Annotated in this window: 39 protein-coding genes (1 of these 39 running past the window's edge); 17 read left to right on the forward strand and 22 right to left on the reverse strand. The window is 39.1% G+C overall.

Annotated features, from left to right (window positions below):
* Positions 1 to 767 precede the first annotated feature (767 nt).
* The 11 genes from JKG64_RS20565 to spt form a co-directional block, all read right to left on the reverse strand.
* Entirely contained in the window at positions 768 to 2,219 is a 1,452-nt protein-coding gene (locus JKG64_RS20565; protein WP_246512732.1) for an efflux transporter outer membrane subunit, read from the reverse strand.
* Positions 2,220 to 2,230: 11 nt separating this feature from the next.
* Positions 2,231 to 5,389: an efflux RND transporter permease subunit gene (locus JKG64_RS20570; RefSeq protein ID WP_210356154.1), complete on the reverse strand. Its 3,159-nt coding sequence runs from the start codon at positions 5,387 to 5,389 to the stop codon at positions 2,231 to 2,233.
* Positions 5,390 to 5,466: 77 nt separating this feature from the next.
* A complete protein-coding gene (locus JKG64_RS20575) occupies positions 5,467 to 6,627 on the reverse strand; it encodes an efflux RND transporter periplasmic adaptor subunit (protein ID WP_210356155.1) in 1,161 nt (386 codons plus the stop codon).
* A 201-nt stretch (positions 6,628 to 6,828) separates the two neighbouring features.
* Positions 6,829 to 11,379: an efflux RND transporter permease subunit gene (locus tag JKG64_RS20580; RefSeq protein WP_210356156.1), complete on the reverse strand. Its 4,551-nt coding sequence runs from the start codon at positions 11,377 to 11,379 to the stop codon at positions 6,829 to 6,831.
* Between the two features lie 16 nt (positions 11,380 to 11,395).
* Positions 11,396 to 12,502 (reverse strand): efflux RND transporter periplasmic adaptor subunit, encoded by a 1,107-nt coding sequence (locus JKG64_RS20585; protein ID WP_210356157.1) that lies wholly within the window; start codon positions 12,500 to 12,502, stop codon positions 11,396 to 11,398.
* A 114-nt stretch (positions 12,503 to 12,616) separates the two neighbouring features.
* Entirely contained in the window at positions 12,617 to 12,982 is a 366-nt protein-coding gene (locus tag JKG64_RS20590) for a hypothetical protein (protein ID WP_210356158.1), read from the reverse strand.
* Between the two features lie 137 nt (positions 12,983 to 13,119).
* Positions 13,120 to 13,506, reverse strand: coding sequence for a GtrA family protein (locus tag JKG64_RS20595; protein WP_210356159.1), 387 nt, complete (start codon positions 13,504 to 13,506; stop codon positions 13,120 to 13,122).
* A complete protein-coding gene (locus tag JKG64_RS20600) occupies positions 13,490 to 14,203 on the reverse strand; it encodes a CDP-alcohol phosphatidyltransferase family protein (RefSeq protein ID WP_210356160.1) in 714 nt (237 codons plus the stop codon). The genes JKG64_RS20595 and JKG64_RS20600 overlap by 17 nt, the downstream gene beginning before the upstream one ends.
* Positions 14,204 to 14,214: 11 nt before the next feature.
* The gene (locus tag JKG64_RS20605) at positions 14,215 to 15,213 is read right to left on the reverse strand and encodes an NAD-dependent epimerase/dehydratase family protein (RefSeq protein WP_210356161.1); all 999 of its coding nucleotides are present in this window, start codon (positions 15,211 to 15,213) and stop codon (positions 14,215 to 14,217) included.
* Positions 15,210 to 16,331 carry a hypothetical protein gene (locus JKG64_RS20610; RefSeq protein WP_210356162.1) on the reverse strand — a complete coding sequence of 374 codons (1,122 nt, stop codon included), beginning with the start codon at positions 16,329 to 16,331 and terminating at the stop codon, positions 15,210 to 15,212. Before JKG64_RS20610 ends, JKG64_RS20605 begins: the two co-directional genes overlap by 4 nt.
* A gap of 29 nt (positions 16,332 to 16,360) precedes the next feature.
* Positions 16,361 to 17,575 carry a serine palmitoyltransferase gene (gene spt, locus JKG64_RS20615; protein ID WP_210356163.1) on the reverse strand — a complete coding sequence of 405 codons (1,215 nt, stop codon included), beginning with the start codon at positions 17,573 to 17,575 and terminating at the stop codon, positions 16,361 to 16,363.
* 328 nt (positions 17,576 to 17,903) lie between these two features.
* Here spt and smpB point away from each other — a divergent pair, with 328 nt between their 5' ends.
* The gene (gene smpB, locus JKG64_RS20620) at positions 17,904 to 18,359 is read left to right on the forward strand and encodes an SsrA-binding protein SmpB (RefSeq protein ID WP_210356164.1); all 456 of its coding nucleotides are present in this window, start codon (positions 17,904 to 17,906) and stop codon (positions 18,357 to 18,359) included.
* On the opposite strand, the gene JKG64_RS20625 is transcribed toward smpB, so the two are convergent.
* Positions 18,356 to 19,258 carry an AraC family transcriptional regulator gene (locus JKG64_RS20625; RefSeq protein WP_210356165.1) on the reverse strand — a complete coding sequence of 301 codons (903 nt, stop codon included), beginning with the start codon at positions 19,256 to 19,258 and terminating at the stop codon, positions 18,356 to 18,358. The genes smpB and JKG64_RS20625 overlap by 4 nt on opposite strands.
* Before the next feature lie 161 nt (positions 19,259 to 19,419).
* Here JKG64_RS20625 and JKG64_RS20630 point away from each other — a divergent pair, with 161 nt between their 5' ends.
* Both JKG64_RS20630 and JKG64_RS20635 read left to right on the forward strand, forming a co-directional pair.
* Entirely contained in the window at positions 19,420 to 20,922 is a 1,503-nt protein-coding gene (locus JKG64_RS20630; RefSeq protein WP_210356166.1) for an aldehyde dehydrogenase family protein, read from the forward strand.
* Between the two features lie 63 nt (positions 20,923 to 20,985).
* The gene (locus JKG64_RS20635) at positions 20,986 to 21,360 is read left to right on the forward strand and encodes a DUF779 domain-containing protein (protein ID WP_210356167.1); all 375 of its coding nucleotides are present in this window, start codon (positions 20,986 to 20,988) and stop codon (positions 21,358 to 21,360) included.
* Here the strand turns inward: JKG64_RS20635 and JKG64_RS20640 are convergent.
* From JKG64_RS20640 to JKG64_RS20650, 3 genes are read right to left on the reverse strand one after another with little or no spacing between them, the layout of a single operon-like run.
* Positions 21,357 to 21,758 carry an acyl-CoA thioesterase gene (locus JKG64_RS20640; RefSeq protein ID WP_210356323.1) on the reverse strand — a complete coding sequence of 134 codons (402 nt, stop codon included), beginning with the start codon at positions 21,756 to 21,758 and terminating at the stop codon, positions 21,357 to 21,359. The genes JKG64_RS20635 and JKG64_RS20640 overlap by 4 nt on opposite strands.
* A gap of 33 nt (positions 21,759 to 21,791) precedes the next feature.
* Entirely contained in the window at positions 21,792 to 23,594 is a 1,803-nt protein-coding gene (locus JKG64_RS20645) for a MutS-related protein (RefSeq protein ID WP_210356168.1), read from the reverse strand.
* Positions 23,595 to 23,606: 12 nt separating this feature from the next.
* Positions 23,607 to 24,263, reverse strand: a complete 657-nt coding sequence (locus tag JKG64_RS20650; protein WP_133585944.1) for a protein-L-isoaspartate(D-aspartate) O-methyltransferase — start codon at positions 24,261 to 24,263, stop codon at positions 23,607 to 23,609.
* 145 nt (positions 24,264 to 24,408) lie between these two features.
* On the opposite strand from JKG64_RS20650, the gene blaOXA reads away from it, so the two are divergent.
* Both blaOXA and JKG64_RS20660 read left to right on the forward strand, forming a co-directional pair.
* Complete coding sequence (blaOXA, locus tag JKG64_RS20655) at positions 24,409 to 25,224, forward strand: class D beta-lactamase (protein ID WP_210356169.1); 816 nt, start codon at positions 24,409 to 24,411, stop codon at positions 25,222 to 25,224.
* Between the two features lie 7 nt (positions 25,225 to 25,231).
* Positions 25,232 to 26,074, forward strand: a complete 843-nt coding sequence (locus JKG64_RS20660) for a DUF4886 domain-containing protein (protein WP_210356170.1) — start codon at positions 25,232 to 25,234, stop codon at positions 26,072 to 26,074.
* Between the two features lie 20 nt (positions 26,075 to 26,094).
* On the opposite strand, the gene priA is transcribed toward JKG64_RS20660, so the two are convergent.
* Both priA and JKG64_RS20670 read right to left on the reverse strand, forming a co-directional pair.
* On the reverse strand, positions 26,095 to 28,572 hold the full coding sequence (gene priA, locus JKG64_RS20665) for a replication restart helicase PriA (RefSeq protein WP_210356171.1): 2,478 nt from the start codon (positions 28,570 to 28,572) through the stop codon (positions 26,095 to 26,097).
* Positions 28,573 to 28,648: 76 nt separating this feature from the next.
* Positions 28,649 to 29,038, reverse strand: a complete 390-nt coding sequence (locus JKG64_RS20670) for a DUF423 domain-containing protein (RefSeq protein ID WP_210356172.1) — start codon at positions 29,036 to 29,038, stop codon at positions 28,649 to 28,651.
* 473 nt (positions 29,039 to 29,511) lie between these two features.
* On the opposite strand from JKG64_RS20670, the gene JKG64_RS20675 reads away from it, so the two are divergent.
* From JKG64_RS20675 to JKG64_RS20695, 5 genes are all read left to right on the forward strand, one after another.
* Positions 29,512 to 32,130: a PQQ-binding-like beta-propeller repeat protein gene (locus JKG64_RS20675; protein WP_210356173.1), complete on the forward strand. Its 2,619-nt coding sequence runs from the start codon at positions 29,512 to 29,514 to the stop codon at positions 32,128 to 32,130.
* Between the two features lie 119 nt (positions 32,131 to 32,249).
* Positions 32,250 to 33,260, forward strand: coding sequence for a DHH family phosphoesterase (locus tag JKG64_RS20680; protein ID WP_210356174.1), 1,011 nt, complete (start codon positions 32,250 to 32,252; stop codon positions 33,258 to 33,260).
* A 106-nt stretch (positions 33,261 to 33,366) separates the two neighbouring features.
* Complete coding sequence (locus tag JKG64_RS20685; protein WP_210356175.1) at positions 33,367 to 34,362, forward strand: FKBP-type peptidyl-prolyl cis-trans isomerase; 996 nt, start codon at positions 33,367 to 33,369, stop codon at positions 34,360 to 34,362.
* A 466-nt stretch (positions 34,363 to 34,828) separates the two neighbouring features.
* The gene (locus JKG64_RS20690; protein WP_210356176.1) at positions 34,829 to 35,608 is read left to right on the forward strand and encodes a TatD family hydrolase; all 780 of its coding nucleotides are present in this window, start codon (positions 34,829 to 34,831) and stop codon (positions 35,606 to 35,608) included.
* Between the two features lie 3 nt (positions 35,609 to 35,611).
* Complete coding sequence (locus JKG64_RS20695; RefSeq protein ID WP_210356324.1) at positions 35,612 to 36,631, forward strand: asparaginase; 1,020 nt, start codon at positions 35,612 to 35,614, stop codon at positions 36,629 to 36,631.
* A 389-nt stretch (positions 36,632 to 37,020) separates the two neighbouring features.
* Here the strand turns inward: JKG64_RS20695 and JKG64_RS20700 are convergent, their stop codons facing one another.
* Positions 37,021 to 38,112 carry a hypothetical protein gene (locus tag JKG64_RS20700; RefSeq protein ID WP_210356177.1) on the reverse strand — a complete coding sequence of 364 codons (1,092 nt, stop codon included), beginning with the start codon at positions 38,110 to 38,112 and terminating at the stop codon, positions 37,021 to 37,023.
* 81 nt (positions 38,113 to 38,193) lie between these two features.
* A complete protein-coding gene (locus tag JKG64_RS20705) occupies positions 38,194 to 38,853 on the reverse strand; it encodes a helix-turn-helix domain-containing protein (RefSeq protein ID WP_210356178.1) in 660 nt (219 codons plus the stop codon).
* 183 nt (positions 38,854 to 39,036) lie between these two features.
* On the opposite strand from JKG64_RS20705, the gene JKG64_RS20710 reads away from it, so the two are divergent.
* From JKG64_RS20710 to JKG64_RS20735, 6 genes are all read left to right on the forward strand, one after another.
* Positions 39,037 to 39,426 (forward strand): type III secretion system chaperone family protein, encoded by a 390-nt coding sequence (locus JKG64_RS20710; protein ID WP_210356179.1) that lies wholly within the window; start codon positions 39,037 to 39,039, stop codon positions 39,424 to 39,426.
* A gap of 11 nt (positions 39,427 to 39,437) precedes the next feature.
* Complete coding sequence (locus tag JKG64_RS20715; RefSeq protein WP_210356180.1) at positions 39,438 to 40,133, forward strand: PspA/IM30 family protein; 696 nt, start codon at positions 39,438 to 39,440, stop codon at positions 40,131 to 40,133.
* A gap of 11 nt (positions 40,134 to 40,144) precedes the next feature.
* Positions 40,145 to 40,819: an OB-fold-containig protein gene (locus JKG64_RS20720; protein ID WP_210356181.1), complete on the forward strand. Its 675-nt coding sequence runs from the start codon at positions 40,145 to 40,147 to the stop codon at positions 40,817 to 40,819.
* Positions 40,820 to 40,841: 22 nt separating this feature from the next.
* Entirely contained in the window at positions 40,842 to 42,962 is a 2,121-nt protein-coding gene (locus JKG64_RS20725) for a flotillin family protein (RefSeq protein WP_210356182.1), read from the forward strand.
* A gap of 48 nt (positions 42,963 to 43,010) precedes the next feature.
* Positions 43,011 to 47,852 (forward strand): DNA repair ATPase, encoded by a 4,842-nt coding sequence (locus JKG64_RS20730; protein ID WP_210356183.1) that lies wholly within the window; start codon positions 43,011 to 43,013, stop codon positions 47,850 to 47,852.
* Positions 47,853 to 47,959: 107 nt separating this feature from the next.
* Positions 47,960 to 50,398: a toxin-antitoxin system YwqK family antitoxin gene (locus JKG64_RS20735; RefSeq protein WP_210356184.1), complete on the forward strand. Its 2,439-nt coding sequence runs from the start codon at positions 47,960 to 47,962 to the stop codon at positions 50,396 to 50,398.
* A 20-nt stretch (positions 50,399 to 50,418) separates the two neighbouring features.
* Here JKG64_RS20735 and JKG64_RS20740 read toward each other — a convergent pair whose 3' ends face one another.
* The 3 genes from JKG64_RS20740 to JKG64_RS20750 all read right to left on the reverse strand — a co-directional run bounded on the left by JKG64_RS20740 (position 50,419) and on the right by JKG64_RS20750 (position 55,818).
* A complete protein-coding gene (locus JKG64_RS20740) occupies positions 50,419 to 51,888 on the reverse strand; it encodes a TPM domain-containing protein (RefSeq protein WP_210356185.1) in 1,470 nt (489 codons plus the stop codon).
* A 65-nt stretch (positions 51,889 to 51,953) separates the two neighbouring features.
* Positions 51,954 to 53,411: a FimB/Mfa2 family fimbrial subunit gene (locus JKG64_RS20745; protein ID WP_210356186.1), complete on the reverse strand. Its 1,458-nt coding sequence runs from the start codon at positions 53,409 to 53,411 to the stop codon at positions 51,954 to 51,956.
* An 85-nt stretch (positions 53,412 to 53,496) separates the two neighbouring features.
* On the reverse strand, positions 53,497 to 55,818 hold the full coding sequence (locus tag JKG64_RS20750; protein WP_210356187.1) for a glycoside hydrolase family 95 protein: 2,322 nt from the start codon (positions 55,816 to 55,818) through the stop codon (positions 53,497 to 53,499).
* A 483-nt stretch (positions 55,819 to 56,301) separates the two neighbouring features.
* Between JKG64_RS20750 and JKG64_RS20755 the strand changes: the two genes are divergently transcribed.
* Positions 56,302 to 57,671, forward strand: partial view of a catalase gene (locus JKG64_RS20755; protein WP_210356188.1) — the 5' portion only. Its footprint extends 121 nt past the window's final position; only the first 1,370 of its 1,491 coding nucleotides appear in the window; the start codon lies at positions 56,302 to 56,304; its stop codon lies beyond the right edge, outside the window.

Here is a 57,671-nt window from a genome sequence, read left to right on the forward strand (position 1 = left end):
TTCATCCTGAGCCAGGATCAAACTCTCCATAGTAAAATGAAGTGTAAGATCAAGACTATTTATAAAAAATAGAATTGTCTTTATTTAAATAATTTCTGATTCTATGATTGACAGGTTGAGTTTTTTTTAACTTTCGTTGTTTCTCAACTACTCGTTACGTTACATGATCATTTCCTTAAAGAACTTTGTCCGCATCCGCATCGCGCTTCTGCTTTTATTATCGACATCCGAAGATGTGACTTGTCATTTTGTTTTTCCGCCCCCCCCTTGCGGCGACCGCCCTTCGTTTCTGTTGGGACTGCAAAGGTAGGAATCTTTTTTAAACCTCCAAATTTTATTTTAAAATAATTTCCGGAGAAGATTTCAGAGCATCGGATCTAACGGATTAAACCGTAAAATAACCGCTCTATCTACCTTATGTCATCGTTCCGAAGAACCGCCCCTCCCTCGCGGAGTGGTGCAAAGATAGAAACTTTCAGACCACATTTCAAAGACATAACACAGACTATTTTACATCATATAACGTAAAACGCTGGAACAGCGTACAATAAAATTGAAAGAAGAAAGCACACAGGCACCATGGACTGCAAAAAAGGCATATTATTCCTATCATAGGGCAGGATCAGCAGGGATTTAAATAAGGCGTAACAGAGCTTTTATAGTGGTTTACCTCTATGAACCCTCTATAAAACCTCTATTATAACACAACATAACCCCTGTAAAATTTAAAGCAGGTACATAGGAGTAAAAAAGAATGCTCCTGCGAACTATCTCCACCCACCGCCTAAGGATCTATACAAGGTCACACATGCGTTCAATTGTCTTTGCTTCAACTCTACTAAATCTAATTCACTCTTTAAAGCATTACTCTGCGCCGTAATTACCTCCAAATAGGTAGCATACCCACTTTTAAATAATAAAGAGGCATTTTTCACGGCGAGTTCTGAGTTTGAAACCCGCTCTTCCGCTAAGTTTAACTGTTCCTTCTGCTTTTCTACAGTTATAATTGTATTCGATACTTCTCCAACAGCCTCCATAACCTGACGCTGAAAATCGAGTTCCACCTTCTCCCGCTCTATTTTTGCTACCTCATACTGATTCTTAAGTTTTTTATTCCGAAATACAGGAGCTGTTACTCCACCTGCTATCCCCCCAAGTAATGCACCAGGTATATTAAACCAATTTTTTGCCAACATGGCATTTACTCCAAAAACTCCACTTAAACTTATACTTGGATATCGCATAATCTGCGCTACATTCATCTGAGCATTGGCAGCAACCAGAGCATACTCAGCCTGCCTGATGTCCGGTCGATTACGGATAATATCCAACGGGCTCCCCAAAGAGATATCTTGATCAAAGTTGATGAGACTATCATTTAATGTATTATTTCTATTCACCGCAGCAGGCATATCTCCGACCAGCATTCTCAACGAATTTTCTTGAATTGTAATTTCCTTTTCTAAATCTGGGATCAGCGAAGCCGCAACCAATCGCTGTGACTCGGTCTGTTGGATAGCCAATGCTGTGATTTCACCAGCATCAAACTGTAACTTTATCATGCGCAACGTACTGTCATTCAATTGTAGATTCCTTTTAGCGACTTCAATCTGTGCATCCAACATCAATAGATTAAAATAGCCGGTCGCAATATCCGCAATGAGTTTCGTCTGAATTGCTATTTTCGCTTCTTTCGTATCCAGCCAACTTGCTTTCAAAACATCCCCTTCTTGCCCTATCTTACCCCAAATATCCAATTCCCAACTAAACTCTAGCCCTGTAGCGTACTGTGATTGATATTTCGCCATAGATTCTGGAGCCTTTTTCCCTTTTTGTTCATACCATTTGGATGAGGCTGAGCCATAAAAATCTTTTGAGCGATACTGTTGATTCACTGTCGCAATATTAGCGTCTACAGCAGGTAAATAGTTTAACTTATTGATCCTTAGATTCCGATTCGCTATTTCTATATTCTTTAACGCAATCCGTATATCATAATTGCGGGAAAGGCCACTATCAATCAGAGTAATCAGATTACTATCGTTAAAGAAGTTCCTCCACTCAATTTGACTTAGTGAAGAATCTCCTTCATCTGTCGTCCAGGCGGATCGGAATGAATCAAGCGTATTCAAATTAGGTTGTTTATATTTCTCTCCGACTTTGCACCCTGTCAGAAAAAAAACACCCGTAAATAGATATAAAATTGTTTTTATCGACATATTATTCATAATTAATCCTCCTCCGACTTAAATTTCAACTTGACTCGCTCATCTAGTGTTTTAAAAACAACAAAGAGTACTGGGATAATAAAAATACCAAAAGCAACCCCAGCAAGCATGCCACCTGCAGCACTAAAACTAATAGAATGGTTACCAATAGCCGATGGCCCAACAGACCACATAAGAGGCACTAAACCTGCCACAAATGCCAAAGAGGTCATCAAAATAGGTCTCAATCTCAACTTTGCACCCTCAATAGCGGCATTGTATATACTCATTCCTTTATCCCGCTGCTGAACAGCAAACTCGACAATAAGAATTGCATTTTTTGCTAACAAGCCTATCAACATAATGAGCCCAACCTGCACGTAAATATTATTTTCTAAACCAGCCATTAAAACTGTCGCGAAAACACCGACTAATCCAACAGGAACAGAAAGCAACACTGCCCATGGTAAAATATAACTTTCATATTGTGCGGCTAACAAGAAATAAATAAACAAAATACTTAAACCAAAGATCAGTACAGTCTGCGAACCAGATTTACTCTCTTCGTAAGACATTCCGGTCCATTCATATCCAAAATTACCTGGCAATTGTTGAACCGCCAACTTTTCTATTGCCTGCATCACATCTCCTGTACTATAACCCGATGAAGGATTAATATTTACCGTAATGGCATTGTAGAGATTATATCGTGCTATGGTCTCTGGTCCCACTACTTTATTGAGTGTCATTAATGTCCCGACAGGCACCATTTTCCCTTCCTTATTGCGGACAAAAATGGAGTTTAACGATTCTGGATCTGTACGATGCTCAAAATCTGACTGCATATATACCCGATAGGTACGTCCAAAGCGATTGAAATCTCCTGCACTCACTCGCGCAAAGTACATCCGGATTGTATTCATCATTTCTTTAATGTCTACGCCCATACTTTTTGCTTTCACGACATCAATATCTGCTTCGTACTGTGGAAAATTGGATTTAAATGAAGTATACGCATTGTCCACCTCTTTCAGCGTGTTGATTTTATTGATAAAGGAGTCCGCAACAATATCAAAATCTCGAATATCTCCTCCCAACCTGTCTTGAAGAACTAACTCTACGCCGGCAAAATCACCAAACCCTTGTACTGTGGGCCTTGGAAAAACTTTAAATGTTGCCTCATTGATCACTGACAAATCTTTGCGAACCGTATCCATAAATGCATTTATATTTTTAATTTCTTTTCGTTCTGCATGAGGTTTCACATTAATATAACCCGCTGCAAACGCAGGGCTTGTCCCTCCCCCCAAAACATTAAAACCAGAAACAGTGGTCATCCCAGCAATATCTTCGCGTTTTTGTAGAATACTATCGGCCTGACGCAAAACGGCAGTGGTTCTCGACAAAGAAGCCCCAGGAGGCATTGCCAAGGAATAAGTAACAAAACTATCGTCCTCAGTAGGGATAAAACTCTTTGGTGTATAAAACAAGAATAGAACACCTATGATAGTAACTAGCAATAATCCACCAAATGCAATTTTCTTATGCCCAATCAAATATTTTACCCCAACAATATATTTTTCTGTGAATCTATCAAAAGATGCATTGAAGGCATTAAAGAATCGTTGCTTGTATTTTTGTACTTTACTCAAATCCTCTTCAGCTTCGATATCCTTGGGGTGAATCGGCTTTAAAAGCAATGCACACAACGCAGGTGAAAGAGTCAATGCATTGAAAGCTGAAATCAAAATAGCGGTAGCAAGGGTATAAGCAAACTGTCTATAAAAAATACCAACAGGTCCTTCCATAAATCCTACAGGTAGAAATACTGCGGCCATCACCATTGTTATAGACAATATTGCTCCTGTAATTTCGGACATTGTCTGCACAGTAGCATCTTTTGCCCGCATTCCAGTCTCGTGCATTTTTTGATGAATCGCTTCCACTACGACAATCGCATCATCGACAACAATACCAATAGCCAGCACTAGCGCAAACATCGTTAGTACATTAAGCGAAAAACCAAACAGACTAAGGAAAAAGAAAGTTCCTATCAAAGAAACAGGGATCGCGATCGCAGGTATCAAAGTAGAACGGAAATCCTGTAGGAAAATAAACACGATGATAAAAACTAAAATAAAAGCTTCAAACAAAGTGGTCTTCACTTGATTAATCGACTGATCAATCTGATCTCTGACGCTATAGGAGATCTCATAATGAATCCCTTCTGGAAAAGATTTTGACAATTCCTCAAGCACTTTCCGAACCTCTATATCAATCTGATGCGCATTCGATCCGCTCGTTTGTGTAATATTCAAAGTCAGACCTGGATTACCATCGACTTTATTATCACTTCCTAAATTGGTTGCTCCAAATTCAATGCGTGCAATATCTTTGAGGTAAAGTATGGACCCATCTTTATTCGTTTTGATGACCATGTTTTCAAATTCTTCTGGCTTACTGAACCGTCCTTTATGCTTAATCACCGTTTCAAAGACCTCATCTGAGGTCTCTCCAAATTTACCTGGAGCAATCTCAAAGTTCTGATCATTCAAAGCCTTAGTAACATCCTGGGGGATAATATCATAAAGTGCTAGCTTTTCTGGATTCAGCCATACCCGCATAGAATAATCCCGTGCACCTAATCGAGAGACTTGAGCTACACCGTCCACACGTAGTAGAGGTCGTATCATATTAATCTGCGAGAAAGCCTGCAGAAATGTCTCATCGTATACAGAATCCTGATGATCCGAGAAGATATTTATAGTCATAATAGCACCACTTTGTCGCGGCTGCACTGTAATTCCGTTTTCATTTACTTCTGCAGGTATAGCACTAATAGCTTTTGATATTCGTGTCTGTACATTTACCGAAGCGATATCGGGATTAGTTCCTGTTTTAAAAAACACCTGTACAGAGCCTGCCCCCGAGTTAGTAGCAGACGATTTGATATAAGTCATATCTTCTACCCCATTTATAGCTTCTTCAATAGGCAGTAAGACACTCTCCGCAACGGTCTCCGAGTTCGCTCCTGGATAGCTCAATGAAACAACAACACTTGGTGGAGCTATTTCTGGAAACCGAGTGATCGGTAAGGTCTTTAGTCCCACCAGTCCTAAAATCACTAAGATTAGGGACATCACCGTAGCTAATACAGGTTTGTTTATGAAGGTTTTTAACATATTGTTTGGATTTAACAAGCAATAGTTTTCAAGCGCCATCAGTTAAGACGGCGCGAGAAACTTTGCTACATTGAAAATTATTGTTGAATTGGGGTTACTGTAGATCCTTCAGTAATCTTATCCAAGCCGGTCAGTAAGACACGTTCGCCTACGGTAAGACCGTCCGCGATGATATAATTATCTTTACTCTTGCCACCTATCGTAACAACACGGCGGCGCACTTTGTCTTCCTTGTCCAACACATAGACAAAGGTTTTGTCTTGCAACTCACTAGTTGCTATTTGTGGAATCTGGATTACATTTTTCTTTACCTCGGATATTTTTAAAGTTCCCGTACTTCCACTTCGCAACATATTGTCAGCATTCGGAAAAGAAGCTCTTAATGAAATTGCTCCAGTCGTACGATCTACCTGTCCATTGATTGCGTCGACAGCTCCTTTGTTCGTGTATTCTTCACCATCCGCCAAAATCAAGATAGCGTCTGGAAAGCTTAATGCATTCCTGCTTTTTGGAATTCCATTGATACTATCCTCTTTGACTTTTAATTTTGAGAAGTATAAAAAATCAGACTCATTCATAGAAAAATACACATATACATCCTGCACATCGGACAATACAGTCAATGGCTCTTTATCCCCTTTACCAACAAGATTACCTATTCGCTTCGGAATACGACCAATATATCCACTAACTGGCGCTGTGATTATAGTAAAACCTTGATTGATTTCGGCACTACGAACTGCAGCTGTAGCCTGGTCTAAAGAAGCTTTAGCAACATCATAATCGGATTGAGCTGACCGCAGGCGAACCTCAGAAATAACATCGTTGTCAACCAAGGGCTTCAATCGCTCTATCTCTAAACGTGCATTCTTTAACTTTGCTTTGGCAACATTCTGATTAGCAACACTATTATTCAACAATTCTTGGTAAGCTGATGCATCTACCTTAAATAGCTTCTGTCCCTTCTCGACAAAGGAACCTTCATCTACATAGATTTCCTGTAAAAGTCCCTCTACCTGAGGTCGTACTTCTACGTTTACCTTCCCCTCGATAGTCCCCAAATACGTCTTTATCGTCGTTGCATCACTCGCATTGACCGTATATACAGGGAGTGCTAAGGGCTTGGCTGTAACTTCATTCTCTTCGGACTTACCGATAAAACAACTGTAAAATGTAGCAATGACTAAAGCTGTCATTGAAACAATTGAAATATAAAAACTCACTTTCCTTTTTCTCATATTACTTAACTAGATTTTAGCAAATTAATAAAACGTAACTGATCTGTTACACTCAAGAACGCAAAAACAATGCAAGTTTGGGCTTTTCCTTGTTTCTTTTAACAGTCTTTAACAGAATAAAAAGACCTATTATTAGGTTAAAAGGCAAAAAAAAGACTCTCCAAAACTGGAGAGTCCTTTCATTTTCAAAGATTTAAGCTACTATTTCCAACCACCACCTAGGGCTTTGTACAAAACAACTTGATTTAGCATCTTTTCCTTCAATACATCCACCTGTGCTTCCTGAGCTCCTATAACATCTTTCTGTGCTGTTACAATATCCAAATAATTGACTCGTCCTGCAATAAAAAGCTCTTCAGCCGCAATAATAGCAGATTCTAAAGCTTCTACCTGATGATGAACTAACACTTCACGTTCTGCAATAGCACCTTGTGTATGCAGTGCCAAAGAAATTTCATTCACGGCATTCAAAATCACTTTTTCATACTCCAAAAATGCTATTCCATAATTTGCTTTCATGACTTCATACTGCGACTTCAATTCCCGTTGTCTGAAAATTGGGACTGTGACACTACCTAAAACTCCATAAGCAACAGACTTGTCCAAATTGAAAAGTTGGTCTATACTAAAAGTCTGTAATCCAAAATAGGGACTGATCGCAACAGAAGGAAGAAAGGAGAGCCTAGCAACTTCCAAGTCGCTATAGTTACCCTGCAATTCCAATGCTGCCCTTCGGATATCGATACGGTTATTAAAAAGTAAATCAATGTTACCAACATGGAGTTCTTGGAATATCTCATGATTTGGGACATGTTCTTTTGTCCTCGCAATAGGTTGATACACTCTTCCTAAAAGTTGGTTTACCTGGTGTTCGTATCCGACTATTTCTTGCATAGCCAAAGCCCTGCGTCCCTTAGATTCAGCTAGAATAGATTTAAACTGTTGTACACCTAGTTCGTCTGCCCGGCCAGCCTCTTTCTGTGCTTCAATAATACTTAAAGCTCGTTCATGCAATAGTATATTCTGCTCATATACCTTTACTTTCTGATCCAACGCGATCAGTTCAAAGTATGCTGCAGCAACGCTACTAATGAGTTCGGTTTGTAATAACCGCTTAGTTTCGCTTTCTGCTAACAACCCCATAAAAGCAGCTTCTCTTCTATTTCGTAATTTTCCCCAAAGATCTATTTCCCACGATGAACGCACACCAACGAAATAGTCTGGAATAAATGGCTCGGGTAGTTTTTCGTCTGACGTCAAATTATCCGAAAAATTAGAATCGTAATTACCAATACCAGATTCAGTATAGTGGCCATATTTCCGAAGTCCGGCCTCTATGGCTGCATCCAACGTTGGCAACAATGCAGCCTTACGTTGCCTAAAATTAGCTTGCGCCACTTCAATACGGTGGATAGCTTGCTTGAGGTCTCTATTATTTACTAAAACAGTATCAATAAGGCCTTTTAAATAAGGATCAGAAAACACCTGCTGCCAAGGAATATCTCCTAAGGAAATACTGTCTGCCAATACCGTTTGAGCATTGACTTTTACATCTTGACTTAACTCAGATTTTGTGACTTTCTTAGGAACAGTACAAGAAGACACCAACAACAGAGCTACTAACACAGCTACTACCTGACCTGTTTTTTTAGGCTTATTACGCTTGGAAAATAAAACCACTAACCCAGGAATTACAATAACTCCCAAAATGGTTCCAATTACCATCCCTCCCACTGAAGCCGTACCAATAGTCCTGTTACCAACGGCACCTGCTCCATTTGCCAACATCAATGGAATAAGCCCTGCTGCAAATGCAAAAGAAGTCATTAAGATTGGACGTAATCTCGCCACCGCCCCTTCTACGGAAGCTGTAAAAATATCCATCCCTTGCTTGTACTTCAAGTTGGCATATTCCACAATTAGGATGGCATTTTTACCTAACAATCCAATAAGCATTACTAATGCGACCTGCGCATAAATATTATTTTCAAGACCAAAGATCTTCAAGAAGATAAAGGCCCCAAAGATTCCGGCCGGTAAACATAAAATGACGGGCAGTGGAAGCAGAAAGCTCTCATACTGCGCTGCCAAGAGCAAATACACGAATACAAGACAGAGTAAGAAGATATATCCGGCCTGGTTACCTGATATCTTTTGCTCTCTTGTCATTCCCGACCATTCGATTTCGTATCCCTGCGGGAGATTCTCCGCAATACGCTCTACCGCTTCAATAGCCTGTCCAGAACTAAACCCTGCAGCAGCTTGACCAGTAATCATCGCAGAACTAAACATATTATATCGTGTAATCTGTTCTGGCCCATATACGCGCTTCATAGTCATAAATGAGGAATAAGGAACCATCTCTCCATCTGCGGTCTTTACATATAGTGCCAAAACATCTTCTGGTTTTTGACGGGAAAATGCATCAGACTGAACCATCACTTTATACATCTGTCCATAACGGATAAAATTGGTAGCATACTGACTCCCTAAAAGGGTCTGTAAGGTATTCATCGAATTCTCAACAGAAATACCTTTCTTAGCTGCTAAATCGTAATCAATTTCAAGCATGTATTGCGGAAAATTAACATCAAAAGTAGTACTGGTACTCTCTATTACATCGTCGTTGTTCAACTCTTTAATAAAATCATTTAATACAATACTCGTTTTTGATAAATCTTCATTACCACTTTTATCTAACAAACGCAGCTCAAATCCGGAAGAGTTACCGAAGCCAGGGACTGTTGGCGGTGGAAAAAACTCTATTGTTGCATCTGCGATATGGCTAGTTTTCTCTCTAAGAATCGTCATTACGTCGTCCACGCTTTCGTCACGCTGATCCCACGCCTTCAGGTTAATCATCCCCATACCATAGGATGCCCCCGACACCTCAGTCACAATACTATATCCGGCTAATGTGGATACAGTCTCTACGATATCCAACTCTCGAGCAATCCTATCTACCTCATCAAGAACCTTTTCAGTACGATCTACCGTAGCGCCAGGAGGAGTAGTCACAGCGACATAAATCATTCCTTGATCTTCTGTCGGAATAAATCCAGTAGGCAGAATGGCTGCAGAACCCCAAGTAAGTACAAACATCAAGGCTAGCGCCCCCAATGTAACGACTCTCCGTCCTGCTATACGTGTCAATAAATTTTTATAACCTCCCCCTATTCGATCGTATGCAGCGTTAAAACCTTTGAAAAAACGGGCTAGCAAACCGTTGCTTTCCTTTTTATCATGAGGTGATTTCAGAATCAAGGCACATAACGCTGGTGTAAGCGTGAGGGCATTAATTCCGGATATAACAATAGATGCAGCCAATGTCAGTGAAAACTGTCGATAGAAAATACCTACCGGTCCTGAAAGAAAGGCAACAGGTATGAATACCGCCGACATGACCAACGTAATTGCAATTACGGCACTACCAACTTCCTTCATCGCCGCAATGGTTGCTTCCAGCGGAGGAAGATGTTCATCCTCCATCTTGGCATACACAGCCTCGACCACGACAATACCATTATCGACGACAATACCGATGGCTAGCACTAACGCAAATAAGGTCAAAAGGTTGATAGAAAATCCCATCATCTGCATAAAGAACAGGGCTCCAATCAAACTAACCGGTACTGCAAGAATAGGAATTACGGTTGCCCTAAAATCTTGAAGGAAGATAAACACAACCAGAAACACGAGAACAAAAGCTTCTAATAGCGTGATAAGTACACTAGATATCGAAGCATTCAGGAATCTCGACACATCATATCCCATGGTATACGTCATCCCTGGAGGAAAGGTTGCTCCTTTTAGCTCTTCCATTCTATCTTTTACACTCTGAATTACATCCTGCGCATTGGAACCAGGCAACTGCTTTAACATGATCGAAGCAGAAGGTCTACCATCTGTCTTAGATACCATTTCGTAATCTAAGGACCCAAATTCAACATCGGCAATATCCTTGATACGGATTATCGAACCATCTGCATTTGCCCGGATAGGTACATTTTCGTACTCGCTTACCTCCGTAAACTTACCAGGGTAACGAAGCACATATTGCTGCATATTCACTGCCTTATCGGAACTTATTCCGGTCTGACCAGGCGCTGCTTCTATATTTTGTCTCCTCAACGCTGCCACAAGTTCTTCTGTAGAAATAGAATAAGCAGAAAGCCGATCAGGTTTTACCCAGATGCGCATTGCATAATCCTTCATTCCCATAATTTGTGCAAAACCTACCCCTTCAATACGTTTCAGCTCTTTAAGAACATTAATATCTGTAAAGTTATAAATGAATCTTTCGTCTGCCGTCTCATCGTCTGTATACAGATTGAGGTACATCAACATACTATTCACCTCTTTCTCGGTGGTGACTCCCGCCTTGATTACTTCTTCGGGCAACTCATCCAATACGGTCGTAACCCTATTCTGAACGTTTACCGCTGCAATATCCGGATCAACCCCTACTTTGAAAAACACCTGAATTAATGTAGTACCGTTGTTGGTGGAGACGCTATTCATATAGGTCATCCCCGCGACTCCGTTGATAGCACGTTCCAAAGGAATAGCCACAGCATTGGTACTCACCTCCGCATTGGCTCCAGTATAATTAGCTGTTACTACAACAGAGGGTGGAACAATATCAGGAAATTGTGTAATTGGCAAGGTAAATAATGCCAACAAACCCAAAAGGGTGATAAAAATTGAGATTACCAGTGATAACACCGGCTTTCTAATATACGTTTCAAACATCTAAATCGCCTCCGTTCTAATTATTAATCGGTTTCGGTTGTATGCTCATGCCATCTCGCAAAGACTGTACGCCTTCAAAAACGACCTTTGTGTCCGCAGGTAACCCGTCTTCTACCACATAATAATGTCCAACGCGCTGGCCATTCTTAAATGGCATCATCTTAACTTTATTACCCTCTACCGCATAAACATAAGCTTTGTCCTGAATTTCAAATACGGACTTTTGATGTACGAATGTCAGATTTCCTGTCTGCGTCGGCACTCCAATTCGCCCTGAGGCACCGTGCTTTAGTAATCCCTTGGGGTTATCGAACTTGGCGCGCAAAGAAATGGATCCTGTACTAGCCTCAAACTCACTTTCAACGATCTCGGCTATCCCTGTATAAGGATACACCTCGCCATTGGCTAATATCAAGCGTACTTCTTGCTGGAATTTATTCCTGTTAAATGAAGAATCAGATGCAATAGCAAGATATTCAGATTCAGAAATATTATAATAAACGTTTACTCTTTCTAAATCAGAAATGGAAGTGATCAATGCACCTTCGCTCAACAACGAACCTTCCTTGAGCAAAATCCGGTCAATACGACCATCAAAAGGCGCTCTAATCTGGGTATGGCTTAGCTTGGTTCTTGCTTGATTCAATATGGCATCAGCTTCCTGCACCTTTGAAATAGCGGCTTTAAGCTGTACTTTGAGCAAATCCTGCTCTGTGGTACTGATGATACCTTTCTGTACCAGCTTTCCTGTCCTTTCTAACTCTAGCTCCACTTTTTTCACCTCGGCTTTTGCTGTATTTAAACCCGCTTCTGCACGCGCAAAATCAGCCTTATACTCTTCATCATTAAGGCTAAACAAAACCTGTCCCTTCCTGACGAAAGCCCCCTCATCAACATAAATTCTATTTAAAAAACCCGATAGTCTAGAGCGCAGCTCTACGTTCCTTTGGGATTGAATATCGGCAATATACTCTTTGTAAATAATGGTATCCATCTGTAGGAGGCCAGTCACAGGCACAACCTTGGCTTGTTCCTCGGATTTATTTTCATTGCTGCTAGCAGTACAGGACGCGCCAAATAACAGGCACCCAAATATTGGATACATGAGTTTACTTTTCTTCATAGCTAATTATGAGTGAATTAAATATTAAAAAATCGATAAAAAACAAAGAGACTTACGAGAACTAAATCTAGTCTCATAAGCGATTATTAAACAAATAAGATGGGATTGTAAAAATTAGAATGGGCGATACCTATACAGGAATGTATAGTATCCAGGTAAGCAGAGCCTCTTCGATTCATAGCGAGGGTGCTTTATCGTTTTGGTAAAGAGAAATAGCTTTCGTAATAACCAAACAACAAAAAGAATAGTAGGAAGTACGCCTAAAGAAAGAAAGAAAATACGATAGTCGTCAAAGAAAATTTGTGGCGCTGTCTCCTGTTGTTCTGAATCTGTGATATCTAGGATTTCTTCTAAAACCACCTCGAGAAAGGTTTCTCCAGAAATAACAGGCCTGAAGTCTAACATATTGCAATACTGCACCTCATAACAGAGGACATTGAGGTAACCAAAAAGCACTAAAAAATGTAGTATGCGCAACATATGTTGCAAATATAGAAAAGCAAACAGCAGAAAGGCGCAGTGCTCTGTAAAAAAAGTGTTATGAAAGTGTCCGATGTCTGATGTTCAGACTTTCCTGTGACAATTGGCTTTGCATACGGAATGAATACTTCTGAAAACTACTTTTTAAAGACCCAGTACTTTTGTAAAGTAAAATTAAATCCTAAAGACACGATTAGCTCCACGATCCCTTTAGACAGCAAAAAATGACAGTCCCAGACCTCTACTAAAAAATGGATACCAGTAGATTTGAGAAAAATACTTCCAGCGACTACGATAATAAACTTCCAGAGTTGGTTTGCTAAAGGAACTGCTGTGTTATTAAATGACCAGTACCGATTAATAGTAAAATTAACAACAGCTCCTAAACTGCCACTGACGACATTAGAAAAAGGAGCTGAAATCAATAGGACTTTGTAGCAAAAAGAATAGATACCAAAATCTACTAATCCACCTACAAAAGCAGATAACTGTGCTTTTAAAAACTCTTTAAGCCTGAACGTCATCCGTTTTCTCTTGTTCGGCCTTCTGTTTAGCTAGCTTTTCTTCTTTATCTTTCGCATCACCTACAGCCAATAGTTTTAATGTATCTCCTACATTGATAAAAAACAAGATCACACAAATTCCTAATACGCTATAATCAATCGATCCTTTGAACAGAACTTCAACAAGCAGTACCAAACAGACAACAACCCTTATTTCTGTAGGGCCTAATAATCCAGCGTCAATTGTATATTTGTCAGTAATTCTGTAACGCAATTGAGATATAATCATTGCCCATCCATAGAGCGCCACCAATGCAAAGCCCAAATATTTAAAATCCCCAACGGTATACAACATGTAGCCTAATCCTATGAACACTGTACTGACCCAATCCATCACTATATCTAGAGCGAAACCGTACCATTTACGTGATTTATTACGATAATAGGCTATTCTTCCATCGAGAGAATCACCAAACCACTGGATAAAAAAACCAGGAATTGCTAACAACAAAAGATCTTTATCAACATATTCAGCCAACAAGAAACTGACAAGAATCATAATGGATCCTAAAAACCCAATAGCCGTGAGCCCATCCGAAGTGATCCAGTCTGGTATGCGTGGTACTAGATAGCTGATAAATCGCTGTTCCGGATTACTTAATATGTTAGTACGCTTTCTGTCTTGAAACAGTTTCTTATTGATTTTTTGCTCGCTCATATCTCTCTTTATTACAACCAATTATTTGTTTTATACCATAACAACGTTTCTTCCAATCCGGAGGACAAATCATATTTAGCTTTGAACGCTAAATCATTCTGGGCTTTTTCTATATTACATCCCCAATTTTCAGCGGTGAGTTCTGCCAAACGCTCAGGATATAAAACTGGAGTTTTTTCAGATCGTGCATAAAGTGATTGCGAAATTTTAGCGACAAAAGCCACTAGAGCATAAGGAATATGCAGACGAAAAGACTTTTTATTAAATGTATTTCTAAAAACATCAGCCATGGCATACCTCGAATAGACCTGACCATCTGTGATATTATAAAACTGTAGCCCTTGCTGTGGTTGCGTACACGAATTAAGAATAACATCAACAAGGTCCTTTACATAGACAAAGCTCAACTTTTGAGGTTTGCTACCAATATAAGGATCAAATCCCTTACTCAAGGTATCAAAGAGAATAAATAAGTCCTTCTCGCGCGGTCCATACACTGCTGTAGGCCTCAGTACGGAAATAGGACTATCAGAAAAGTTGGTCTTAATCATTTCTTCCGAAGTTCTCTTACTACGGCCGTATACAGTCAGGGGATTGTAAGGTGTGTTTTCTGTAATTAAAAATGGGCTATCAAAACCAATTGGACCTATTGCCGCCAGACTACTAACATATACTATTCTTTCTAAGACATCCTTTATTGCTAACGAAGCCTTTAAAATGTTTTCGGTATATCCGACGTTAACCTTCAACATATCGCTTTCACGTTTTGCTTTAGTCATCGCTGCGGCATGTATGATATAACTGTACTGTTCTTGTTGAAATAAGGAGATTAGCTCGTCAGAATCACCCATATTCGGAAACACGAATTTATCAACAGCATGCTGAATAGCATCAATCTTACTGGTTTTTCTTACAGCAGCGTGGACCTCATACCCTCTTCGTCTTGCCTCTTCTACCAGATGAGACCCCACAAAACCACTAGCACCTGTTATAAATACTTTTTTCCTCATATCGCCTTCTCGTATAAACGATAGCGTTTGTATAGTTCACCATTAATTTGCTCAATGGCGTGATTCATTAAGTAGTTTGTTTCTAACATCCAGGAACATTCCGCACCGCGTATACCGGCAGGCTTAGCATTCCTGATAATCCGACCGTACAAACATGCCTCAATTCCTAGTTTCCGATAACCTTCTAAAACCCCTAACATCAGGACACGTAGGGATTTAATATTCTTTTTACCAAATAACAATTTAAAAATACCCGTTGGCAATAAGCGTCCACGTTTTATATTGATTTGGATTTCATTAACATTGGGAATTCCTACCGCGAAACCGATTATTTTTTCTCCTTTTTCTGCTATAATACAGAAACGAGGATCAACAATCATTTTTAAGTCTTCGGCGATATAATCAAACTCTTCATCAGTCATAGGGACAAATCCGAGATTCTTATCCCATGCCTTGTTATACACTTCCCGAATCTTAGCTGCTTCGTTTTTAAAGTCTTTTAAGTTAATCGTTCTTAGCTTTATTCCTGATCTACCTAAACGCTCCTCTAGTCTATCCATGAGTTGAACGGCACGCGTACTGGCAGTTTCTGTTCTCACGTTATAAGCTAAGAGATCCACTTTTTTATCAAAGCCATAATTGCTTATTAAATCGAGATAATAAGGACTGTTATAAGGCATCATTGCCATTGGAGGCATATCAAAACCTTCTACGAGCAACCCACAAGTCTCATTTGTTGAGAGATTGATCGGGCCAACAATATTATTTCCACCTTTTTCTCTTATCCAGCCTAATGCTGCGTCAAACAATCCGTCAGCTACTTCCTGATTATCAATAGAATCAAAGTATCCAAACTGCCCCTCATTCAAATTGTTAATCGAGTTGTGGCGATTATTCCATATTGCTGCTATTCTACCAACAACTTTACTGTCCTTATAGGCCAAAAAAAGTTGTGCTTCTGAATGTTTATAAAAGGGATGCTTTTTGGGGTTTAGCAGATCACTCTGTGCGATAAATAATTCGGGCACGTAATTTGGATTCCCTAAATACAAAGCATGCGGAAAATCTATGAATTCCGCACGTTGTTTTTTTGTTACTACAGGTATGATTGTTATCATGGCCTTCCTAAAAGTGGATAATATCGTATCTATATAACCTTTTTGTAACGCTCTACTTCTAATGCTTTAAACACTTTTGCCATCTTATCAATCGCTTCATCAATCTGATCAAAAGTATGTGTAGCCATCAGAGAAAAGCGAATTAACGACTCTTCAGCAGGTACAGCTGGAGCTACGACAGGATTGACGAAGACTCCGTTATCCTGAAGCATTTTCGTAACGATATAAGTTTTATCATTGTTACGTACAAAAATAGGTAAGATAGGGCTCTCTGTATCGCCTAGATCAAAGCCATTTTCGATTAGTAATTTTTTTGCATAGTGCGTATTAGCCCAAAGCTTTTCTATATGTTCTGGCTCTGTTTGGATAATCTCCAAGGCCTTTAACGTAGAAGCAACTGATGCTGGAGTCATACTCGCACTAAACATTAATGATCGTGCTCTATGTTTTAAATATTCAATAGTATCTTTATCAGCGGCGACAAAACCTCCAAGAGACGCCAAAGACTTACTGAATGTTCCCATTATAAGGTCAACCTGGTCCGTCAATCCAAAATGACTACCCGTTCCAGCTCCTTTTTCACCTATCACACCTAAGCTATGCGCATCGTCACACAATATCGCTGCATCAAACTCCTCTGCTACCTTAACAAGCTCAGGTAATTTGACGATATCTCCCTCCATACTAAAGATACCATCCGTAGCGATCAACTTTAGACTATCTTCCGGAAGTCTAGCAATCTTCGCACGAAGGTCTTCCATATCATTATGCGCATACTTGATCACTTTGGAAAATGAAAGTCTACTGCCATCGATGATAGATGCGTGATTTCTCTCGTCCAATAAAATATAATCATTCCTTCCTGTAAGACAGGATAGAGGTCCTAGATTAGATTGAAATCCTGTACTAAACAATACGGCTGCGTCTTTACCTACATAGTCCGCTAATTTCTCTTCCAATTCCACGTGTATGTCCAACGTGCCATTCAAAAACCGGGATCCAGCACAACCTGTTCCGTATTTTGCCAAAGCATCTTGAGAAGCTTCGATAATACGCGAATCAGTGGTTAATCCTAAATAAGAGTTTGATCCAAACATCAATACACGCTTTCCATCAATAAGGACTTCCGTATCTTGTTTAGATTGGATAGGCCTAAAATAAGCATACAAATCATTAGCTTTAATTGGCTCTAGTTCCTTTTTTAGAAAACTTGATGTTCTTTCACTTAACTTTCCCTTGCTCATGCTATAGGTATTTCTATTTACGCGATTACTATTTAACTTTTTGACCAAACTAAAATAAACGTCAAAACTATGAAATCTATATTAAGGTAAACAATTTTCGTTAACAAATGACGTTAAACTAACATTGCCTTAGTATGTCGTTCTCATAATTGTACTCTATCTCTAATCTAGTTGTAAAACGTGCAAACTTACAAAACTTTGCAGTATAAACCACAACCAAAAAGCATATAAATATAATAAAGTTAAATTATTGTTAATAAACAAACAATAGGTTTTGACATTATCGACCTTCAAATTTATTACATTTGCACTTCAGTTAATTATAGTTATGGCATTATCGTCTCAAATCAACATAAAAAACAAGAGGGCTTCATTTGAGTATCACCTGATTGACAAGTATGTAGCAGGTGTTCAACTATTGGGCACAGAAATTAAATCTATCCGAGAAGGAAAGGCAAATATCAACGACAGTTTTTGTTCTTTTTTGCATGATGGGCTTTACATTCGTAACATGCACATTGCCGAATATTCATTTGGATCATTTTATAACCATGAAGCCAAACGAGACAGAAAACTTCTACTTACTAAAAAAGAGCTAAAAAAGCTAAAAGAAAAAGGTGAAGAAAAGGGTTTCACTATCGTTCCTTTGCGCATTTTCATTAGCGAGAGAGGCTTTGCCAAAGTGGAGATTGCCTTGGCTCAAGGTAAAAAAGACTTTGACAAACGAGAGACTATCAAAGAGCGTGAAAACAAACGAGAACTTGACCGAATCATGAAGTATTAAGTCAAGATGAATGCACCTGGTGTAAGTCCCTCCCTATTTTTAAAAATCCGGACAAAGTAGTTCACATCATTGAATCCTGCTCCGAAGCAAGATTCTTTTACACTCTGGGTAACTCTTAAAAGCTCTTTGGATTTGGCTATACGCTGCCGAATGACAAATTCCATAGGACTAATCCCCAGCTCTTGCTTAAACATTCTAATCAAACTGGACCTACTCATATTGGCAGCCTTTCCTAGGCTGTCTAATGTTAACTTTTCAGAAACGTGTTTTTGAACAAAATCTTGCAGATGTTGGAGTACCGTACTCGCTGACTTCCCCAATTCTAATACTAACATGGACTGCGCCTGTAGCAATCTTATAACAAGCTCTTTAAATGTTAAGTCCGCTAGGGCATTCTTTAACGGATTTGTCCCTGTCATAATCTTAAACAGTTTATTCAAAAGTTCTGCAAGCTCAGGAGTGTTGTAGAGATGATACTGTTCACTATCCAACTTCCAATTACCAGAAAGACTCATCTTTGGATAAAATTCATTAAGATAATCCATGATCCTCCCGATCTTTTCCCTACTGACGGTCAGCGCAGTACATTGTGTCGGATTTCCAAAATCAGCTTCCGGAAAATCAATATTCATACCAACCGAAGCAGGTAGCACGATCATCTCACCAGGCAAATATTCAAAAGACTGAACATTATTAATATGCATGACCTTCTTCCCTTGTATCATATTAATCATCACTATATCATCAAACCGCAGGGGAACTCTTTCCGACGGCTTATAGGTTTCGTAAATATGCAGTTCTAAATTATCCAATGTAAATGCTCGTCTATTTTCGACAAGTGTAGATATTTCACGCTCTTTAGAAAGCGGCAACAATTGTACCCTAGTATTATTTGTCATATCAAATACTTTATAATCGGCAGTCACTCAAATATAACAAAAATAAAACAAACCAATACCCGCCTCAATAATGCTATGCTTTGAAACGATAATGCTACAGCATTGAAAAATCGATGGCTAAATTTGATAAAATGAGATTTTAAAAATTAAAAGTTAACAATATGAGTACGATTAAAAGACCAACGTTTAAAGAACGTTATGACAACTACATCGGTGGCAAATTTGTTGCACCAACACAAGGAAAGTACTTTGACAATATATCTCCTGTCGATGGAAAAGTTTTCACACAAGTAGCGCATTCTACAAAAGAGGACCTTGATATCGCTGTCGACGCAGCGGCAAAAGCTTTTGAAACCTGGGGTAAAACCTCTGCGACAGAGCGTAGTATCATTTTGAACAAAATTGCTGACCGCATTGAAGCTAATCTGGAATATATAGCTGCAGTAGAGACGATAGATAATGGAAAAGCAGTGCGGGAAACATTGAACGCAGATATTCCCCTAGCCATAGATCACTTTAGATACTTTGCTGGAGTAATCCGAGCAGAAGAAGGGTCATTGACAGAGCTTGACGCAAACACAGTATCCTTAATTGTCCATGAACCTATTGGAGTTGTTGCACAGATTATCCCGTGGAACTTCCCTATTTTAATGGCAGTATGGAAACTAGCTCCGGCACTCGCTGCTGGCAATACCGTTGTCCTTAAGCCAGCAGAAAGCACACCAACTTCTATCTTGGTTCTTATGGAACTTATCGGAGACCTAATCCCAGCTGGTGTAATCAATATAGTCAATGGATTTGGCTCGGAACTAGGCAGAGCCTTAGTCACAAATCCTAAAGTATCCAAAGCAGCATTTACAGGATCCACAGCGACAGGAAGACTTGTTATGCAATATGCCACAGAAAACATTATAACTGTCACGCTAGAACTTGGAGGTAAATCTCCAAATATATTCTTTAACTCTGTAATGGATGAGGATGATGCTTTCCTGGATAAAGCCATCGAAGGTGCAGTTCTATTTGCCCTTAACCAAGGTGAAATCTGTACCTGCCCTTCTCGCCTTCTTATACAAGAAGATATTTATGACCGCTTTATTGCAAAGGTAATTGATCGGGTAAATCAAATTAAAGTTGGTGATCCGTTAGACCCAAGCACTATGATGGGGGCACAAGCCTCAAAAATCCAAAAAGACAAAATCATGTCCTATATCCAATTGGGTAAGGAAGAAGGTGCAGAGGTATTAACAGGAGGAGATCAAAACAATGTAGGAGCTGGTTTTGAAGAGGGCTATTACATCAAACCAACTTTGTTCAAAGGCCATAACAAAATGCGCATTTTCCAAGAGGAGATCTTTGGACCTGTCCTTGCAGTGACGACTTTTAAAGATGAAAAAGAAGCAATAGAACTGGCTAATGATACGATTTACGGTTTAGGAGCTGGTGTTTGGACTCGCGATGCACATCAATTGTATCAGATCCCACGCGCTATCCAAGCTGGACGTGTTTGGGTAAACCAATATCATTCTTATCCTGCAGGAGCCCCATTTGGAGGCTATAAGCAATCGGGAATAGGCCGTGAAAATCACAAAATGATGTTGGGACACTACAGACAGACTAAAAACATGCTGATATCCTACAACAAAGAAAAATTGGGATTCTTTTAACCCTGAATATAGCCTCTCCCTCTAGAATAAAGGAAGAGGCTATATCTTCAAATCACCATTATCATGATTGCACGCCTAGACGCTACCGAAAAAGCCTTGCAGCTCGTAGAAGAGCTCGAACAGAAACATGGGCCACTTATGTTTTACCAAGCAGGAGGATGTTGTGAAGGGACACAGCCACAATGCTTCGAACAAGGAGGTTATTTCCCACGAATGAACGATGTATTAATAGGTCATATCAAAGACTATGAATTTTGGATAGACCGCGACTTATTCGAATACTGGAAGTACTCCCACTTCACGCTAGATGTCCTAGAAGGATTTGGCCCAGGAGGTTTCTCACTCGAAACACCTCTAGGTAAAACATTCAAAATTCATTATCGCTTATTTACTGCAGAAGAATTAGAAAACTTAGAACCTGTCGTCCGTAATAATTAATCTATATCTAATCCTTGCAAGACAGGGATTGGCTTTTTATTTTCATCAAGTGCCACAAAAGTAAAAAGCCCCTGAATTGCAAGTTCTCTACCTTCTTCGTACATATGCTCCAGATAGATTTCTACCTTTATCTTTAAACTTGTACGGCCTACACTATCTACCCTTGCGATAGCTTCAATAATACTTCCGGAGGGAATAGCTTTTTTAAAATCAATACGGTCTGTAGATACCGTAACTAACGTTTTGCGACAAAACCTTGTGGCAGCCATAAAAGAAACCTCATCCATTATAGCCATTGCTTTACCACCAAATAACGTATCGTGATGATTGGTCAAAAAAGGAAAAACCGTTGTACATACACGCGTTTCGGATGCGCTTATCTTTTCTTCAAGTGTCATTTTTGAATAAATTTCCACAAAGGTAGTGTTTTATCAACTGTCAACTTCAACACCTATCCCTTTTAACAGTAATGAAGCATTAAATATGGTACACTTTCCATCCTTCAACTTGTAGTCAAATAACATCTCACCATTCTCTACCTGAATATCAAAATGGTAATTCTTAAGCACGCCTACATATTCATCCTGTAAAGACGCCAACTGTAAATCATGTGTCGCTACCATACCTTTCCCGTCCATGGCAATTAATTTTTTGATAATAGCCTTCGACCCAAGATATTTATCGACAGAGTTCGTTCCTCTTAACATTTCATCAATCAGGACAAAAGTATCAGGCTCTTTTTCTACCAATTCCAAAATAAATTTCATGCGATCGAGCTCAGCCTTAAATGTCGAGGTGCTTTCATTAAGATCATCTTTAATGCGCATGTACGAAACGAGTTTATAAATAGGAAGCTCTAGTCTTTCGGCACACACAACCGCTCCAGCATATGCTAAAACTCCATTTATTCCTACTGTGCGTAAAAATGTACTTTTACCCGCCATATTCGACCCCGTAACTAAAGCAATTCGGTGATCTTGGGCATTATAATCGTTTGATACCGCCTTCCCTTCAGGAATCAGGGGATGATTTATTCGATTTGCGACAATTCCATCTTTACTGGTATCGTCCAACAGGATTGGAGTGGTCCAATCTGGATGATTACGTTTTAAAACAGCCAAACTCGTCAGAGCCTCAAAATCAGCCATGATATCGAAAGTATTCAAGATATTTCCTTCATAGCTTTTTTTCCATTTGACTATAGCCAACACCTGCTTAAAGTCCCATAGCAATACGATATTTAGAATGGAGCCTATTAAAATATTATTCCGGGCATCGAGTTTATCAACCAATGCCCCTAGACGACGAAAAGCCACAGAAAGGTTCTCCCGCTCATCCGTCTTGAGACTAGCCTGTAAGGCTTTGGTCATTTCGGCAGAGAACTCTTCTTCCTCAATCATTTTAACAGCGTCAGAATACGCAATCAAAGTAGCGCCTATCTTGTCTATTCGGGAAGAAAAATAACTCACTTTACCTGCCAGTGCGAGCGTCCAGCCTAAGTGGGCAATCCCCACTAACAGCAATACGTTCCAGATTGGAGTAACGAACAATGAAAACAACACCCCACTAAGCAATATATAAGGCGCGATAGGTACATAAAATCGGAGTACCCCTGACCCGAAATCGAGTGCACCATCTTGGAGATATCTTGATAAAAAAGTTCGAATGTTAGTTTTTTGCCCTAAGTTAAAAAGGAGTTTTTTCTGTAGATTCTGTACCCACATCCCCTTAACACTCAACTCAGCACTGGCTTCTTGCCGCTGCAGAACCTGCACTTTGCTAACGGCGCCACTAAACCAGGATGCTAATCGTTCTACCCCATCTGCTGTTGCAGCTCGATTGATCTTCGCGAAAAGAGACTTAGGTCCAAAAATATCCAAATCGGATACATACGGATGTTTGCCGCTATCATAAATTTCGCCGTCACTATACATATTAATCCCTCCCTCCATCACATCTATTTCATTTTGATTAACACGTAAGAAGGCTTGGCTTTCTGCTTTTGACTTTTCCAATCGGCTTTGCCGAAGTACGAGATAAGCAAACACGAGGACGATAGCCAGAACGACAATAAACAATAGCCAAACGTTATTAAGTTGAAACACCTTAAAAAGAGCTCCACCACCAATCAGGATAACTCCCAACCGCAACAAGCTATTTGTATTGATTTTTTTCTCCAAAGAGGAAAGCTCCAAACTAGCTTGTTGTATATTTTCTTGATAAAGGTCTCTCATTTTAAAGTCGTTTTACCAGGCTTTGTCACCTACTAGAGGAACAAACCTAAAAGTATCTAATTCTATTCGTTCAAAGTCATTTTCTCCAACCCGAAGGATAGTCACCATTTTCTGTGTTTTCTCGTCCCCAACAGGTATTACTAAAAGCCCCCCCAACTTCAACTGTTGCAACATCACTTCGGGGACAAATGGTGCGCCAGCGGTAACAATAATCTTATCATAGGGAGCGTACTGTGCAATTCCTTTAGACCCATCTCCTAAAAAAAAATGAGGTTTATATCCCATATACGGAAGCACTTGGATGGTACGATTGTATAAACTCTCCTGACGTTCGATAGTAAATACCTCCGCCCCAAGTTCCAACAAAATACAGGTTTGATAACCAGATCCTGTTCCTATTTCCAAGATTTTGTCCCCCCTTTTGACATGTAGGAGTTCCGACTGATAAGCCACAGTATAGGGTTGAGAGATTGTCTGCCCATCTCCTATTGGAAAAGCAATATCTTTATATGCCTGATTCCAAAAAGTCTCATCAAAGAAGTAGTGCCTAGGCACCTTTCCAATGGCCTTTAGCACCTTTACATCTTGAATCCCTCTGCTCTCAAGATGCTTTACGAGATTATTTCTCGCCCCTTTTTCCCTGTAATTATCTATGAACTTATATGCCATTATTCTTCAAAAATACCCTATTTAACGGATATTTTAAGGAATAAATACAAAATGTTTGAGGTCAGTATCTTGGTAAAAAAAGAAGCGATCATCAGCTCCTTTTATTTAAAATTAGTATCTTACTCCCTTCAAAAAAACAGTACACATGTCCAGACTACTTCTTCTTTTCAGCTTAGCTGTCTTTATTTCCTGTGACTCTGAATCCGGTGGCAAAGCTTATCACGACGACTATAAAACCGCTTTCGATACCATATTAGACAACTACGATCTCTCAGGCAGTGTATTAATCTATGACCCACAGCAACAGACATATTACTCCAACGATTTTGAATGGTCTAAACGGGATTTTCTACCAGCATCTACATTTAAAATTCCCAATGCAATTATTGCCTTAGAAACGGGCATTATGAAAAGTGACACTTCTATAATCAAATGGGATGGCAAAAAAAGGGACTTTGAAAGCTGGGAAAAAGACTTAACCTTACGAGATGCATTCCAAGCCTCTTGTGTCCCTTGTTTCCAAGAGATTGCCCGTAAAATTGGAACAGCCAGTATGAAGACCTACCTGAACAAATTTCATTACAATGATATGGATGTTACAACAGAAAACATCGATTCTTTCTGGCTTAAAGGCAAATCCCATATTTCTTCCTTTGAGCAGATCGATTTTTTAGAACGCTTTCTCACGAAAAAACTTCCTATCTTAAATACGACTCGGGAATCGATGTTAAAAATCTTTAAAATCGAAGAAAACCAAACATATAAATTATCGGGAAAAACAGGTTGGTCTTACAATGAGACCAACAATAACGGCTGGTTTGTGGGCTTTTTGGAAAAAGACCATAAAAAATACTATTTCTCATTAAATGCCATCCCTAAAGACGCTAATAAAATGGAAAAGTTTGCAGATGGTCGCAAACAAGCCATTTACGATGCCCTCAGAGCAATGAAACTAATCTAAAACTATAATGAAAAGAATCAACTTAACCTTAATCACACTATTTTTTTTATGCCAAACACTATTCGCACAAGAACAGGCTGTATTAAAAGTATTGGCTATAGGCAATAGCTTCTCTGAAGATGCTATAGAAAACTACCTCTACGACCTGGCAAAGACAAGTAATAAAAAAATGGTAATCGGCAATCTATACATTGGAGGAGCCTCTTTGGAACTACATGTCAAAAACGCTACCGATGATAAAGAAAGCTACAGTTACCGAAAAACAAACATCGACGGAAGTAAGTCTTCAACAAAGAACACGAGCATTTCTCAAGCAATAAAAGATGAAGACTGGGATTACATTAGCTTACAACAAGCCAGTCCTTACTCAGGGCAATATGATGTTATCATGAAGAACCTCCCAAATCTTGTTGATTACGTTAACAAACTAAAGCCTTCAAAGACAAAGATCATATATCATCAGACCTGGGCCTATCAGCAGAACTCTGAACATAAAGGTTTTGCAAATTATGAGAGAAATCAGGGAATCATGTACAAGAGTATAGCGGATGCCACACAAAAGATAAATAAGTCGAAGGTCTTTACTTTTGTTGTACCTGCCGGCACCGCGGTACAGAATGCCCGTACCTCATCGATAGGAGACAAATACACCCGTGATGGCTATCATCTCCAATTGGACTATGGTCGCTTTACAGCAGCTTGTACTTGGTACGAAATGTTGTTTCATGTAGACGTCCGCAAGAACGATTATAGACCAGAAAAGGTAACTGAGCTACAAGCCAAAATTGCAAAAGAAGCAGCCCATAGAGCCGTAAAAAAGCCCTTTAAAGTGTCTGAAATAAAATTGTGAGAGCTAATTATCTAAATCACTTAGTACGGGTCTATATCCAACTGGATCCGTACTCCTGCATTAAGTTTGTCTAATTCGAATGACAGAATAGCTGCACGGATCAACTCTTTTACTTTCACGATACTGACACCTCCCCGCTCTATCTTAAGAACAATTGTCTGTATATAATTATTACGGACTCTAGATACCAGTGGTGGCTCAGGCCCCAGCACTCGACTACCTAACTGCAACCTTAATAAGTTAGCCAACTTTTGGGCAGAATCCAACGTCTGCTGTTGATCCGGATGCTTTACGTCCAATCGAATCAGCCTATAGAAAGGTGGGTAGAGAAAATTCTTACGTTCGGTTACCTCCTTCATAAACATTCCTTCGTAATCATGTTGCACAACTTGCTCAATAACCCTATGATGAGGAGTATAGGTTTGGATAATGACCTTTCCCAAGACATCCCTCCTTCCCGCTCGTCCAGCAACTTGTGAAAACAGCGAAAAGGCTCTTTCATAAGCTCTAAAATCTGGAAAATTGATAATCGTATCAGCATCAATAATTCCTATCAGGCTTACCCTTCCAAAATCTAGCCCTTTAGCAACCATCTGTGTCCCAATAAGGATATCATATTCGTGGTCATCAAAAGCATTGATGATTTTATCAAAACCATATTTACCCCGAGTTGAATCCAAGTCTAAACGACCTATACGTAAATCAGGCATCAATATTTCTAGCTCTTCTTCGACCCTTTCTGTTCCAAAGCCTTTACTTTCCATATGTGGCATACCACAGGCTGGACAAACGTTGATTGGCGTTTCCGAATGCCCACAATAGTGGCAATGGAGCAAATGAGAAGTCTTATGATAAGTAAGGCTTACATCACAATTCACACATTTTGCAACGTAGCCACAGGTATTACATTGGACAAACGGGGTATGTCCTCTGCGATTCTGAAAGAGAATCACTTGCTCCTTACGCGACACGGCATCTTTAATCCCGTTCAAGAGCGTTTCACTAAAATAAGAATGCATTTTATTTTTACGGCTCTCTTCGGGGATATCGACAATCTCTATTTCAGGCAACTGTGCCTCTCCGTATCGCTTCAAAAGCTGGACTAATCCATACTTACCTGCTTTCGAATTATAATAACTTTCTACAGAAGGTGTTGCCGACCCCAAAAGCACCTTCGCCTCGTGCAGATGTCCCAAATATATAGCAGTGTCTCGGGCATGATATCTCGGGGCTGGATCAAATTGCTTATAAGAGGTTTCATGTTCTTCGTCTACAATGATAAGCCCCAAGTCCTGAAACGGCAGAAAAACGGAGGATCTAGCTCCGATAATAACACGAAATTCATTCTTTAAAACCTTGTGCCACACTTCCGCTCTTTCGTTGTCATTGAATTTGGAGTGGTACACCCCCAACTGATTGCCAAAATGGAGTTTTAACCGGGCAGTAATCTGAGCAGTTAATGCAATCTCTGGTAGTAAGTAAAGTGCATTTTTTCCTTCCTCGAGTATCTTTTCAATCAAACGAATGTAAATCTGGGTCTTTCCCGAGGCTGTAACACCATGCAATAACACCACATCTTTACTTTCAAAACTACTGTCAATCCCCTCAAATGCAACACGTTGCTGCTCACTGAACTCGAACTCTTTAGTCATTTGCAAATCTGTCCCTTCAAATCGACTAACTACTTTCTCTCGAACCTCAAAAACTCCCTTCTCTATTAGCGCTGTAATTGCACCACTACCGCATGCGGCAACCTCCATGAGGTCCTGCCTCGTTATATCTGCCCGACTCTTTGACAACTGTAAAAATGCTAGAACAGCATCCTGCTGCTTTGGCGCCTTATTCAATCCATCTAGTAACAACCTCTTCCCTTCACTATCATTGTACTCCGCTGCGATATACAAAAAGGCTTTCGTTTTAGGTTTGTATTTTTCTTTAATTTCTTCCGAAATAAGTACAAACCCTTGCTCAAAAAGCGACCTCAACAGAGGAAAAACAGACTTTTGTCCTAATATTTTGATGACATCTGCAACGCGCAGCTCTCCTGCAATGTCAAGAGCTTCAAGTACCAAATATCCTTTATCCGAAAGAACAGAACGGTCTAGATCCGGATTTTCAGAAGCTATGATCTTTGTTTCCGATGCCATTTTGAGTGCCGCTGGCAGCGCGGCCTGCATCACCTCTCCAAGCTGACACATGTAATAATCAGACATCCATTGCCAGAGTATCAACTGTCGTTCATTGACAATTGCGTCATCATCGACAACTTCTAAGATATATTTTGCTTCGTACTTTTCTGGGGCCTCTTTAGATATGTTTTTTACTATTGCGGAATATACCTTATTCTTACCAAACTGCACAATGACGCGTACTCCTACTTTAATTTTTTCGTTCCACTCAAATGGAACCCGATAAGTATACGTTTTGGCAATAGAGAGCGGCAGTACCACCTCTACAAATAATGTCTCGCGTTCAGCAAACAAATCAGTACTATGCATGTGACAAAGATATTATAAAAAGCCACAGTAGTACACCGTGACACAGGCATAAAAAGAAAAATGGAATGCGCAGAAACTACGCGCGGTGTTTTACTGCTGCAACAAATAATCCGACCCACCCCACCATAAAACAAAGTCCTCCTAAAGGTGTGACAGGCCCTAGGAATCGCCATCCGTCAATCCCTAATAAAGAGCGCACACTGAGCAAATATAAAGACCCTGAGAACAACAGTATGCCTATGGTAAAAGCTATGAATGAGACCCGAATAGACGGACTTTTAGCCCTTGAAAAAGTAGAAAGAAATAATAACGCGAAGACGTGATAAAAATGATATTGATTAGCCGTCTTCCAAGTTCCCAAATGATAATCGCTTATTTTCCCCTCGAGGCCATGTGCACCGAACGCACCTAAAATCACAGCAATCAATCCCAAAAAAGAAGCAGTTAAAATTATTTGCTTATTCATATGTAAATAATTTGTCTTTTATCTGTCATATGGAATATCCAAAGTATTTTCATTGGTCTTTGTGTAGCCTGTACTACATGGATATTTCATATGTGTATAATTATCTTCGATGAGCTCGCAAGCTCGGTTTGTTTTTTCAATGGTCATCCACCAGCTGGGCGGATCCAAACTATAATTCCTCAATATTTGCACAGCCTAATACTACAGGTATATTTCGTGTACATTTATTCAGAAACTACTTATGTTGAACTATTGCCTATAAATGTATAAAATATCCCCTACAAATAGGCTATTTTAATTTTTTTTATCCCACTCTTATACGTTACAAAGCGATAAAACAGCAATCAGCTTCTTACAAATACCTTGGTCAATATATTTCAAGAAAACATGGAACAGATTTTTAACTCAAAAAATGATGAAAAGTTTTTGTTACGTTATTCATAAAATAGGAGCGAAATAAGTAGGTTTGCAATATGCGGAATACTATTATCCTCTCGGTAATTCTATTTGTAGCAGTGGTTACTGCTTCCATATACTATTTTCGTAATCTTGATGGCGAACATAACCGCGCTGCCAAACCTTTACGTTACCTACCTGACAATGCACTACTTATCGCTGCAATTGGAAATAACGAAGCTTCAGATAATATATTTAAAGATTTTGAAATTTTTGAAGCACTATTAGGTCAAAACGACTTTGAACTAATGAGCATATTCAAGAAAGAGTTATTACGTAACGAAGCATTAAAAAAACATGTCGATGATGCAGAAGTCTACATCTCTTTCCATCCTAATGGCAAAAACATTGAAACAATACTAACGATTCCAACTGCAACCGCTATTTCTCCGACTGAATTTTCTAGCATTCTGAACCAAATAAGCAAACGCTATAAAATTAACACGGTCGATACGATGGGGAGTAAAATCTATGAAATACAATATGGTATAAAAGACTCTACATTATCCGCTGTCTACTATAATAACATATTCTTTGCCTCAAACTCAAACAAACTATTAACAAAGATTTTAGACAAACACAGTAAGCATTTACCGGACTCCCAAATTGATTTTTTCCTAAAAGGAGACTCAAGAAATACAGCGCTAAGTGTATACTTCCCACATCAGCAGTACGATAGCATCGTCAATTTGTATCAACGTAAAAACGATGGTCCCTTTTTAAACTTATTCAAGAATATGCAGGGGCAATCTGTTTGGAATATCAACTTCAAACAAGATGCATTAATGCTTACTGGCGAAAGTGAATTAGATCAATATTCGGAAAACTATATTTCGCTATTTAAACATCAAGAAAAAACAAGCCAAAGCTTATATACTTATTTCCCTTCTAGTACCGCGGTATATGTAGACTGTAGTATTAGTGACCGCTCTCAATTTCAAAAGGACTTACGTGACCTTTTTAAAAGAAGAAAGGAAAAAATAGCGGAAGAAATAGACACCACTGGTACACGAGAACAATTGAACAGCTTATTGGGTGATGAAATTTCTTTTATTGAAACCGTCTCCAGTAGCTATATCGGATTTATAAAGTTAAATAAGAAAGAAGCTTGGCAAGAACTAGAAAAACACTTTTTGGAGAATCTCCAAGACTCCATATATCGTTTCAAAGCATCTGGCCTACTTTACCAACAATTCGGGGATCTCTTTAAAGAATTTCCACGCCCTTATGCAACTGTAGTTGATGATGTTTTGGTTATTGCCAACAGTAGTAGAACCCTCAGCGACTATCGAGACGATTTTGGAAGACGGGATTTTCTGACAGGTACCTTAGGCTTTAAAAACTTTGAAAAACTACAAGGAAATGAAGCAAACGTAACGCTCTTTATACATGGTAGAAATGCTAATTCAAAGATATTGAATTCACTCAACCTCCCTTTTCAGAGCAATTATAAAGACAAGGACAACTTTGGCTTTCAGGACTTCTACTCTTGGTCTCTTCAACTATCAGGTAATTCAGGTAAATTCATATCTCAACTCTATGCGTTATTTAAAAGCAAGAATGCGCTAGGCGCAACGCCAGAATGGACCTATACGCTCGAAAATAAAGCGATTACAAAACCCTATATATTTGAACATTCTGATACCAGTCAGTTTATTTTGCTCCAAGAACTAGATCATACGATCCATGCAATCAGTCCACAAGGGAAGAAACTATGGTCAACAGTATTTGCAGGCCGAGTAGTAGGTGATATTCAACAGTTAGAAGATCGAAGCATTTTACTGGTAACAGACCGCAACAGACTATATCGTTTTGACACGAATGGCAAGACGCTCAAAGGATTTTCTGTCGAGACACCAGAAGAACCTATAGCTCATCCATCTGTGGTGACACTACAAGGCAAGAAAACAATCTTGATCCCCAGTCGTAAAAAAGTACATGCCTTCGATATGGAAGGCCGTATGCTTCCAGATTGGTCTATTCCTGAGACAAATGGTGATATATTGGGACCAATTATAGCATTTAATAACCAAATCCTCGTAGGTACGAGCTCGGGAAAAATATATCTACTTAGTGAAAACGGGCAAAAAGCACATGAGATCACTATTAAAAATGATATCCGACTGAGGAATCCGATTGGTATATTACAGAGCAACAACCCTGAAAGCGAATTCTTAGCTATAGATACTACAGGACGACTACATCGCGTATCACGTGACGGCACCGATAATTCCTCTTTATTAGAATCGATTGGAGTTTCGAGTATCACCGACTTCGTCAATATAAATTCGTCTGCCAATGCCGAAATAGTTAGCGTTAACAATGATCTGCTCCGTGTTTACGGTATTTCAGATAGCGCGCGTGTTCTATTTGAATACAACTTCACCAAAGAAATCAACGACCGGCCACAGTATTTTTATCTTCCCAATAATTCGGGGACACGCATAGGCTTGGCTTCAAGAGCTACAAACCTTATTTATCTCTTTAATGGTGAAGGAAATCTGGAAGAAGGTTTCCCAGTAGAAGGACAACCTTTATTTCATTACGGACGAATTAACTACAATGGCGATACTTATTTGCTCTGTATGCGACGTGATCACAAACTCTATGCTTTTAAACATCAAAAACAACAATAATTTGACTCCAAATCAGGCAGGACTATCACACGTTATTAATGCACAAAAGCAGCGGTATTCGGTAAAAATAATTTTCTTGCGAGACGAATAATTTGTACGTTTGTAATCTTATATTTTTTATGTTACGAGGAGAAAATCATTTAGCATTACTGACCGAACCTAGACGTATTGTAATCACAACACATCATAAACCAGATGGAGATGCTTTAGGCTCATCCCTAGCCCTATACCATTGGCTAAAAAAAAGGAATCATGACGTTTCCGTGGTCTTGTCATCAGATTTCCCTTCTTTTTTAGACTGGATGCCTGGTCGTAGTGATGTTATCATTTACACCGAAAAATCTAAAATAGCAACGGAGTTATTAGCCGATGCTGAAATTATATTTTGCTTAGATTATAGTGCCCTTTCCCGGACCAATATCCTTGAAAGATTTATTACTGAATCACCTGCTCAGAAGTGGATGATTGACCACCACTTGGATCCAGAAGATTTTGCATCATTAACTTATTGGGATTCCTCTGCTGCAGCAACTGCACAGCTCATATATACTTTTATTGCAGATGTAATTGGAGCCGGTCAGGAAATAGACGCTGATATTGCGACTTGTCTGTATGCTGGTATTATGACCGATACGGGATCATTCCGATTTCGTTCAACAACAGCAGCCGTGCATTATATTATTGCCAATCTCATTGAAGCAGGTGCACGAAACTGGGAAATCCATGAACATATCTATAACAGTTCTACAGAACGTCGCTTAAAATTTTTAGGCTATGCGTTACTCAACTGCCTGGAAGTAATACCCGAGTACAATACGGCACTTTTTGCTATAAGTAAAGAAGACCTTGCTCAGTTTGATATCACCACTGGCGATACAGAGGGATTGGTTAATTATGCCCTATCTATTAAAGGTATCCGCTTGGCAGCATTAATTATCGATAGAACTGAATTAATTAAATTATCTTTACGCTCAATTGGTGAGATTCCTTGCAATGAAATCTGTAAAAAGTATTTCAATGGGGGTGGCCATTTGAATGCCTCGGGAGGTAGCTCGACAGCTGATTTAGCGTCTGTTGTAAACACATTTATAGCTATATTACCAGAATATAAAGACATATTAACAAAGTAAATAAGTATTAATCAATAAAATGAAGACCATCACGATTTATTCTATCTATCACCAAGAAGAATAAATCAGATAGCTTTCATACAAAATGAAAACAATTTTAAAATAGATGAAAAAATCAGTTTTATTTTTATCGGCAGCTGCGATGTTACTAGCTGCTTCATGCCAGAGCTTCAAAAAGGGTGATGGTGGTCTAGAGTACAATCTTGTGGACGATGTTGCCAAAGAAAAGGCTGTAGCAGGAGACTTTTTATCAGTTGATCTAACGATCAGATCAGACAAAAATGATTCTCTACTTAACAGTACATACGATTTAGGCTTACCTCAAATTGTAAATATTGCTCCAGACTCAATCCCGGGAGCGTACAAAGGAGATTACAACTCTATGTTTAAATTCTTAGGGGAAGGTGACTCTGCGGTATTCAAATTAAATATGGATACTATGGCAGCTAAAACTGGACAACCTAAACCAGAATTTGCAGACAAGTTTGTTACTTTTACTGTAAAAGTAAGAAAGCACTTCAAAAAAGGTCAGCTAACTGATTCTGCATTATATGCAGAGATTGACGGTTATTTCAAAGGTGAATTAGAAGGTTTGAAAAAAGCTGAAGAAGGAAAAATTTCAAGTTATATCGCTAGTGAAAAACTAGAGCCTAAGAAAACAGCATCTGGTTTACAGTATGTTATTGCAGAAGAAGGTAAGGGCGCTAAACCAGTATTAGGAGACACCGTGGTTGTAAATTACACAGGTATGCTGACTAACGGTACTGTTTTTGATTCATCAATCAAAGAAAATGCGATTAAAGGAAAACTTCCAGTAGACCCTATGCGTACTTTCGAACCGATTCGTTTCCCAATTGGCGTACAACCTGTGATTGAAGGATGGACAGAAGCCCTTTATTTGTTTGGCAAAGGAACGAAAGCAAAATTGATCATCCCTTCTGCATTAGCTTATGGAGATCGTCCTGCAGGACAAAAAATCCCTCCTTATGCACCATTGATTTTTGACGTAGAACTAGTTGATGTCATCAAAGGCGTAGCTCCAACACAAGCACCAGCTACACCTAATGCTACTGCGCCGACAGTAACTGAACCGACAAACTAAGAGCAAAAAAGTTTATAGATATAAAGCGCCCGATAAAATCGGGCGCTTTTCTTTTATAGAAATTAGTAGTGTAGAATCATTAGTTTTTCATTTTTTGACCAAAAGCAACGCTCTCCCATAAATCTTAATCAATAACTAGACTTCAGTAATTATACTCTTATACAACTCTTTCAAATAATTACCACAAATACTAATAAATCCATGTACGACAAGTACAATTTCATTAGAGCATACTCCAAGCAGTACACAAGTTATCATAGCTAATATGTAGAAAATCGTGGAAACATATAAGGCATCATTAGATTAAACTTCTTAAATTATTACAGTTAAATCATTTTACCCTGCCACACTTTACCATTTTTCAAAAAAAAGAACACTTACTTTCAATTAATCATGTTTTTTCAGCTTGGATTAGTCTTATTATTAACAATTTGCTATTTTTGAAAAATTCAAAACTAAGCTGATCATGCAGTCATCCTATATCCTAACCGATACGCATACGCATTTTTATTATAACATCCACACAGAAAAGATTGTTGAGCAGATCCAACGCTGTTTGGATTATAATATAACACGTCTTTTTTTACCCAATGTTGATCGCGAATCAATAGCAGCTGTAATGGATACGGTAAAGGCTTATCCAGAGCATTGCTTTCCTATGCTAGGGCTCCATCCTTGCAGTGTAAAGGAAGATTACAAAGCGGAACTGGACACTATAGAAAAAGCAATTTCTCAACATAAGATATATGCCATAGGCGAGATAGGGATTGATTTATATTGGGACAAAAGCACTTTGGAATGGCAAAAAGATGCTTTTCGCACGCAAGTCAATTGGGCAAAACAACTTGACCTTCCGATTGACATTCACTGTCGGGAGGCTTTTGATGAGACATTTGAATTATTGGACGAGCTGCAGGACGATAAGCTATTCGGCATATTCCACTGTTTCACGGGGAGCTTGGAACAAGCACATCGGGCAATCGATCTGGGCTTTAAGCTGGGGATCGGAGGAGTCGTCACATTTAAGAAAGCAGGCTTAGATGCTGTTGTAAAACAAATTCCCTTAGAACATTTGGTCCTAGAAACAGACGCCCCCTACCTTGCTCCCTCTCCATATCGAGGAAAAGAAAATGAAAGCTCTTATCTTCACTACATTGCGGAGAAAGTCGCAGATCTTCATGAAATCAGCATCGAAGAAGTAGCTCGGATAACTACACTAAATTCTAAATCAATTTTTGGCATCTAAATAATCATGAACATATTCATTATATATACAGGCGGTACTATTGGGATGGTACAAGACGAATCTGGGACATTTGTACCTTTTGACTTTGACCTCATCAAAAATAATCTTCCTGATTTAAGCCGTGTAGACTACAAACTAACTGTACATTCTTTCGACCCTATCATAGACTCTTCGAATATGAATCCTGAGATCTGGTTAAAAATGGCCCAGCTGATTCAGGATAATTATGAAAAATATGATGGTTTTGTAATTCTTCATGGTTCAGATACCATGGCCTTTAGTGCCTCAATTTTAAGCTTCTTACTCGAAGGACTCCAAAAACCAGTTATCCTTTCTGGATCCCAACTTCCTATTGGAGAAATCCGTACTGATGCTAGAGAAAATATGATGACAGCGCTGGAAATTGCCTCAACGAAACATAATGGGGTATCTGTCATACAGGAAGTGTGTATATTATTTGACAACAAACTCTTTAGAGGTAATCGTGCTTTCAAATACAACTCCGCCAAGTTTGAGGCATTCCGCTCTCCAAATTATCCCGTTCTTGTTGAAGCAGGCATACACCTTAAGTATAATTTCGAAGCACTGTTAAACAACACTGACAAACAACTCATCTTACACCATAAGCTAGATGATCATGTTGGTGTGCTTAAATTATTTCCTGGAATACGTCCCGACACCATCAAGGCTATTTTAGATTCTGATGTACGATCCATCGTTATGGAAACATTCGGATCAGGTAATACAACTACAGACCAATGGTTTCTAGACTTACTAGAAAAAGCTATCAAAAGCGGTAAAAACATCCTCAACATCTCCCAGTGTAAGGTTGGCTCTGTAGAACTTGGACGCTATGAAACAAGTCAGGGCCTGAAAGCTATTGGTGTATTAAACGGTTATGATATGACCTTTGAGGCTGCTGTCACAAAACTGATGTATCTACAAGGCGAATTCGAAGATCAGGAGCGGGTCGCTTACTGGGTTGAAAAAGATATTAGAGGAGAATTGACAATAAATGATTAAGCACTATTTATCAGCCCGATAAAACAAAAAATGAAAAATAATTGTTTTAAATAAAAAGGGAGATAAAGTGCAAAAATTAATTATCATCACATTTAGCACCATCGCCATATTATCTATGGCGAGCTGCTTTCCAAAAGCGAGTCATGTAATTCGCTCGCTTCCGGTGGAGAGTAGAGAACAAATTTTGGCACAGTATAATCAAGAGCAACTTACAGAAGGAAAAGCTATCTTCAGCCGAAGTTGCGATAATTGTCACAGACTAAAACAACCGGAAACACGAACAGCGGAAAAATGGAACCCAATCCTAAAAAGGATGATTCCAAAAGCCAAACTCAGCGATGAAGAAGGCAAACTAGTCCGGGCCTACCTAATCGCAAACTCAAAGACAACTACTTGATCGTAATCCGCATGAATTGCTTCGACTTACTCATCTGGCCCTCTTCTGTCCAGAATGTTTTATTATAGAAGACGGGTAAATACAAACTATTGTCCTTTGTAAAAAAGATATCCTTAGCCTCCGTTCCTGCCATCCAGTGCGCAAAACTCCAACTTGCCACGAACTCTAACTTTTTATTGACAATTCGATATAACTCGACATCGACACAATCTTCATAAGGATTGGTATACAATGCTATAATATGTCTACCATCCGGTGAAAAATGAGGAAAATCAACCATAGACACCGTCTGCTCTCCTGTATGCATATCCACGAGCTTGTAATCTATCGACTCATAGTAACTTCCGTTTACGATATACTGTTGCAAGGAAGGATTATAGCCGATATACTCGTATTCTGCCCTATTTTCTTCCGCATCAATAGGACTATCTTTAAACACGCTATTCTTCAACCCGGCAGGGAGAATCAATACGCCATCTTTTTTTACATGCGCCAGCGTATCCCGCACCACGGATTCAATTGCATCTTTTCTCCGCTGCATATACTCCTGTTCGGTAATCAAGTCAAGGGAAACAAAGTCTTTCAAAACTAAACCCCGCTCGTTATATACCGGTTCCTTTTCTCCCACTTGTAAAAAACTAACTATAAGTGCATCTTCTTTAGATAACTTCAAATCCGACACGTTTCCAATTGCGGACCTTGGAATAAACACTTTACGCTTAGCTATAATCACACGTTGCTCTCCATTATGCAATCCCTCGTACGGATATAGTTCTCTACTCCACACAGCTAGCCAATCTCCTTCCTCGCCTATCACTTCATAAGCCTCTCCGTACCCTGCTTTTTCCATAGCTTTGGAGCCGGTAGACATAGCCTGTCTAACGATGACACTATCTCTAGAAATAACAAAAGATTTTGTGACTGGAATATCATTGGTATAGTCTACCACTGTAGTGTCTAATAACGTCGGCTCAACATATTGGAACGTAGAATCTTGATTACTTTTATCGATAATTTTATTTGCATGTCCATTACATGACGTCACAATAAAAACAAACAATCCCAAAAGACAGCATTTATACATACGTAAATATTAATTTCATGATTTCGTTATACTAATATGCAGTTCTTTGATAGCAATGTCTAACAACAATCTGGAAAAAACCTAGATGATACGCTCGAACTTACCAAACAACTTCCAGAAACCTGATTTATGCTCTGCATCAAAGACAACACTTTTCCAAGCATTCAGGACCAATTCAATTTCCGTTCCATTAACAACATACTGTCCAAAAAAAAGATCCTCCCCTTTACAATAGAATCCGTAACTCTGATCCAATGTATGGAGAATCTCGACCTCTACAGATTCAAGAAAAAGAATCGTATGCTCTTCGAATGGAAAACTAGATGGATTTGGAATAAGGGAACTATTTTCGACCGCGAGCAACTGCTGTTTATGGTATATAGGAAAATAAATCTTGGGCAATGTGGATAAGCCATCCCCCGCTTTGGGCTCTTGAAAATATTCCCGCCCAATAAACGGTATCGCATTTAAGCCCCCATTTTGATCAATTTTTAGAGCCTCTTCAAAATGGTCTCCAAAATTCAAAATTTCATTTACCGTCAGTTGTTTTTCTAGGAGTTCAGAAACAGGAATGCAAAAATATTTTGCAATATGCAAAACCACTTCAATCTTAGGCTCAGCTCTCAACTCTTCATAAGACGAAATATTCCCCCTTGTAAGGTTAAACAGATCTGCGAAAGCCTGCTGGCTAAGTCCTTTAACCTTTCGAAGTTTCTTAATATTAATCCCAATCTGACTCATTAATAGAAAACTTAAAATTTATTTTGCAAAATATTTTTGCATTCATTATCTTTATGCAAATAATATAAGCAAACCTAAATAAATTTATTTACAATTCAGTCACATGCTGATAATAAAAAAATCTATTTAGCCTCTCTTAAGCATTATCGACTGATGTTTTAGGGGAAAATAAAACGAAACATTATGAGTTTTCTAAAGATTGAAAAATACATTGTAGACTTGGATTTCAACATCCTTCACAAAAATGAAAAAGAAGGACTTTTTGTAATAGAAAACGAGGAAGATGGAATACGCAACTTAATAATAGGTATAAGTTCTCCTATCATATTGTTTGAACAGTATCTCTTCACATTAAAGCGAGACAACATGCATATCTTCAAATCCCTCTTGATCAAGAACAGAGACATGATACATGGAGGCTTCGCTTTGACAGAAGATGGAAACCGAGTTATTTTCCGTTACACGCTTCAATTACACAGCTTAGATAAGCATGAATTTGAGGCGGCAATTAATTCTCTATCGCTATTACTAAGCGAGTATCGTCAACAATTGATTGAATTTTCAAAATTATAACACAGCATATCATGAATATATTTAAAAGACTTTTGAAAATAGGCCAAGCAGAAATTCATGCCATCGTCGACAAAATGGAAGACCCCATTGTATTAATAGCACAAGGTATTAGCGACATGAAGAAAGAGCTAATAGCTATCGAAGAAAACTATATCCGTACAAGAGCGATGGGAATACGTATGGAAAACGTCCTTCGGCAAAAGAAAGAGGAGTCCGACACACTTGAAGGTAAAGCGAAGCTTATTCTGGAAAAATCTAGACTTGGTGAAATAAACCCTGAAATCGCTGAAAAACTCGCTCTTGAAGCGCTCAAGTCTAAAAAACACCTATTAACAGCATCTCAAGAATTAAACATACAACTTGAAGATAATGCTAAATTTATTGAAGAAATCAACACCCACCTAGAAGTGTTGAAATTTAATATATCAAAATGGGAAAAAGAATTGACAACTTTAAAGACAAAGCGACAGATCAATGCAACATCCGTTCTAGTAAACAGACAGATGGCAAATATTGAACGCAACAGCACCATTCAATTGCTCGAGCAGATGAAGGATAAAGCTGCAGATGAAGAAGCTCTAGCAGCCGCCCTACATGAATTTGCACAAGATAACCTTGATCGAAATCAGCTTTCTGACTATGACTCAAACGAACATAGTATTCAGAATGAACTGGAGAACTTAAAGAAAAAAATAGGTCTAGAATAATAATTAACAATATGGAAGAAGTATTAAACATCCTCTTCAATCCACTTCCCAATGCTATTATGACGTTATTGACGGGCTTATCATTGCTCTATTGGATCTTTAGTATGTTGATGGGAGAAGGTTTTGATTTTGGTGATTCTGGTTTAGAATTTGAAGGCGCAGACGTACAGGATATAAATACTGACGCCGACGTAGATGCGGACCATCCTGAACCCTCCTTTTTTTCAAAGGCTATGGATTACATCAATATTGGAAAGGCGCCGCTCATGGTACTCGTCACTTTATTCAAATTCATAGGTTGGATTATTACACTTATCACCTCGATGACCTTCGATCTGTCTTCTTATGGATGGAAGTCGGTCCTTGTGCTCCTACCCATCTTTATTTTGACTTATTTCCTCATGCACTTCGTCACTATTCCCGTTGTAAAACTCTATAAAAACGTGGGGTATACAGGCGAGGAAGCCCAGGAATTCTTGGGCAGAACTGGCAAAATGAAATCCTCCATACAAGGACAAAGCATTGGTTCAGTAGAAATCATTATAAACAAAGATGTAATCCGCCTCAATGTACAGAGCGCGGATGGATCAAAAATAGCATATGATGACGAAGTCGTCATCGTCAACGAAACAGAGAACAAAAAATTCTATCTCGTTCAAAAAGCAATTAATTTAAACAGTTTTTAATATTAACCTTATAAACAGCCAGATGACTAGCAACACTTTTTTATTTATCGACGGAATCACAGGGATTGTCCTAATCGGTATAGGCGTAATTGTTTTTATAATTTTTGCATTTTTTGTAGTCCTAAGCATGTTCTACAAAAAAATTGCACAAGGCAAAGCGATTGTCCGCACCGGTGTAGGCGGATCAAGAGTTGCCTTTAATAAAGGAATGTATGTTGTTCCTGTATTCCATAAAATGGAGATCATGGACATCTCTGTAAAAAAGATAGAGATAGCTCGTATGGAGCATGATGGGCTTATTTGCAAGGACAATATCCGCGCAGACATCAAAGTTGCCTTTTTTGTACGAGTCAATAAATCAGTAGATGATGTAATCAATGTCGCCCAGAACCTCGGCTGTGACCGTGCCAGCGAACCTGAGACACTAAAAAGCATCTTTGAATCCAAATTTTCAGAAGCTTTAAAAACTGTCGGCAAAAAATTTGACTTCATCGAATTGTATGAAGCTAGACGAGAGTTTAGAGATGAGATTCTGAACATTATCGGCACTGACCTAAATGGATACATCTTAGATGATTGCGCCATTGATTACCTAGAGCAAACTGATCTCAAATTTTTAAGTAGAGATAATATTTTAGACTCTGAAGGGATAAAAAAGATTACGGAACTTACGGCAAAACAGAACATGAATGCCAATCTAATCCGTAGGGAAGAAGAAAAAGTAATAAAAAAACAAGATGTAGAAGCACGAGAAGCAATTTTGGAATTAGAACGTCAGCTCTCTGAAAAAGAAGAAAAACAAAGACGGGAGATTGATAATATTCGCGCTCGTGAAGAAGCGGAAATAGCGAAAGTTCGTGAAGAAGAACGTCTCAAATCCGAAACAGTACGAATTTCTACGGAAGAGCAATTGGCTATTCAGGAAGAGAATAAACTCCGCCAGATTATTATAGCAGAGAAAAACAAGCTCCGTACAGATGCTGTAGAGACAGAACGCGTTGAAAAAGATCGTGCATTAGAAGCTACTGAACGCGAGCGTATCGTAACCTTGGCTCAAATAGATAAACAACGTTCTATTGAAACAGAACAAAAAAGTATACAAAACGTCATCAAAGAACGTGTGCAACTTGAAAAGGGAGTTATTGAAGAACAACAAGCCGTCAAGGATATCGAAGTGTTCCGTGACGTAGAACGTAAGAAACAGGCTGGAGTTATAGCCGCTTCACAAGAAGCAGAAGAGCGCTTGATTGCCACCGTTAAAGCTGCAGAGGCGGCTAAAATTGCGGCGGAACAAGAAGCTGAGAAAAAAGTAATAGACGCAGAAGCATCGCGCAAAATCGCTGAAAAGAAAGCACTGGAGCTATTAATAGAAGCTGATGCGAAGAAAGAAGCCTCAGCTAGAGAGGCCGAAGCACGCAAAATTATTGCTGAAGCACAGGCTAAGGAAGAAGCAGCTATAGGTTTGTCCGAGGCGGAAGTAATGGTCGCAAAAGCGGAAGCAGAGGAAATTCAAGGTACTAAGGAAGCCTCTGTTATCGAGAAAAAAGCAGAAGCACTACGTAAGGAGGGATTGGCACAAGCTGAAGTAGTCCGAGAAAAAGCACTTGCCGAAGCCAAAGGAATCGAAGAAAAAGCTGCAGCTATGAAACAGCTGGATGGTGTAGGAAAAGAGCACGAAGAGTTCAAACTTCAGCTTCAAAAAGAACGCGACATTGAATTAGCACATATTGGCATCCAAAAGGACATTGCTCACGCACAGGCACAAGTCCTATCAGAGGCCTTAAAATCAGCTAAAATAGACATCGTCGGAGGAGAAACACTATTCTTCGAAAACATCGTGAAACAAGTTTCCAATGCTAAAGGCTTTGATCACTTAATCAACAATTCGCAACATGCGACAGCTATCAAAAACTCCTTATTATCCCCTGAAGGAAACGGAGATATTGCCGAAAAGATAAGAAACCTAGCCGACAAATACGGAATTTCCTCCAATGACATCAAGAACTTGACTGTTTCTGCAGCACTCATCAAGCTCCAACAAGCGGCAACAGCAAAAGAAGAGGAAGAAGATACCAGTTTTATCAATTCGCTTTTTGGATTAGCGAGAAATTTGGGTATTTCAAATAAAAAAATCACTTTATAACTCCAATTTTAAATCGATACAAAAACTAGTAGGTTTTAACAGCATCTAATGAAAGAGAAAACAGAACTTCAGAATGCGAGTCTAGATTCGGGGACATATGAGATTATCCGCAAAAGACTTGTTGTCCAAAAGGATGAATTGATGAAAAACCTACGGGACCTCAATGAGGCTCGTAGAGAGGTATTCAATTCGACAAATTTTGTGCTCAAAGCAAATCAGCGGATCAGCACAGAAAACAACTGTGTAGCCCGCGGGATTATTGCTGTAGATAATATCTGTATTTTCGGTTACAACGTACATTTTGGATTACGTACAGAAATCAAACTGGAAGATGTTTTTAGCATTTATCGCTTTGAAAACAACCAATTTGTACCACAATCTTTAGATCTATTAAACAACGACACTTTCATATCTGATTATCAGAATCTCTATAAATATTATAGAGATTCCATTTTCTCCAAATTCAGACGTACAGAAACCTATCTGTACATGATTTTCCAGACCAGTAAGAACAACGAGGATCTCAAAGCCTTCAAATGGTTAATAAAAGGGGAACAATTAATCTATCAAGATGATAGAAGTGTACATGAGGTAAAACCTCCTGCTCAGTTTGAGTTTGAATGGATAAAGACTTCGCTAGAAGACAGACGTTTAGGAAAATTCTCCCATATCTCCATCATGGACAAGGTATTTATAGAGGCCTTGCATGGGGATATAACCTTCAAGATAGAAAACAATACCGAGTCGGGCAAAGGGATATATTCGGAGAAGGTCGCCAATACGGACCAACAGCTAGATGATGCTGAATACTATTACGCGGATTTAGGCAATCTTATAGCGATTCGTGTAAAACCTTATCAAGAAGAGTTTCGAGCTTATATTTTTAACCTGCGTACCAAGGAAGTCACCAACCTCAAATCCCTTAATCAATCGGCGATACTACTCCCGGATAGTCAAGGGGTCATATTCTCCAACGGTTACTACTTACAAAATGGTAGTCACAAGGTATTTGACAATCAGTTTGATAATTTTTCATTCCTACGTAAAATAACCTCACCGAACGGAGAAGATCATCTTTACATCTTTTCTCATGCGGCGAGTAACACCTATGTACTGATGTCTTACAACATCATCCAACAGACTGTCGAAACGCCCATAATATGTAATGGTTTCACGGTCTTTCAGGATGGTTCACTTATTTACTTCCGCACAGAGGCTGAAGCAACTAGACACCATCAAGTACAAATCTGGGAAACGCCCTACATGCGAGTCTTAAAGGAGAATCAAGACCGCAAAGAAGATCCTTTGTATAAGGTAGGCAACAAACAAATTGTGCAGGCTATGGCCGAAGCACAAGAAGTCATACAACTCGTTAGTAAAGAAGATAGTTATGAAGGGCTTTATGAAGATATCCAGAAAAAATCAGACGCTATCTTAAACAACTACTTTTGGATACATGATGAAGCACTCAAGAACTTAGGGACACCTCTTTCTCAGATTCAAGAAATAGCAAACACCGCTATTGACGAGTTTGTAAAAGTTCAAACTCAACGTAAACACGCTAATGAACAACTATCCTTAGCCGATCAAAAATTAGAAAATCTAGAGTTTAAGCTCAATAGCACCACTATCGAACAACTGGATCAGCTCGTCAGCCAATTAGCTGATGCGCGAAAGCTTCAGGGAATCATTATTGACCTCAAAAACGTCAGATACATTAATGTCGCTCACGTAGAGGCACTACTGGTTAAACTCACTGCTATCACAGAAAGCTTATCTCAACAGACGATAGACTTCTTGCTAAAGGAAGAGGCCCTCCTACCCTATGAAAAAAGTGTAAACGAACAAAAGCTACATATTGAGAACATCAACAAAGCTTTTGACGCCAAACCTATTGAGCAAGCTATTACCAACATATCGACAGATCTAGAACTTCTGATTGATATCTTGAACAGCCTAAAGATTGATGATGTTACGCATACAACAAAAATCATTGAAAAAATATCGTTAATCTTCTCTACCTTAAATGAGGTTAGGGCATCACTCACCCGAAAGCTAAATTCATTAAAAAGTCAAGAAGCGATAGCTGAATTCTCTGCACAGCTTACCCTTTTGGAGCAATCTGTAACCAACTACCTGGAACTCTCTACTACAACAGAAAAAGTCGATGACTACTATACCAAGGTAATCGTCCAATTGGAGGAATTAGAGAGCAAGTTTTCTGAATTCGATGAGTTTGCATTAAAAATCGCAGACAAGCGAGATGAAATTATTAAAGCGTTTAATGCTAGAAGAGAACAACTAGTCGAACAAATTAACAAACGTAGTACTTCACTCGAACAAATCGGTTTACGCGTATTAAAGAACATCGAGAATAAATCCAAGTCCTTCCTATCCCGAGAAGAAATCCTCAGCTTCTATGCTTCAGATTTAATGGTGGACAAAATACGTCAGTTGGCCTCTGATTTAAAAAGTCTCCAAGATGTTTCGAAAGCAGAAAATTTAGAGAACCTTCTCAAAAAATCGCAGGAAGACGCACTACGCATACTACGTGATAAAACAGAGCTATTTGTCGATGGAGAAAACGTGATCGCCTTAGGAAAGCATAAGTTTGCGGTCAACCAACAACCATTGAAACTGACATTAGTACGCAAACAGGAAGAAATCTTCTTTCACCTGACAGGCACAAGCTTTTATCAAAAGGTAGAGAGCAAAGACCTACTAATCTACCAAGACATATGGGATCAGGAAATTATTTCTGAAAATAAAAACACCTACCGTGCAGCTTATCTTGCTTACAAAACATTTCTAGCTTCCAAAAAGACGATAGCTTTCAATGCAGAAGAATTTATTACCCGAGCTGTCGAGCAAAATTATTCCGAAAACTACGTCAAAGGTGTACACAATGTTGATGCTCAAGCGATATATAATACCCTAGCGGCGTTGGATGAAAAACTAGACTTACTTCGCTATAGTAGTAACCTTAGGGCATTGACACAATTATTCTGGCACCACTTAGATGAGGGACATCAGAACAGAATAATAACGATGGTACAATCTATTTCTGGAATGTTAAAAGCATTTCCTAACTCAAACAGATATCAATCAGTCCTTGAAGAGATTGCGAATCATTTCGAACAATGGAACACAAGCCTCGACAGATCTAACATTTCGAAATGGGATGTCGCGGACTACCTATTCAAGACCTTAACCAAATATAGCAAATTTGTACTCAGCTCTGCTGCCGACGAGTTAAAGCAATCTTTTATCCGATTACTCGAAGAAAAAAAATCGGCCCAGGATTTTCAATTGGATATAGAAAATGTTAATTTTTCCTGGGCGGACCGTATATACCTGACGTTAAACTGGCTTCATGCATTCATCGATGAGACGCCAGAGCTAGAGTCTCTCCGCAATTATACAATGGAGACGGCTGTTTCCTTACTCTTTCCAAAAGACGATTATCAATTACTTTTTGGTAAGGATACCATCACCATTGAGGGATTGAAAGGCAACCACTCTTCATTAGAAGATGGGACGTTGAGCCTAAACTACCATCAGTTCATTACACAACTCGATCAATTCACACAAGTGGATGTTCCCCACTTCCAATCTTTTGTTGAGCAGAAAGAAGAAATCTGCAAAACATACGAAAGGGAATTAAAAATAAGCGAATTTGAACCTAAAGTCTTAACATCATTCGTTCGAAACAAGCTCATCAATGAAGTATACTTTCCGCTAATAGGTAATAACCTCGCTAAACAATTAGGGACTTCTGGAGACAATAAACGTACTGCGCGCATGGGTATGTTACTGTTAATCTCTCCTCCAGGATATGGTAAAACCACACTGATGGAGTATCTCGCCAAAACGATGGGATTGCATTTTGTAAAAATAAATGGTCCTACGATTGGACACACTATCACATCTATAGACCCTATTGAAGCAAAAACATCAGGCGAACGGGAAGAATTGAAAAAAGTAAATATAGCTTTCGAAATGGCTGACAACGTTATGTTATATCTCGATGACATACAACATCTAAACGCTGAATTTCTACAAAAATTCATTTCCTTAGCCGATGGACAACGCAAAATAGACGGTATTTTCAATGGAGAGAGTAAAACATATGACTTGAGAGGTAAACGTTTCTGTATCGTTATGGCAGGAAATCCATACACAGAAAGTGGATCAAAATTCCAAATACCGGACATGTTAGCCAACCGTGCTGATGTCTATAATTTGGGCGACGTAATCGGAGACACGGAGCATCTGTTCAATCTTAGCCTTATTGAGAATGCCGCAATCGAAAACCCGTATCTAGAAAAAATTGCCAGCAAATCATTCTCCGACTTTTACACTCTTATAGATCATGTTGAGTCCGAAAAAGAAGAAATGCCTGACCTAGAAGGCAATTACTTAAAGCAAGAAATAGATGATTTTATGGTAACACTGAGGCATATTTTGACCATACGCGATGTAGTCATTAAAGTCAACAAAAATTACATACAAAGTGCTGCAATGCAAGATTCCTATCGAACCGAACCTCCCTTCAAAATGCAGGGTTCGTACCGCAACATGAGCAAATTAGTAAGCCAGGTGATCCCCCTTATGAATGAAAAAGAAATCAAGGACATCATTCAGGCACATTATGAAAGCGAATCTCAAACACTAACAGCCGACACAGAAAGTAACTTATTAAAATTAAAGGAACTCGCGTCACTAAGTACAACACAAGAGCAACAACGCTGGCAGGAAATCAAAGAGATCTTCCGCAAAAACAATAAACACGGAGGCTTAGCAAAAGACGAAAAAATCTATGCTCAGCTACTGGATTTTAACGATAATCTAGAGGGCATTATCAAAGCGATCAATGGCCAACACAAATAGATTTTAGCCTGCCTGTGCTTCGGATTTAAAAAGGACTATTCCGCTTTGTAAATTATGTTATTTTCCTAATGGCTTTATCGCCATATTTGGATAAATATTTTATTACAATGTACAAGGCAATCTCTTTCATACTTTTAACCATCTTGACAACACACATTGTTCAAGCGCAGGACATGTTATACTTTGATGAAGACTGGCAGGAAACTACCAGGGATAAACATGTATATTATCGTCCTCTTCCATTAAAACAGGAGGGTGAGCTCCTTTTACTAAAAGATTACTACAAAGGTGGTCAATTACAGATGCAGGGATATATCATGGCAGACAACCCTGAGATTTATGTAGGGGATGCCTATTGGTACGATGAGAAAGGCTTTGATGCCAGCTTCAGTCAATACAAAAACAACAGTACCGTCAAACAACTGAACTACTACTACCCTGATGGCAGCTTATGGCAAACGGTAAACTATGGAACAAACGGAAAAAAAGAAAAAATCACAACCTATCTACATAACAAAGTAATCGCGACAGGGTATATATCTCCTTCAGAAGAACTCTCTGGCAATTTCAGTTATGCTCAGCCCATATCATATTATGAATACAGCCCTTCTGATGAAGGAGTAATGTTAGAAAAAACAATTGCTGTCCCCACAGACCCCGTCACTAAAACGAAAGAACAGCGCTTTTACTTCATTACGGTGTTTTGGGAGAATGGGAACAAAGCCAGTGAAACCAAAGTAGCCTATAAACCCTATGGAGGAACGGCCGAAGTCTATAAAAAGACCTGGAATAAGGAAGGTAAATTTATTTCGGAAAAAAAGTATGAAAGCGAGACACCTAGTGCATCATACATAGAAGAAGAGTATTATACTAAAAACTATATCGCTACACAGATCCAAGAAACAACGCCCTACAAAAATGGAGAAAGGTATGGTGTATCGATAGTCTATAGTAATAATGGGGACACACTGTATCGATCCATTTTTAAACAGGATGAACTCCAAGAAGTCAATATATATCAAAACAATAAGCCCGCCCAGAAGAACATATACCAAGACAGCAAACCCTATGACGGTATTTTTACAGATGAAATGGGGGGTGTCATCAAGGAGTTTAGATTACGTAAGGGTGTGAAAATAGACAAAGAATTCCTGAAAGAACAAGATAGTCAAAAAATATTAGCAGAAGGTGTCTATCAAAATGGACAACCTTGGGATGGGACTTTCTTTAATGAAGGAGACTTATTCGAAATCCTACAGTACAAGAATGGTGTTCAGGAAGGAATACAGCGGGCATTTAGCAACTTATACTTTGAGCACATCAAAGAAGAGTATGATATGAAAAATGGTCTACGTGATGGATATAGGAGAATATATAATGAAGATAGTCTCGTAAACGAAAGTATATATAAAAACGGTCAGATTGTTTCGGGAACGATTCAAGAGGATAATATGAAGCTCACCTATGCAAATGGAAAATTAAAAACCCGTAGTCAATTCCATCACCGTGATGAAAACCGTTTGATGTCCACAGAACAATTCGAAGACGATATCATCCAATCCATAACTTACTTCGATTTTTCGATCAAAGAACAGCCCAAGGCATCGTATACAGGTTATTTTAGAAATGAGAAGCCCTATGCTGGGTTCTTTAAGTTGGACACGCTGATTGATGATATTTCATTAATAGACTATTATGAGAATGGTACACTTAAGTACAAGTATTCTTTTGATTTTATCGAACAACTCGAAAATTATGAACATTATCTATATACTGTAAAAACAAGCTATAAAGAAAGACAACCGATATCTGGCCCTCTTTACAAGAGAGTCGGAAGGGAACGTCTATTACAAATCGATTATACAGAAGGGAAAATCAACCATTTCGATGTCAATTTATTCGGCATGCACTATTTTGCCCGTATATCCTTCCAACTCGACAATGACATTTTATCCATATCCGGAGGTAACTCTCCTATAGCAATAAAGGCATATCAGGCAAATCAAAGTATCATTGCTGACCTCTATAAGGACAATCAAATCTTCAGGAAAGGACAGGAAAGCATACAAATAAAAGAAGGTAGTCCAAACTCCATAACATTTTATTATATCAAAGATGGGCAAATCAAAACATTTGCAACCTCCATCCTTCCTTTCATGGACGAAGACATCGACCACAATGATCTAGTCATGAAGCTGTATCCTATGTTTCCTATGAATAATACAACAGACATGCAGACCTTGCTTAACAAATTCCTCAACAAATTTGAGACAGAGGATCTAGAGGAAACATTTGAGTATGGTATCGGTGAAAATTTCCCTTTTAAAATGGAAGATATACTAACAACCGTCGAATTTGACCAAAATGGAGCAATCGCCTATGGAATACGTCCAAGTATTCAACCTGATGACAGCATTCTTATGGAAAGCATTGAAAACGGAGAAATAAAGAGAAAAAAAACGTTCAAAAACATGAAAGAACTGCTGAAAGACAAGAAGGCGGAATTCAAAAAATTTGAGCACAACCTACTCAACAATTTAAATTAAGTGGAACAATGGGAGGATGACTACCATCGTCCTCCTGCTCCTCCACCTCCAGAGGATCCTCCTCCAAAGCTACCGCCCCCGCCCCCTCTAGAAGAGCCTCCTCCTCTCGAAGAACCACTACTCGACTCTCTACTCTTCATCGCAATAGTAAAGAAACCTATATGTTTAAAGTAATTACAGTTCTGGCAGGAGTCAAACTTCTCTCCTTCACCAGAAGAGGAGTAAGTCGCCGAACGAATAGTCCGCGTTTTATTGACTTCCAACGTAAAATAGTGGCATTGCGGACAATCTCGATAATGCGAACTTTTATCCCAGGGCAATAGACGCACCTCTTTATTAGCAGTATTGGTCCATATTTCATAACGTAAGCTCTTAATAGACTCTTCTTTCTTTTGGCCAGGGTCAAGATATTGCTGTGGCTTTGCTTTGGTATCTCCACGATTTATTCTAACCCAGCTACCACTGGCATCAGGAGGTGTAAAACGACCTGCATTACGTCGAAAACGATTCAAAATCCCTCCCAAATCAAACCACGCCAATGGCGTCAATAACATAGGTATGAATAAATATTTTACATAACTTTTTAGGCTTTGCTGTAAATCCTCTTCATCTTTAAAACTCTCGATGATTTTAGTCCTTCCGTTCGTAATTTTCATCGCAAGTATCAGGGCTAGGAGAACAAAAGCAAAATATGGCAAATTCTTCCGTTGGTAGATTTCTTCAAGATTATTAAAGATAAAAACAAAAATGAAAAGCGTTAAAAACATCAGCAATAACATACATCCCATCCCCCAAAATATAGGTGCAATAAGCTTCGGTTTGTTCTTGGTATCTTTTAATATACGCGCAGAAATATAATGGACATACAGGTACAGTCCTGTAAATAAGGCCAACATCCATAAGGTATTTGCTAGAACAGGATTACGCATGCTCCAAAAAGGTGCGGCTTCTGGCATCAAACGTTCTAGCTCGGCCACAGAGTCCGGTGATTTCAGTATCTGCTCGATAAAGCGCGAGGCTTCCAATACACCCTGGTCATAGTCTCCGTTTCTAAAATTAGGCACCAAATAAGTTTCACCAACACGTTTGAGATAAGCATCAGGGAAAATTGCCTCCATTCCATATCCCGATATAAAGCGATATTCACGCCTGTCTTTGGATATAAACAACAACAAGCCATTGTTAGATTCTCTTTTTCCTATACCCCAACTATTAAAAAGACTAAGTGCAAACTCAAAATCACTATCTCCGACATAATCATCGACTATGACAATTGCATACTCGGCTTTAGTGAGACTATCGATACTTTGTGAGATAGCATTCAATTCAGCAACTGTATAATAACCTAATACCCCATTAGGATCGCTCACAAAATAGTTCTGTCCTTGCGTTTTCGGGTTAGGCAGAGATTCTACTGTATATTGTCCTAAAACGGGAGTCCTACTTAGGATAATAAATAAAAATAGGGTTGTCAATAAGTATCTAACCATCTAAAATCAAAGTTTACTGCTTAAAAGTAAGCAACAAACTTTGATTTCAAAAAATGTTTTTATGCTTAGAATTCACCTTCCTTTTGGCCATCCCAATCCATTTGTTTGGAAACTTGAAACTTGCCATTAGAATTGGATTGATCTAACAGATTTCCACGAAAAACAAGCTGCATATTATTTCTCAATGTACTTTCCAGGTGAAACGTACGTAACACCGCTGAAGAACTGTACACGACTACGGTGTATTTTACGGAAACCTCCTTAGATTGAACTCCCATAAACTGATTAAAGACCAATTGCTTATTCGTATTAAAATCGGCAGTTGTATCTATATCCGTCTGATCCAAAATAGGATTTACTAATTGTGGATTAAAGGGTGCGTAGAAAAAAGGATCATGCCGCTGGCTGATTCCGATTTTTGAAATAACGGATAGATCGACAGCATCCGTAAACTCTAATTTGATCTGACTAAACAACCTCCTTAGTTTCACTTCATGATCAGTCTCTCCATTTACCTCCAGCTCGCCATAATAGCCAAAAATATCAGCGTTTGAGTTGGAAAATTGATTACCTACATAAAAATTAGAAAGTGTCGGGTTAGAAGGAAGAATTAAATCTCTATTGGATGCATTCGAGACAAAACAAATCGAATATTTGCCTTCAGGCAAGGCGAGCTTCAAACTAAGTGCCTCTTCATATTTAATTGTGCCTGTCACCACAACTTCGGGCTTACTCTTATGGAAAAGATAATAATGAAGTTTATCTATCTCTCCGCCACCACCCGACGAAGAAGACATACCGACTAAACGGATGTTGTCAAACCGCCAAGTGCCAGTTAATTGCTTATATTCGCTACCACCCTCCCTCCGATCTCCGGCTTTGGGAATTAACTTAAACCACAACATAGATCTCGATATACTTTTTTCCGAAAGCGCATATGTATAGGAGTTCTTTGGTGCATTATCTCCTGTTTTAACAAATTGATTGGCTATCGATAAAACTTCATATGTCTCTCCTTCATTTATCGAATAATAGATTTCAAAATCTTTAGGCCCCGTATCGGAGCTACCTGTATCAAAAGCGAATTGAGTGATTTGTTCAGCTCCCTCAATTGACATTTTGATCAACACTTCACTCGCTCCCTTAAAAGAGAGGGCTCTACCTGCCCCATACCCATCAAAGCCATATCCTCCAACATAAGAAGGAATGCCGTCCGAAACGATCTCAGGTTCTTTCAATGTCTGATAAGCAATATCAGGCGCTAAACTTTCATCATTAAACGACCAAAAATAAAGATAGCCTTCCACAAAATTCGACACCGGGTTGGCACTTTGAGTCCCGATTGGAGGAGACGAACTCTTTAATACAATGGATTCACTAGTAAAACCAGAGATTTTAAACTGGACAGCGTGTAGGTTTTCATTTTGGTCATCTACGGATCCTTCTTTCTTACAGGCGACAACGGCTAATAAAATGATGAAATAAAATGAAAGCCTATCTTTTTTGACAAATAGACTTCTCATAATTCTATATAATTAGTTTATAAAAATATTGGGAGATAATTTCCCTCTTTTTTCTAATATATATAAAACATTTTAAATCAACAAATTAACCCTTTACATTATATATTATCTCCTTGCCGTCAACCATAACGCGAACTTTATCACCTTTTTTTCCTTTAATCCTATAAGACTGGACCTTTCCGTCTTTCCAAATAATATCGACAATCTTATTTCCTCTAGCCCGAAGACCTTCTACTTTGCCCTCCTGCCATGCTCGAGGTAAAGCAGGCAACAAATGAATATAACCATCCTGACTCTGTAGCAACATTTCGGAAATACCTGCTGAACCTCCAAAATTTCCATCGATCTGAAATGGGGGGTGCGCACAAAATAGATTTGGATAGGTTCCAGCTCCTACTTTACCATTCCCCAAAAACGCTGGCTTCAACAACTGTCGCAAAATCTCCAAAGCATGATCACCATCATGAAGCCTCGCCCAGAATAAGATCTTCCAAGCTCTGGACCAGCCCGTGCCTTCGTCGCCCCGAACCTCCAGTGTTTTCTTAGCCGCTTTGGCCCAATCAGGTGTTGTATTAGGAGAGATAAATGCCGCCGGATATAGCCCGTAGAGATGCGAAACATGTCTATGAGTAGGTTCTATTTCCTCATAGTCTTCCAACCACTCCATAATGCGTCCGGACGAACTGACACGTACAGCTGACGGAATATACTTAAGATCAGCACGCAAGGTATCAGCAAAATCATCTTTAAGCCCCAGTACAGAATCTGCAGTAATAACAGCTCCATATAATTCCCTCACAATTTGATTGTCGATGGTAGGTCCCATTACAACCGAAGCCGTTTTACCATTAGGCAATCTAAAACCATTCTCGGGAGAGACAGAAGGTGATGTAACCAACCATCCTGTTTTCGGATCTTTGACCAAAGTTGCCTGATAGAACTTCGCCGCTCCAGCCAACAAGGGATATATCTCTCTTAGATAAGCTTCATCCCCACTAAAAAGATAATGCTCCCATAAATGATTACATAACCAACCAGAGGCCGTACTCGCTCCCCAAGAAGCATTCTCTCCTGGGGCAGAATACCCCCAAATATTGGTCATCATATATACCACCCATCCAGGAGCATTGTAATAAGCCTTTGCCGTCTTTTCGCCTTCTTTAGCTATTCTTTTGATCAACTCTATAAAAGGTTTATGATATTCCGCAAGATTACCCACTTCTACACCCCAGTGGTTCATTTGTGCGTTAATATTCAAGTGATAATCACCATTCCAGGGAGTTTGAATCTGATGTGCCCAAAGTCCCTGTAAATTAGGAGGAAGTGCTTTCTCATATCTCGGAGCTGTACTGGAAATCATAAGATATCGTCCAAATTGATAATACAGCGCCGCCATCGCATTATCTTCTTCAGGATGTTCGAAAAAGCTTTTGATCCGTTGATCCGTGGGGAGATTTGCCTTAGAAACCTGATCCTTCAGATTTAGTTCGACCCGCCCAAACGTGCGTTGATACTCCCGCAGATGCGCGGCAAATAGCTTATGGTAACTCCACTGTCCAGCGTTCTCCAGGTTAATCGACACATCGGTATCGGGGGATTTACTGCAATAACTAGTCGACGCTGTAAAATAGACCAACACCTCGTCTGCCTCTTTGATGATAATCTGGTTATCATACAACTGTTGCTTCCCACCCTTGGCCACCACCTTAATCTTACCGACAAACTCTAGCCCATCTCCTCCTATCCCATTCGGTAGTCTGCCTGTTATGGTGATTTCATCTTGACATAGCTCATAGTCCTTTACATCTTGGTCACGGTAAAAGTGGAGTGCAAAACCTATAGACTTCTTCTTATTTGCAGATAGTCTCACAACACCGACATTCTGATCCTGGGAGGTGAAATACTCCCGTAAATAATGAACCCCATTGGCTTCAAAGCTAGTCTCTGCTTTTGCAGTGCGCAAATCTAAACTTCGTCTGTAATTAGAAAAGTCCCCTTCTATAAAATGAATAAAATTTAGGAAACCAAAGTTCTGAAAGCATCCATAGGGAACAGTAGCTCCATTGCCGTGGCCTGAACCTTGACCACTACAAACAAAATTCTGATTGACAAGTTTCTCGGCCTCTTCATTCTTCCCTTCAAAAAGTAGCCGCTGTATTTCTTCCACACGCTTATAAGCATCATAGTTATTCGGATCTTGTTGCGAACCAGACCACATGGATATCTCATTGAGAACAAGTTGTTCATCCTTGACATCGCCATAAGGCATCATTCCAATGCGTCCATTTCCCAAAGGTAGGGCCTCTTCCCACTTGGTAGCAGGCTTATCATACCACATTTTAAGATCCTGTCCGCGAACAATAGACAACGTCCAAAAAACCGCGACTATTACACAAATATTCTTCATTATTGATATAAATTACATTCTACCATGGGACAAGTCCGAGATTCATCGTAGCCATCCTTTCTATCGATTTGAGATAAATCTCAAATCGATAGAAAGGATTTTTGACGTCGAACAATAGACCATAAGCAGAAGCTATCATGGTGTTTAGCTACAGAAATCAGTCCCTTAAATCCAGCGACCGGTAGAACTCTATAAGGAGCTGAGTCTCCTTGCCCAAAAGATAACAGTGGAGCACAGAGCAATATTCTTAGTATATTTTTCAGTTTCACAATAAAATCGCTTAAGCTATCGTATTTAAAGATAAGCTATTTAAACGGTTCTTTCGGATTCTGCGTTATTAGAAAATATCGATACAAACACACTACACATATAATCCAAAACTATAGCGCATCAATTTTTACGATACGCATCAGCCATTATTTTCGTATATTTTTGGAAACAAATTCGTCCTTAAAGTATTTATTATATATAACACAAACAGCTATGGAAGAGAACAAGAAAAAGATTACTACTGCATCAGGCAATCCAGTGCCATTTTATCAGGATTCGATGACTGCTGGTCCAAGAGGTCCAATTTTGTTACAGGATTTCTTTCTTCATGAGAAATTAGCACATTTCAACAGAGAGCGAATACCTGAACGTATTGTTCACGCTAAGGGCTCAGGTGCTTACGGAACTTTCACGGTAACGCATGATATTTCACAATACACAAAAGCTAAATTTCTCAACCAAATCGGTAAAGAAACACGTGTGTTTTTAAGATTCTCCACTGTTGGTGGTGAGCGAGGTTCAGCAGACTCTGAAAGAGACCCTCGAGGTTTCGCATTGAAATTTTATACCGAGGACGGCAACTATGATTTGGTGGGGAACAATACGCCTGTGTTTTTTATTAAAGACCCTCGTAAATTTCCCGACTTCATCCATACACAAAAAAGAGATCCTTATACCAACTGTAAATCAGCGACGATGATGTGGGACTTTTGGTCGTTGAATCCCGAGTCTCTTCATCAAGTGACTATCCTAATGTCCGATCGCGGTACGCCTTATGGTTTCCGACACATGCATGGCTACGGCTCACATACATTCTCGATGATCAATGCGAATAACGAAAAAGTATTTGTCAAATTTCATTTCCGGACACAACAAGGCATTAAAAACCTCACAGGAGCCGAGGCAGATCAAATGAGGGCTCAAGACATGGACTATGCACAAAGAGACCTTTATACTTCCATTGAAAATAAGGACTTTCCAAAATGGAAACTTTTTATTCAAGTGATGACCGACGAGCAAACCAAAACATTCAAATGGAATCCATTTGATCTTACTAAGGTCTGGTCACAAAAGGAATATCCTCTAATTGAGGTTGGGGTTTTGGAACTTAATGAAAATCCGGACAATTATTTTGCACATGTAGAACAAGCCGCATTTGCACCAGCACATGTGGTAGATGGGATTTCATTTTCTCCCGACAAAATGTTACAGGGCAGGATTCTCTCCTACCCTGACGCACATCGCTACCGCCTGGGTGCAAATTTTGAACAAATCCCGGTCAACAGATGCCCGTTTATGGTTAACAATTATCAACGGGATGGCTACATGCGCGTAGATGGCAATGGTGGATCAAACCCAAATTATTTCCCCAACTCTTTTGATGACAGTAGAGAAGCCCATGAGTACGCTGAACCGGCACTTCACCTAGACAGTACTATCGCAGACCACTATGACAGAAATGCAAACGATGATGATCACTATACGCAACCTGGAGACCTATACCGGTTACTAGATGAAGAGCAAAAAAATCATCTTATTGGAAATATCGTTGGTGCGATGTCTGGTATCGAAGGCCCCAAACG

The sequence above is a fragment of the Sphingobacterium tabacisoli genome, from assembly GCF_017908035.1.
GTDB classification, from domain to species: Bacteria; Bacteroidota; Bacteroidia; order Sphingobacteriales; family Sphingobacteriaceae; genus Sphingobacterium; species Sphingobacterium tabacisoli.

Coding starts and splice junctions, on each gene's coding strand:
- JKG64_RS20565 (WP_246512732.1), bottom strand. CDS start 2,219: ATGTCGATAAAAACAATTTTATATCTATTTACGGGTGTTTTTTTTCTG.
- JKG64_RS20570 (WP_210356154.1), bottom strand. CDS start 5,389: ATGTTAAAAACCTTCATAAACAAACCTGTATTAGCTACGGTGATGTCC.
- JKG64_RS20575 (WP_210356155.1), bottom strand. CDS start 6,627: ATGAGAAAAAGGAAAGTGAGTTTTTATATTTCAATTGTTTCAATGACA.
- JKG64_RS20580 (WP_210356156.1), bottom strand. CDS start 11,379: ATGTTTGAAACGTATATTAGAAAGCCGGTGTTATCACTGGTAATCTCA.
- JKG64_RS20585 (WP_210356157.1), bottom strand. CDS start 12,502: ATGAAGAAAAGTAAACTCATGTATCCAATATTTGGGTGCCTGTTATTT.
- JKG64_RS20590 (WP_210356158.1), bottom strand. CDS start 12,982: ATGTTGCGCATACTACATTTTTTAGTGCTTTTTGGTTACCTCAATGTC.
- JKG64_RS20595 (WP_210356159.1), bottom strand. CDS start 13,506: ATGACGTTCAGGCTTAAAGAGTTTTTAAAAGCACAGTTATCTGCTTTT.
- JKG64_RS20600 (WP_210356160.1), bottom strand. CDS start 14,203: ATGAGCGAGCAAAAAATCAATAAGAAACTGTTTCAAGACAGAAAGCGT.
- JKG64_RS20605 (WP_210356161.1), bottom strand. CDS start 15,213: ATGAGGAAAAAAGTATTTATAACAGGTGCTAGTGGTTTTGTGGGGTCT.
- JKG64_RS20610 (WP_210356162.1), bottom strand. CDS start 16,331: ATGATAACAATCATACCTGTAGTAACAAAAAAACAACGTGCGGAATTC.
- spt (WP_210356163.1), bottom strand. CDS start 17,575: ATGAGCAAGGGAAAGTTAAGTGAAAGAACATCAAGTTTTCTAAAAAAG.
- smpB (WP_210356164.1), top strand. CDS start 17,904: ATGGCATTATCGTCTCAAATCAACATAAAAAACAAGAGGGCTTCATTT.
- JKG64_RS20625 (WP_210356165.1), bottom strand. CDS start 19,258: ATGACAAATAATACTAGGGTACAATTGTTGCCGCTTTCTAAAGAGCGT.
- JKG64_RS20630 (WP_210356166.1), top strand. CDS start 19,420: ATGAGTACGATTAAAAGACCAACGTTTAAAGAACGTTATGACAACTAC.
- JKG64_RS20635 (WP_210356167.1), top strand. CDS start 20,986: ATGATTGCACGCCTAGACGCTACCGAAAAAGCCTTGCAGCTCGTAGAA.
- JKG64_RS20640 (WP_210356323.1), bottom strand. CDS start 21,758: ATGACACTTGAAGAAAAGATAAGCGCATCCGAAACGCGTGTATGTACA.
- JKG64_RS20645 (WP_210356168.1), bottom strand. CDS start 23,594: ATGAGAGACCTTTATCAAGAAAATATACAACAAGCTAGTTTGGAGCTT.
- JKG64_RS20650 (WP_133585944.1), bottom strand. CDS start 24,263: ATGGCATATAAGTTCATAGATAATTACAGGGAAAAAGGGGCGAGAAAT.
- blaOXA (WP_210356169.1), top strand. CDS start 24,409: ATGTCCAGACTACTTCTTCTTTTCAGCTTAGCTGTCTTTATTTCCTGT.
- JKG64_RS20660 (WP_210356170.1), top strand. CDS start 25,232: ATGAAAAGAATCAACTTAACCTTAATCACACTATTTTTTTTATGCCAA.
- priA (WP_210356171.1), bottom strand. CDS start 28,572: ATGCATAGTACTGATTTGTTTGCTGAACGCGAGACATTATTTGTAGAG.
- JKG64_RS20670 (WP_210356172.1), bottom strand. CDS start 29,038: ATGAATAAGCAAATAATTTTAACTGCTTCTTTTTTGGGATTGATTGCT.
- JKG64_RS20675 (WP_210356173.1), top strand. CDS start 29,512: ATGCGGAATACTATTATCCTCTCGGTAATTCTATTTGTAGCAGTGGTT.
- JKG64_RS20680 (WP_210356174.1), top strand. CDS start 32,250: ATGTTACGAGGAGAAAATCATTTAGCATTACTGACCGAACCTAGACGT.
- JKG64_RS20685 (WP_210356175.1), top strand. CDS start 33,367: ATGAAAAAATCAGTTTTATTTTTATCGGCAGCTGCGATGTTACTAGCT.
- JKG64_RS20690 (WP_210356176.1), top strand. CDS start 34,829: ATGCAGTCATCCTATATCCTAACCGATACGCATACGCATTTTTATTAT.
- JKG64_RS20700 (WP_210356177.1), bottom strand. CDS start 38,112: ATGTATAAATGCTGTCTTTTGGGATTGTTTGTTTTTATTGTGACGTCA.
- JKG64_RS20705 (WP_210356178.1), bottom strand. CDS start 38,853: ATGAGTCAGATTGGGATTAATATTAAGAAACTTCGAAAGGTTAAAGGA.
- JKG64_RS20710 (WP_210356179.1), top strand. CDS start 39,037: ATGAGTTTTCTAAAGATTGAAAAATACATTGTAGACTTGGATTTCAAC.
- JKG64_RS20715 (WP_210356180.1), top strand. CDS start 39,438: ATGAATATATTTAAAAGACTTTTGAAAATAGGCCAAGCAGAAATTCAT.
- JKG64_RS20720 (WP_210356181.1), top strand. CDS start 40,145: ATGGAAGAAGTATTAAACATCCTCTTCAATCCACTTCCCAATGCTATT.
- JKG64_RS20725 (WP_210356182.1), top strand. CDS start 40,842: ATGACTAGCAACACTTTTTTATTTATCGACGGAATCACAGGGATTGTC.
- JKG64_RS20730 (WP_210356183.1), top strand. CDS start 43,011: ATGAAAGAGAAAACAGAACTTCAGAATGCGAGTCTAGATTCGGGGACA.
- JKG64_RS20735 (WP_210356184.1), top strand. CDS start 47,960: ATGTACAAGGCAATCTCTTTCATACTTTTAACCATCTTGACAACACAC.
- JKG64_RS20740 (WP_210356185.1), bottom strand. CDS start 51,888: ATGGTTAGATACTTATTGACAACCCTATTTTTATTTATTATCCTAAGT.
- JKG64_RS20745 (WP_210356186.1), bottom strand. CDS start 53,411: ATGAGAAGTCTATTTGTCAAAAAAGATAGGCTTTCATTTTATTTCATC.
- JKG64_RS20750 (WP_210356187.1), bottom strand. CDS start 55,818: ATGAAGAATATTTGTGTAATAGTCGCGGTTTTTTGGACGTTGTCTATT.